At 62.6% G+C, this 57,671-nt stretch carries 45 protein-coding genes and 1 pseudogene (1 of these 46 running past the window's edge); 23 read left to right on the top strand and 23 right to left on the bottom strand.

Features of this window, described 5'->3' with window-relative positions; genetic code table 11:
* Both VLU25_04170 and VLU25_04165 read left to right on the top strand, forming a co-directional pair.
* Positions 1-2,961, top strand: partial view of an amidohydrolase family protein gene (locus VLU25_04170; protein ID HSR67113.1) — the 3' portion only. Its footprint begins 87 nt before the window's first position; the window shows 2,961 of its 3,048 coding nt (coding positions 88-3,048); the start codon falls outside the window, past its left edge; its stop codon occupies positions 2,959-2,961.
* A gap of 2 nt (positions 2,962-2,963) precedes the next feature.
* Complete coding sequence (locus VLU25_04165) at positions 2,964-3,422, top strand: hypothetical protein (GenBank protein ID HSR67112.1); 459 nt, start codon at positions 2,964-2,966, stop codon at positions 3,420-3,422.
* Between the two features lie 126 nt (positions 3,423-3,548).
* On the opposite strand, the gene VLU25_04160 is transcribed toward VLU25_04165, so the two are convergent.
* The 4 genes from VLU25_04160 to VLU25_04145 form a co-directional block, all read right to left on the bottom strand.
* Positions 3,549-4,043, bottom strand: coding sequence for a hypothetical protein (locus tag VLU25_04160; protein HSR67111.1), 495 nt, complete (start codon positions 4,041-4,043; stop codon positions 3,549-3,551).
* Between the two features lie 224 nt (positions 4,044-4,267).
* A complete protein-coding gene (locus VLU25_04155; GenBank protein ID HSR67110.1) occupies positions 4,268-4,600 on the bottom strand; it encodes a hypothetical protein in 333 nt (110 codons plus the stop codon).
* Between the two features lie 131 nt (positions 4,601-4,731).
* Positions 4,732-5,667 (bottom strand): cobalamin-binding protein, encoded by a 936-nt coding sequence (locus tag VLU25_04150; protein HSR67109.1) that lies wholly within the window; start codon positions 5,665-5,667, stop codon positions 4,732-4,734.
* A gap of 379 nt (positions 5,668-6,046) precedes the next feature.
* Positions 6,047-7,525: a catalase gene (locus VLU25_04145; protein HSR67108.1), complete on the bottom strand. Its 1,479-nt coding sequence runs from the start codon at positions 7,523-7,525 to the stop codon at positions 6,047-6,049.
* Between the two features lie 255 nt (positions 7,526-7,780).
* On the opposite strand from VLU25_04145, the gene VLU25_04140 reads away from it, so the two are divergent.
* Positions 7,781-8,713, top strand: coding sequence for a LysR substrate-binding domain-containing protein (locus VLU25_04140; protein HSR67107.1), 933 nt, complete (start codon positions 7,781-7,783; stop codon positions 8,711-8,713).
* Positions 8,714-8,793: 80 nt separating this feature from the next.
* On the opposite strand, the gene VLU25_04135 is transcribed toward VLU25_04140, so the two are convergent.
* Complete coding sequence (locus tag VLU25_04135) at positions 8,794-9,219, bottom strand: ferritin-like domain-containing protein (GenBank protein HSR67106.1); 426 nt, start codon at positions 9,217-9,219, stop codon at positions 8,794-8,796.
* A 160-nt stretch (positions 9,220-9,379) separates the two neighbouring features.
* On the opposite strand from VLU25_04135, the gene VLU25_04130 reads away from it, so the two are divergent.
* Entirely contained in the window at positions 9,380-10,129 is a 750-nt protein-coding gene (locus tag VLU25_04130) for an SDR family oxidoreductase (GenBank protein ID HSR67105.1), read from the top strand.
* Complete coding sequence (locus VLU25_04125) at positions 10,129-11,580, top strand: deoxyribodipyrimidine photo-lyase (protein HSR67104.1); 1,452 nt, start codon at positions 10,129-10,131, stop codon at positions 11,578-11,580. Before VLU25_04130 ends, VLU25_04125 begins: the two co-directional genes overlap by 1 nt.
* A gap of 858 nt (positions 11,581-12,438) precedes the next feature.
* Here VLU25_04125 and asnB read toward each other — a convergent pair.
* The 13 genes and pseudogenes from asnB to rplM form a co-directional block, all read right to left on the bottom strand.
* The gene (asnB, locus tag VLU25_04120; protein ID HSR67103.1) at positions 12,439-14,475 is read right to left on the bottom strand and encodes an asparagine synthase (glutamine-hydrolyzing); all 2,037 of its coding nucleotides are present in this window, start codon (positions 14,473-14,475) and stop codon (positions 12,439-12,441) included.
* Positions 14,476-14,499: 24 nt separating this feature from the next.
* A complete protein-coding gene (locus VLU25_04115; GenBank protein HSR67102.1) occupies positions 14,500-15,603 on the bottom strand; it encodes an aspartate carbamoyltransferase in 1,104 nt (367 codons plus the stop codon).
* Positions 15,597-15,719, bottom strand: a complete 123-nt coding sequence (locus tag VLU25_04110; protein HSR67101.1) for a hypothetical protein — start codon at positions 15,717-15,719, stop codon at positions 15,597-15,599. The genes VLU25_04115 and VLU25_04110 overlap by 7 nt, the downstream gene beginning before the upstream one ends.
* Before the next feature lie 28 nt (positions 15,720-15,747).
* The gene (locus tag VLU25_04105) at positions 15,748-17,208 is read right to left on the bottom strand and encodes a sodium:solute symporter family protein (GenBank protein HSR67100.1); all 1,461 of its coding nucleotides are present in this window, start codon (positions 17,206-17,208) and stop codon (positions 15,748-15,750) included.
* A gap of 24 nt (positions 17,209-17,232) precedes the next feature.
* Entirely contained in the window at positions 17,233-17,730 is a 498-nt protein-coding gene (locus VLU25_04100; GenBank protein ID HSR67099.1) for a fibronectin type III domain-containing protein, read from the bottom strand.
* Between the two features lie 38 nt (positions 17,731-17,768).
* Positions 17,769-18,077, bottom strand: a complete 309-nt coding sequence (locus VLU25_04095; GenBank protein ID HSR67098.1) for a P-II family nitrogen regulator — start codon at positions 18,075-18,077, stop codon at positions 17,769-17,771.
* 136 nt (positions 18,078-18,213) lie between these two features.
* On the bottom strand, positions 18,214-18,912 hold the full coding sequence (gene lepB / locus VLU25_04090; GenBank protein HSR67097.1) for a signal peptidase I: 699 nt from the start codon (positions 18,910-18,912) through the stop codon (positions 18,214-18,216).
* Between the two features lie 18 nt (positions 18,913-18,930).
* Positions 18,931-19,452 (bottom strand): ribosome recycling factor, encoded by a 522-nt coding sequence (gene frr, locus VLU25_04085; GenBank protein ID HSR67096.1) that lies wholly within the window; start codon positions 19,450-19,452, stop codon positions 18,931-18,933.
* A gap of 56 nt (positions 19,453-19,508) precedes the next feature.
* Positions 19,509-20,225, bottom strand: coding sequence for a UMP kinase (gene pyrH, locus VLU25_04080; protein ID HSR67095.1), 717 nt, complete (start codon positions 20,223-20,225; stop codon positions 19,509-19,511).
* Positions 20,226-20,339: 114 nt separating this feature from the next.
* A complete protein-coding gene (tsf, locus tag VLU25_04075) occupies positions 20,340-20,936 on the bottom strand; it encodes a translation elongation factor Ts (GenBank protein HSR67094.1) in 597 nt (198 codons plus the stop codon).
* Positions 20,937-21,973: 1,037 nt separating this feature from the next.
* A pseudogene (gene rpsB, locus VLU25_04070) lies at positions 21,974-22,654 on the bottom strand (30S ribosomal protein S2).
* A 192-nt stretch (positions 22,655-22,846) separates the two neighbouring features.
* Positions 22,847-23,242, bottom strand: a complete 396-nt coding sequence (gene rpsI, locus VLU25_04065; protein HSR67093.1) for a 30S ribosomal protein S9 — start codon at positions 23,240-23,242, stop codon at positions 22,847-22,849.
* A gap of 13 nt (positions 23,243-23,255) precedes the next feature.
* Complete coding sequence (gene rplM, locus VLU25_04060) at positions 23,256-23,684, bottom strand: 50S ribosomal protein L13 (GenBank protein HSR67092.1); 429 nt, start codon at positions 23,682-23,684, stop codon at positions 23,256-23,258.
* Between the two features lie 732 nt (positions 23,685-24,416).
* Between rplM and pilM the strand changes: the two genes are divergently transcribed.
* The 8 genes from pilM to accC all read left to right on the top strand — a co-directional run bounded on the left by pilM (position 24,417) and on the right by accC (position 31,444).
* A complete protein-coding gene (gene pilM / locus VLU25_04055; GenBank protein HSR67091.1) occupies positions 24,417-25,493 on the top strand; it encodes a type IV pilus assembly protein PilM in 1,077 nt (358 codons plus the stop codon).
* Positions 25,490-26,038: a PilN domain-containing protein gene (locus tag VLU25_04050; protein HSR67090.1), complete on the top strand. Its 549-nt coding sequence runs from the start codon at positions 25,490-25,492 to the stop codon at positions 26,036-26,038. Before pilM ends, VLU25_04050 begins: the two co-directional genes overlap by 4 nt.
* 3 nt (positions 26,039-26,041) lie before the next feature.
* Positions 26,042-26,611 carry a type 4a pilus biogenesis protein PilO gene (gene pilO / locus VLU25_04045; protein HSR67089.1) on the top strand — a complete coding sequence of 190 codons (570 nt, stop codon included), beginning with the start codon at positions 26,042-26,044 and terminating at the stop codon, positions 26,609-26,611.
* Complete coding sequence (locus VLU25_04040; protein HSR67088.1) at positions 26,601-27,155, top strand: pilus assembly protein PilP; 555 nt, start codon at positions 26,601-26,603, stop codon at positions 27,153-27,155. The genes pilO and VLU25_04040 overlap by 11 nt, the downstream gene beginning before the upstream one ends.
* Positions 27,142-28,458 carry a type IV pilus secretin PilQ gene (gene pilQ, locus VLU25_04035; GenBank protein ID HSR67087.1) on the top strand — a complete coding sequence of 439 codons (1,317 nt, stop codon included), beginning with the start codon at positions 27,142-27,144 and terminating at the stop codon, positions 28,456-28,458. The genes VLU25_04040 and pilQ overlap by 14 nt, the downstream gene beginning before the upstream one ends.
* 65 nt (positions 28,459-28,523) lie before the next feature.
* Positions 28,524-29,576, top strand: coding sequence for an aminopeptidase P family protein (locus VLU25_04030; protein HSR67086.1), 1,053 nt, complete (start codon positions 28,524-28,526; stop codon positions 29,574-29,576).
* An 80-nt stretch (positions 29,577-29,656) separates the two neighbouring features.
* The gene (gene accB, locus VLU25_04025) at positions 29,657-30,103 is read left to right on the top strand and encodes an acetyl-CoA carboxylase biotin carboxyl carrier protein (protein HSR67085.1); all 447 of its coding nucleotides are present in this window, start codon (positions 29,657-29,659) and stop codon (positions 30,101-30,103) included.
* Between the two features lie 3 nt (positions 30,104-30,106).
* On the top strand, positions 30,107-31,444 hold the full coding sequence (accC, locus tag VLU25_04020) for an acetyl-CoA carboxylase biotin carboxylase subunit (protein ID HSR67084.1): 1,338 nt from the start codon (positions 30,107-30,109) through the stop codon (positions 31,442-31,444).
* A 25-nt stretch (positions 31,445-31,469) separates the two neighbouring features.
* Here the strand turns inward: accC and VLU25_04015 are convergent, their stop codons facing one another.
* Complete coding sequence (locus tag VLU25_04015; GenBank protein ID HSR67083.1) at positions 31,470-32,084, bottom strand: hypothetical protein; 615 nt, start codon at positions 32,082-32,084, stop codon at positions 31,470-31,472.
* Positions 32,085-32,144: 60 nt separating this feature from the next.
* Between VLU25_04015 and thiE the strand changes: the two genes are divergently transcribed.
* The 6 genes from thiE (at position 32,145) to VLU25_03985 (ending at position 39,969) form a co-directional block, all read left to right on the top strand.
* The gene (thiE, locus tag VLU25_04010) at positions 32,145-32,813 is read left to right on the top strand and encodes a thiamine phosphate synthase (protein HSR67082.1); all 669 of its coding nucleotides are present in this window, start codon (positions 32,145-32,147) and stop codon (positions 32,811-32,813) included.
* A 73-nt stretch (positions 32,814-32,886) separates the two neighbouring features.
* Positions 32,887-34,353, top strand: a complete 1,467-nt coding sequence (locus tag VLU25_04005) for a sodium-dependent transporter (GenBank protein HSR67081.1) — start codon at positions 32,887-32,889, stop codon at positions 34,351-34,353.
* A complete protein-coding gene (locus VLU25_04000; GenBank protein HSR67080.1) occupies positions 34,350-34,463 on the top strand; it encodes a MetS family NSS transporter small subunit in 114 nt (37 codons plus the stop codon). The genes VLU25_04005 and VLU25_04000 overlap by 4 nt, the downstream gene beginning before the upstream one ends.
* Positions 34,460-35,050 carry a hypothetical protein gene (locus VLU25_03995; GenBank protein HSR67079.1) on the top strand — a complete coding sequence of 197 codons (591 nt, stop codon included), beginning with the start codon at positions 34,460-34,462 and terminating at the stop codon, positions 35,048-35,050. The genes VLU25_04000 and VLU25_03995 overlap by 4 nt, the downstream gene beginning before the upstream one ends.
* A complete protein-coding gene (locus tag VLU25_03990; GenBank protein ID HSR67078.1) occupies positions 35,047-35,739 on the top strand; it encodes a Crp/Fnr family transcriptional regulator in 693 nt (230 codons plus the stop codon). The genes VLU25_03995 and VLU25_03990 overlap by 4 nt, the downstream gene beginning before the upstream one ends.
* A gap of 276 nt (positions 35,740-36,015) precedes the next feature.
* Positions 36,016-39,969, top strand: a complete 3,954-nt coding sequence (locus VLU25_03985; GenBank protein HSR67077.1) for a two-component regulator propeller domain-containing protein — start codon at positions 36,016-36,018, stop codon at positions 39,967-39,969.
* 294 nt (positions 39,970-40,263) lie between these two features.
* Here VLU25_03985 and VLU25_03980 read toward each other — a convergent pair whose 3' ends face one another.
* The gene (locus tag VLU25_03980) at positions 40,264-41,511 is read right to left on the bottom strand and encodes a peptidoglycan recognition family protein (GenBank protein ID HSR67076.1); all 1,248 of its coding nucleotides are present in this window, start codon (positions 41,509-41,511) and stop codon (positions 40,264-40,266) included.
* A gap of 200 nt (positions 41,512-41,711) precedes the next feature.
* Between VLU25_03980 and VLU25_03975 the strand changes: the two genes are divergently transcribed.
* Both VLU25_03975 and VLU25_03970 read left to right on the top strand, forming a co-directional pair.
* Positions 41,712-43,079 carry an NAD-dependent succinate-semialdehyde dehydrogenase gene (locus VLU25_03975; GenBank protein ID HSR67075.1) on the top strand — a complete coding sequence of 456 codons (1,368 nt, stop codon included), beginning with the start codon at positions 41,712-41,714 and terminating at the stop codon, positions 43,077-43,079.
* 424 nt (positions 43,080-43,503) lie between these two features.
* A complete protein-coding gene (locus VLU25_03970; protein ID HSR67074.1) occupies positions 43,504-44,721 on the top strand; it encodes a glycosyltransferase family 2 protein in 1,218 nt (405 codons plus the stop codon).
* On the opposite strand, the gene VLU25_03965 is transcribed toward VLU25_03970, so the two are convergent.
* The 3 genes from VLU25_03965 to VLU25_03955 all read right to left on the bottom strand — a co-directional run bounded on the left by VLU25_03965 (position 44,714) and on the right by VLU25_03955 (position 55,157).
* Complete coding sequence (locus tag VLU25_03965; GenBank protein ID HSR67073.1) at positions 44,714-45,019, bottom strand: hypothetical protein; 306 nt, start codon at positions 45,017-45,019, stop codon at positions 44,714-44,716. The two genes, VLU25_03970 and VLU25_03965, sit on opposite strands and share 8 nt — an antisense overlap.
* Positions 45,020-45,084: 65 nt before the next feature.
* Positions 45,085-49,131 carry an MG2 domain-containing protein gene (locus VLU25_03960; protein ID HSR67072.1) on the bottom strand — a complete coding sequence of 1,349 codons (4,047 nt, stop codon included), beginning with the start codon at positions 49,129-49,131 and terminating at the stop codon, positions 45,085-45,087.
* Between the two features lie 14 nt (positions 49,132-49,145).
* The gene (locus tag VLU25_03955) at positions 49,146-55,157 is read right to left on the bottom strand and encodes an MG2 domain-containing protein (GenBank protein HSR67071.1); all 6,012 of its coding nucleotides are present in this window, start codon (positions 55,155-55,157) and stop codon (positions 49,146-49,148) included.
* 318 nt (positions 55,158-55,475) lie between these two features.
* Here VLU25_03955 and VLU25_03950 point away from each other — a divergent pair, with 318 nt between their 5' ends.
* Both VLU25_03950 and VLU25_03945 read left to right on the top strand, forming a co-directional pair.
* Positions 55,476-56,435: a sigma-70 family RNA polymerase sigma factor gene (locus tag VLU25_03950; protein ID HSR67070.1), complete on the top strand. Its 960-nt coding sequence runs from the start codon at positions 55,476-55,478 to the stop codon at positions 56,433-56,435.
* Between the two features lie 12 nt (positions 56,436-56,447).
* Positions 56,448-57,623, top strand: a complete 1,176-nt coding sequence (locus tag VLU25_03945) for a pyridoxal phosphate-dependent aminotransferase (protein HSR67069.1) — start codon at positions 56,448-56,450, stop codon at positions 57,621-57,623.
* The last annotated feature ends 48 nt before the right edge of the window (positions 57,624-57,671 follow it).

The following is a 57,671-nucleotide window of genomic DNA, read 5'->3' as shown; positions in this document are numbered from 1 at the left end:
GCCCAGCCGCTGACCAGCGGCATGGCCTGGGACATGCAGCCCCGCTTCAGTCCCGACGGCAAGCACATCGCCTACACCTCGGATGCCGGCGGCGGCGACAACATCTGGATAATGGACACTGACGGCAGCAACCCCAAGCAGGTCAGCAAGGAGAGCTTCCGCCTGCTCAACTCCCCGGCCTGGACGCCCGACGGAGACTACATCGCGGCCCGCAAGCACTTCACTTCGCGCCGCTCCCTGGGGGCTGGCGAAATCTGGCTCTACCACCGCTCGGGAGGGGGAGGTTTGCAGATGGTGAAGAGGCTCAACGACCAGAAGGACCTGGGAGAGCCGGCCTTCTCTCCCGACGGGCGCTACCTCTACTACTCGCTGGACGCCACTCCCGGCTCCACCTTTCAATACAACAAGGATCCCAACACCGAGATCTACCAGATCCGCCGCCTGGACCGCCAAGACGGTGAAACCGTGACCATGGCCGAGGGACCCGGAGGCGCCGTCCGCCCCACGCCTTCGCCGGACGGCAAACTGCTGGCCTTCGTACGCCGGGTGCGCTACCGCTCGACGCTCTTTCTGCAAGACCTGGAATCGGGGCGCGAGTGGCCCATCTACGACGGACTCGAGCGCGACATGCAGGAAACCTGGGCCGTCCACGGCGTCTATCCCTCCATGGCCTGGGCGCCCGACAGCCGCTCCATCGTCTTCTGGGCCCAGGGCAAGATCCACCGCATCGACGTCGAGAGCAAGCAGGTCAGCAACATCCCCTTCGCCGTCAGCGACACCCGCAAGGCCCTGCAAGCCCTGCACTTCCGGCAGCAGGTGGCTCCGCCCACCTTTCAGCCCAAGATGCTGCGCTGGGTCAAGGTTTCGCCCAAGGGAGACCAGGTCGTCTACTCCGCCCTGGGCTACCTGTGGACGCGCCAACTGCCCGAGGGCACGCCGCGCCGCCTCACCTCCCAGAACGAGCACTTCGAGTACTATCCCTCCTACTCGCCTGACGGCAAACAGATCGTCTATGTCTCCTGGGACGACGATGAGCTGGGCACAGTGCGCGTCGCCGACGCCGTGGGCAGCCCCGGACGCGCCATCACCACCACCCCTGGACACTACGTGGAACCCGTCTTCACCCCCGACAAACGGCACGTCGTCTACCGCAAGGTCGCAGGCGGATACCTGACCTCTCCCCTCTACTCGCGGGAAACAGGCATCTACAAGATCCACGTGGGGGGCCGCGAAGAGGCCGAGCGCATCTCGCCAAGCGGAACCCAGCCCCACTTCGGCCACGACCCCGAGCGCCTCTACCTGCTCGACTTCGAGGACGAGCAGCGCGTCCTCAAGAGCGTGGGACTGGACGGCAAAGATCCGCGCGTCCACCTGCGAAGCGACAATGCGGTCGAGTTCGCCGTGTCGCCGGACGGCAAGTGGGTGGCCTTCTCAGAGCGCTTCAACTGCTACATCGCGCCCTTCATCGACACCGGCCAGCCGGTTTCCATCGGACCCAAGACGGGCGCCATCCCCCTGCGCCAGGTGTCGCGCGACGCCGGCAACTACCTGCATTGGTCGGGCGACAGCTCAAGCCTGCACTGGGCGCTGGGGCCGGAACTCTATACGAGGGACCTGAGCGACACCTTCGCCTTCCTGGAGGGCGCACCCGACGAGCTTCCCGAACCCGCCGCCCAGGGACGCAACATCTCCTTCGATGCCGATACCGACGTCCCCTCGGGACGCGTGGCCTTCGTGGGAGCCCGCATCATCACCATGAAGGGCGAAGAGATCATCGAAGACGGCAGCCTGCTGGTGGAAGGCAACCGCATCGCCGCCGTCGGCCCCCGCAGCCAGGTCGAGATTCCGGCCGACGCCCACGTGGTGGACGCCCAAGGACGCGCCCTGATGCCAGGCCTTATCGACGTTCACGCTCACGGACCCCACGGCATCAACGAAGTCGTGCCCCAGCAGAACCGCGAACATTTCTCTTCGCTGAGCTTCGGCGTCACCACCCTCCACGACCCCTCCAACGATACCAGCACCATCTTCGCCGCCTCAGAGATGGCCAAGGCGGGACACATTACGGCGCCCCGCATCTACTCCACCGGGACCATCCTCTACGGAGCCGCAGGTTCCTTCAAAGCCGAAGTGGACAGCCTGGAAGACGCCCGCTCTCACCTGCGCCGCATGAAGGCCCAGGGAGCCTTCAGCGTCAAGAGCTACAACCAGCCCCGCCGCGACCAGCGCCAGCAGATCGTCACCGCCGCCCGCGAACTGGAGATGCTGGTGGTTCCCGAGGGCGGTTCGCTCTTTCAGCACAACATGACCATGGTGGTGGACGGCCACACCGGCATCGAACACGCCATCCCGGTATCCAACGTCTACGGGGACGTGACGGACCTGTGGCCCGCCACCGGCGTCGGATACACGCCTACTTTGGTAGTAGCTTACGGTGGAAACTGGGGCGAGAACTACTGGTATCAGAAGACCAACGTGTGGGAGAACGAACGGCTGCTGCGCTACGTCCCCCGCGATGCGCTGGACGCCCGCTCGCGCCGGCGGACCATGGTCCCCGACGAGGAGTTCAACCACATCGACACGGCGCGCATCTGCCGCCAACTGGCAGAAGAGGGCGTCAAGGTCAACATCGGCGCCCACGGACAGCGCGAGGGGCTGGGCGCCCACTGGGAAATCTGGATGCTGGTGCAGGGCGGAATGACGCCCCACCAAGCCCTGCGTGCAGCCACCTACAACGGAGCCTACTACCTGGGCATGGAAAGCGAGCTGGGCTCGCTCGAACCGGGCAAGCTGGCCGACGTGATCCTGCTGGCCGGCGATCCGTTAGAGGACATTCGGCAAAGCCAACAGGTCGATCTGGTGATGGTTAACGGACGCCTCTACGATGCCCTCACCCTCAACCAGTTGGGCAACCACCCCACCACACGCCGGCCTTTTTACTTCGAGCAGTCCGGCAACTGAGTATGAACAAAATGCTGCGCCTGCTCAATCCGCTGCTGGCACTGACCCTGGGGGTTGGTCTGGGCAAGTTCTTCTGGGCCGTGATCGGGGAGCCGCGGGCCATCATCGCCGCCCATAACCTGACGGCCCTGCAGTTCATCGGAGCCCTCATCCTGACCTTCAGGGTGGCCGCCCAACCTGACCTGGGTATCCGCCACCTGTGGCTGGGCAATCACCTGCTATTCGCCTACTGCCAAGGACTCTTTCTGTTGGGAAGCCTGCACGCCCCCCTGGCGGGCACCTCGCTGATCTATTTTCAGAGCGAGTCGATTCAGTACCTGATGGGAGACTTTCCTCCTCCAACCTTCCAGCCGGCGGCGCGCCTGCTCAACTGGGTGATCATCGCTCCCATCGTCGTGACCTGGATCTCGGGCGCGCCCGTCCTCTTCCTGCGCCGGCTGCAGGACGATCAAGAGAAATGACCCGCTCCCCGAAGCCCGGGCGACAGGCTAGGGGGGCGGGTCGGGGAGGAGTTCGGAGGCGGGCCGGGGGGATCGGCTCGCCGCCGAGTCCCGCGGCCGGGGCCGACCGCGGGAGCCTTCACCGCTTCAACGGAAGAGAAAACTGAAGCGGGCAAAGACGTTGTGGAAACTCCTGCCATCAATCAGAGGCACCTCGTCCCGCGCTTCTACGCGGATGCCGAAGCCCCTTGTGAACCAGTGGCGGACGCCGCCTCCGAAGTGGATGCCGTTCAGGGTATCGTCGCGGAAGAAAAGAGTGTAGCCTCCGCCCACGAAGGCCGATGTCTTTTTCTCCACCGTGAACTCGTAGAGCATGCCCGGCGAAAGCGCCCCGATTCCGGCGCTCAGGTTGTCGATCGGGCCGAAGAAGCCGACGTCCATCCGAAACCCAAGGCCGTTGTTGAAAACAGCTTCGCCGCCGCCCCCAAGGCTGGTGAGGGATTCGCTGTTGCCCTCGACGTTGCCCCCGAAAGCCAGAAAGCCATAGCCGGCTCCCTTGTACCTGGGCTGGGCGCTCAGAGGCAGCGCGGCAACCGTCAGCAACAGCAAGAAAAGAGCGGATCGCAGTATCTTCTTTCTCATAATGATAGCCTCCGCTCTGCCTAAGGGCAGGCCCTGTGCCAGAGGCTGATTCTGCACCTTGCGGTGCACGAAGGGAGGCTATTCGCGCCTATCAGTCAGGAAGTCGCTGGGAAGAATGCGGTCCGCAGCAAGGCCTTCCAGCAGGAAATGCAAGAATCCCAGGCAGCCTTGTGGCCGGGCCCGGGAGAAGGGGAGGAGTGGACAGCAAAGGGGCTCGAGGAGGCTCAGGCCCACTGCTTGAAGTCATGAATGCGTTCGGAAGGCTTTTCTTCCTCTTCCGAATAAGCCGAAGAGGCCTCGGGGTCGGGCGCCACGGAACGGTGTTCTTCCCGGGCCTCGGAATCCCTTTCGGAACGGGCCTGCAAATCGACCTGGTTGAGCACGTCCAACTCACGGGCGATGCGCTCAACCGCCTCTACCGCCTTGAAGGTTTCAGCCAGGCGCGACTTCTCGCCTTCAAGATTCTGAATCTCTTGACGGAGAGCCTCGATACGGCCCTTGATGCGCTCGACCTCGCTGTCGATGCGTCCCTTCAGTTGATTCGTGTCCAACTGCATCTAGTCACCTCTCGTCGCTTTACGGACGGTTGCCGCTCCTTCAATAGCCTACAACAAGCCGCAGGCGTTGCAGAAGAAAAAGCCTCTACTTTTTCTCCGGCCTTTTCGCTCAACAAGCATATCGGCACAATTCAGTTCTTGATGAGCGAGGGGCTCAACGACCGCCAGGCGTCAGGGGGAGAGCGTCGGGGGAAAAGCTGAGGATGAAGGATCTCGGCCAGCAGCTCCAACCCGTCCACCACCCGGGGCCCAGGACGCGAGAAGTACGCGGAGGCATTGACGGCATAAACCTGACCGTCCTGCACCGCCGACAGGCCTTCCCACTGGCGGGGCAAGGAGAGAGCCTCGAACTCTTGGCAAGTGCGTTCGACCTCAAATCCGCAGGGCATCAGGACGATTACCTGGGGATCGTACGCGGCCACCTCATCCCAGGTGACCTGCGAGGAGGGACGGCCCGGCCGCCCCAGCCCGTCACGGCCTCCCGCCCAGGCGATCATCTCAGGAACCCAATGGCCGCCGTAAAAGGGAGGGTCGAGCCATTCCAAGGCCAGCACCCGCTGCGGCTCCCGCGAGGCTTCCTGAGCCCTTTCCCGGGTCTTTTCGATGCGCTCCTGCAAGCCCTGGCAGAAGGCCTGGCCCCGCTCGGGGACTCCGGCGCTCTCGGACACCCTGCGGATGGTCTCCATGATGCCTTCCACATTGTGCGGCTCCAGGGACAGGATGGGACGATCTCCCGGCAGGCGCCTGACGGCCTCTTTGACGTCGCCGTAGGAAACGGCGCACACGTCGCACAGTTGCTGAGTCAGAATCAGACCGGGATCGGCTTTGACCAGGGCCTCTTCATCGAGTTGGTAGATGCTGATGCCGCTGAAGCGCGATTGGCTGACCTGGCGATGGATCTCCGCCGAGGAGGCTGCCGAATCGACCACGTTGCTGCTCGTCACCACCGGCAGCGAAGCGGCCTGAGGCGGATAGTCGCATTCGTGGGTCACACCCGCCAGGCAGTCTCCAAGTCCGAGGGAGTAGACGATTTCGGTGGCGCTGGGCAGCAAGGAGCAGATCTTCATGGCCTTGGTCTCCAGTTCTCGGCAGAGGACGCTGCCATGAGTTTAACCTGTCTTGACAGGGGGCGTCAGCCGGACAAGACGGTTGCCTTTCGAACAGAATGCAAAAGGCACCAATTCACCTCGCCCGCTCAGACGAGTAGAATGGGGGGATGGCGACCCGGAAAAGGAGCAGTCTACCTCAGACTAAACCACTCCTTTGTCCGGGCCGTGGATCGATTCCACCGACGGAATCCGCGCGGGCTTGTAGCACCCAGCGGGCGCGGAAAAGTCGGCCATTACAGCCTGCCCGGCGGTTTAGCGCCGTCGGGCAGGCCTGAGCGGCGGCGCCGAAAAACGGCGCCGGTTCCTGCAAAAGCGGACGCCCGCAGGCGTCAAGCGCTTATCCGGCGGGAACAGGATCTTCTTGCGGAAGCTCCAATCCCAGCCCCCGGGCTACACCCCTTCCGTAATCCTCGTCGGCTCGCCAAAAGTGGACCAGTTGACGCTCCTGAATCTCCCTGGGCACCGACTTCATGTGGGTGACGATGTTGTCGATCAGCCGCTGCTGAGCATCCGGCTCCATGAGACGGAAGAGATTTCCGGCCTGGGTATAGTCGTCGTTGCCCCTGCGGTGGTCGTAACGGGCGCCCGGCCCGTCCACCGGCTGCTCGATGTCGGCGTAAGACGGATCCTCCTTGGGACCGCCGAAGCTGTTGGGCTCGTAGTTGGGCCCGCCGCCGCCGTTGTCGTCGAAGCGCATGGCGCCGTCGCGGTGGTAGTTGTGCACCGGGCAGCGGGGCTTGTTGGAGGGCAAAGCCTCGTAGTTGACTCCCAGGCGATAGCGGTGGGCGTCGGGATAGGAGAGGATGCGGGCCTGCAGCATCTTGTCGGGCGAGTGGCCGACGCCCGGCACCACGTTGGCGGGAGCGAAGGCCGACTGCTCGATCTCCAAGAAATAGTTGTCGGGATTCTTGTTGAGCTCGAGGATACCCACTTCGATCAGCGGATAGTCCCCGTGAGGCCAGACCTTGGTCAAATCGAAGGGATTGACGTGGTAGTCCTCGGCGTCCTCCTCAGGCATGATCTGAACGCACAGCCGCCACTGCGGATAGTCGGCATTCTCGATGGCGTCGAACAAGTCGCGGGTCCCGTAGTCGGGATCCTCGCCGTTCATCTTGGTGGCCTCCTGACGGGTGAAGTTTTCGATGCCCTGCTTGGTCTTGAGATGGAACTTCACCCAGTGGCGCTTGCCCTCGTCGTTGACGAGACTGAAGGTGTGGCTGCCGTAGCCGTTCATGTGGCGGAATCCCTTAGGAGTGCCGCGGTCGCTGAAAAGGATGGTGACCTGATGCAGCGACTCCGGACTCAGCGACCAGAAGTCCCACATCATGGTGGGCGACTTCAGGTTGGTCTGAGGATCGCGCTTCTGCGTGTGAATGAAATCACCGAACTTGAGCGGATCGCGGATGAAGAAAATGGGCGTGTTGTTGCCCACCAGGTCCCAGTTGCCTTCCTCGGTGTAGAACTTGACGGCGAATCCGCGGGGATCGCGCTCGCTGTCGCCTGATCCTTTCTCTCCGCCTACGGTCGAGAAACGGATCATGATGGGCGTCTCTTTGCCCACCTTCTCGAAGACCTTGGCCTTGCTGTAGCGGGTAATGTCGCCGGTGACGGTAAAGGTCCCGCAAGCTCCGGCGCCCTTGGCGTGAACCACGCGCTCGGGGATGCGTTCGCGGTTGAAGTGAGCCATCTTCTCAATCAGGTGGAAGTCCTGCATCAAGACGGGCCCGCGCGGACCGGCGGTGATGGAATTCTGATTGTCGGCCACCGGGATTCCGGCCGCCGTGGTGAGAGTTTTCTCTTTGCGGTCTTTACACATCAATACCTCTCTTTTTATTGACAAAATCTATTGGATAGTGGATAATACCTTAGTTTTATGAATCGAGGCCTTTTCATCCCGATGTTAAGCGTCATTAGCCACAGACGACTTGTCCATCAGGAACCAGTATGCCCTCTGGGAGGTGCAGAAAGCAAATTGAATTTCTCGATAAGGATCATTGATGGAATCTATCACTGTTCCAGTAAATTCCACGACTGATCAATCATCGAGGGAACGAGCAAAGAGAGGTCCATCGTGAACTTGCGCGACTTCGAGTACGTCATCGCGCTGGCGGAAACCGGTCACTTCGGACAGGCCGCCGCCCGCTGCCACGTCACCCAGCCCACTCTCAGCACCCAGGTGGCCAAGCTGGAGGACTCGCTGGGAGTGCAGATTTTCGAACGGGGCAAGCGCCGCGTCTTCCCCACCAAAGCTGGCGAGGCTATCGTGGCCCAGACCCGCACCGTCCTCAACGAGGTGCGCCGCCTGGAGGACATGGCCCGCCAGCCCGGCTATCCCTTGGGCGGACCCTTCCGCCTGGGTGCCATCCCCACCGTGGGCCCCTATCTACTGCCTCACCTGCTGCCCATCCTGCGCACCCACTACTCCGAACTGAAGCTCTTCGTCAGCGAACACATCACGGAGCGGCTGGTGGAAATGCTGCTTTCCACCGAGGTCGACGCGGCCATTCTTTCGCTGCCCCTGGAGGAACCGGGATTGGATCAGGAGGCCATCATGGAGGAAGAATTCGTAGCGGCCCTTCCCCCCGACCATCCCCTGGCCGCCAAGAAGACCTTGCAGGAAGCCGACCTGGTGTCAACAGACCTGCTGCTGCTGGCCGAGGGCCACTGCATGCGGAGGCAAACCCTCAAGATCTGTCAGGCCTACCGCGAGAAGCGCTATCCCTTCCAGGCCAGCAGCATCGAGAGCCTGCGCCAGATGGTGGCCTCGGGAGCGGGCTCGACGCTCTTGCCCACCCTGGCCGCGCGGGGTCCTTTCGCCGAAACCCGGGTGGAGATCCGTCCCCTTCAGCCGCCCACCCCCAGGCGGACGCTGGTGCTGGCCTGGCGCAGCACCTTTCCCAAGGTCGAGGCTATGCGCGCTCTGGCCGAGCTGCTGCGCCGCGAATTGAAAGGGTTGGGGACCTACGAGGCCCGGCGGGCTTCGCCAACTTCCAATGACCAATGACCAACTCGCAACCCGACCTTTTGGGAGTTGGTCCTCGGGAGTTGGTCCTGGGGAGCCTTGGGAGTTGGCAGTTGCGTCAGCTAAAGCGGCCAGTCGCGAAGTATGCGCGCCGTCTCTTCAGAATGCTCGGTTTCGTCCCTGATCATGTCTTCGAGCTGCACGACCAGTCCCTTGTCGCCGTAGGCTTCGGCATCTTTGGCGCGCTGATTGTAGGAGGCGATGGCGCGCTCTTCAGCTTCATGGACCGCTTCCAGCATTTCGCGATTGCCCTCGGCCTTCTTGACGGGGGAGGGCTCGGTTGTGGGCTCTCCGCCCAGGGCCACGATCTTGTTGGCCAGGAACTGGGCGTGTCCTTGCTCGTCGGCTACCTCGGAGAGGAAAAACTCGGCCAGCTGAGGACGGTAGGGGCCATAGCACTTGGCCGCGTAGGTGATGTATTGAATAATGGCGCTCAGCTCTTCAGCCAAGTCGCCGTTCAGACGTTCGATCAATTCTTGTTTATTCATGGCAATGCTCTCAATCTCTTACTTGTTGTCTTTGCGCCTCTCGAAACCGCGGGGCCGGGAGACGCGTCCTGTCATTAGAGACGGGGCGGCATGAGGAACGGTTTCGAATCTCCCGGCCCTCTCCAGCTTGCGTCTCCCTCTCTCTGTTCGAAAGGAAAACATGGCCCAAAGCAGCAACTTCACGGCCGTCATATTGGGCGCCAGCGGCGGCATCGGCAGTGCGCTGGCCCGACGGCTGCACAAACGCAAAGGATGTCTCATCTTGGCCGGCCGCGACCGGGAAAAGCTGGGGCCACTGACACGGGAATTGGGATGCGAGGTGGCCGTGTGCGATCCCACCCAGGTAGACGAGGTGGAAGGGCTTCTCAAAAAGGCGGCCAAGGACTATGGAAGTGTCGAAGCCATCGCCAATTGCGTGGGAACGCTGCTGCTCAAACCCGTCCACCTGACCACTTGGGAGGAGTGGCAAGAGACCCTGCGTATCAATTTGGGTTCGGCCTTCGCCACCGTGCGCTCCGGCGTCAAGGTGATGAGCAGGACGGGAGGATCTATCGTGCTTTGCTCCACGGCGGCCAGTCTCATGGGCATCGCCAACCACGAAGCCATCGCGGCGGCCAAGGGAGGCATCAACGGGTTGGTGCTGTCGGCCGCCGCCACCTACGCCTCAAAGGGCATCCGGGTCAACGCCGTGGCCCCTGGCATGACGCGCACTCCTTTGACCGAGAGACTCACCTCTAACGAAGCCTTGCGCAAGGGCTCCGAGGCCATGCACGCCTTAGGACGCATCGGTGAACCGGACGAGGTGGCGGCCGCCCTGGAGTTCTTCATGGCGCCTGAGAACAACTGGGTCACCGGCCAGATCTTGGCCGTCGACGGGGGGCTCTCCAGCCTGGCTCCCAGGCGGACGTGATGAGCAAGACGCTGCTGGTGTGGCTGAGAAAAGATCTCAGGCTAAAGGACAATCCCGCTTTGAGCGAGGCTTGCCGCCAGGCCTCAACCGTGCTTCCCGTCTACCTTTGGACGCCCGATGAAGAAAAGCCCTGGGCCCCCGGAGGAGCCTCCCGCTGGTGGCTGCACAAGTCCCTGGACCGCCTGCGGGAATCGTTGCGGGACAAGGGCTCGCGGCTGATCATCCGGCAGGGATCGGAAAGCCGGTCGCTGCTCAGGCAACTCCTCCAAGAGAGCCGGGCCGACGGCGTCTACTGGAACCGCCTCTACCACCCCGCCGCGGTGGAGCGCGACAAGGGCCTCGAGCAGGCCCTCAAGGACGAGGGAAAGGAGGTCCGCAGCTTCAAGGCCGGACTTCTTTTCGAGCCTTGGGAGGTGGAGACGGCGCAGGGCCATCCCTACAAGGTTTTCACGCCCTTCTCCAAACAGCTCCTGGAACGACTGCCCCCTGAAGAGCCTCCACTGGCCCCGCCCGGCAATCTCAAGCCCCCCGCCCAGTGGCCGGACTCGTCGCCCCTGGAGGAACTTGGACTGGAGCCCCGGTTCGACTGGGCCGGCGGACTGGAGCGCCGCTGGACTCCCGGAGAGGAGGGCGCCGCCGCTCAACTGGCGCGCTTCCGGGGTGAAGCTCTGGACCGCTATCACCAACTGCGCAACCGTCCTGACATGACCGCCGTCTCACGGCTCTCCCCCCACCTCCACCACGGAGAAATCTCAGCCCGCCAGGTCTGGCATGCCGTGCTAGAAGCGCAGCAAGCCGACGACAGCCGAAGTCTCTCCAAGGGGGCTTTCGGCTTCCTCAGGCAGATCCTCTGGCGCGAGTTCGCCCACCACCTGCTCTTTCACTTCCCCCACACGGACCGCAAGCCGCTGCGTCCTCAGTACGAGCATTTCCCCTGGGTGGAGGACGCCAAAGCGCTTCGGGCCTGGCAGAGGGGCCGCACAGGGTATCCCATCGTGGACGCCGGCATGCGCGAGTTGTGGGGGAGCGGCTGGATGCACAACCGGGTGCGCATGATCGTTGCTTCCTTCCTGATCAAGGACCTGCTCATCCACTGGCTGGAGGGGGCCCGCTGGTTCTGGGACACGCTGGTGGACGCCGATTTGGCCAACAACACCCTGGGCTGGCAGTGGACGGCCGGATGCGGGGCCGACGCCGCCCCCTACTTCCGCATCTTCAATCCCGTCAGCCAGGGCCAGCGCCATGATCCGCAGGGCGATTACGTGAGCCGCTGGGTGCCGGAGCTGTCCCGGCTGCCCCGGAAATGGATCCACTGCCCCTGGGAGGCTCCGGAAGAGGCGCTCAAAGAGGCTGGGGTTGTGCTGGGAGAAACCTATCCCCGGCCCATGGTCGATCACCAGGAAGCCCGAAGGCGCGCGCTTGATGCGCTGCAGGAGATGAAGAACGGCTAGTGCTGCCGGTCATAAGTTCTGAGCCAGGGCCGCCGTTTTTTGTCTGAAAGGGACAGATTCGCCAGCCCAGCGACTGTGTTAGAAGTCAAGTCCGTGCTGGCTGAAGGCGAGCGATTCGTCAGCCCAGGGTCAGCCCCGGCGAGCGCAAGCGAGACGGCGGCGCCACCCTGGGTTTCAGACGGCAAATGTGCAAACGCTGAAAGCGTGGGATAACGCCACAGGGTGGCTCAAAACTTCTGACGCACTGCACTAGCTGCGAGGGCGGCACTGCGGCTGTTGAAACGCCGGTGGGGATCGCCGCAGGGATGCGCCTCCCACCAGGCGTGCCTCCCATCGGCCCTTTGAGGCTGGTTGCCCCCTGCAAGGTGGAGGCCCTCCCCAGGAACGAGTTGGGCCGACTCGGCCGGTCGTCCATCTCGCGGTTGGGGGCAAGTCTGCCAGGTGTCTCCCATCGGCCCTTTGAGGCTGGTTGCCCCCTGCAAGGCGGGCGGCCCTCCCCCAGGTACGAGTCGGGCCGACTTGGCCGGTCGTCCATCTCGCGGTTGGGGGCAAGTCTGGTAGGTGTCTCCCATCGGCCCTTTGAGGCTGGTTGCCCCCTGCAAGGCGGGCGGCCCTCCCCCAGGAACGAGTCGGGCCGACTCAGCCGGCGGTCGGGTTGGTGTGTGGAGAGGGTTGTCGGCGGGTGGGAGGCGCATCCTTGCGGCGATCCCCACCGGAGCTTCGAGCGAACGCTTTGCTGATTCCTCCATGAACGGGCCAGCCAAGACAAAAGGGGAGCCGGACAGCATCTCCTGCCCATCGGTTCTTTGAGGCAGGTTGCTCTCTGCAAGATGGGAGGCCCTCCCCCAATCCCTCCCGCTAGGAGGGAACGGGGGTCTGGGGGTCGGCCCTCTCCAGGGTCCATCCCAGTTCTTGGGCCTGACGGCGGCCGCGCCGGGGCAGGTCGGCTTTCACGAAGTCCCGGTGCAGCACCTGGACGCCCAGCATGTGGTTGATGAGAGCGTCGAGTTGAACCAGGGTGGAGTGGGAGGCCTCAGGCGAATCGTGGATTTTGAAGAGGTCCTCCACGCCCTTGGGGTCGAGCAGTCCGCTCTCTTTCAAGGCCCGGGGCGACAGGTAGGAGTCGACCAGGCTGCGGAAGGCGCCCGTCTCGTCCTCCGAGGTGTGTGCGGGCGGGGCCATGAAAGCGAACTTTTCCCGTTCATAGAGAACCTTGGGCAGCAGTCCCTTCATGGCCTCGCGCAGGACGTATTTCTCGACCCGCCCCTTGATGCGGTAGGAGGGCGGGATGCGGGCCGCCTCTTCGGCCAGGTGATGATCGAGGAAGGCGGGACGCGCCTCCATCGAATTGGCCATGTCGACGCGGTCTCCGCCCCAGGTCAGGATCTGCCCTTCCAACTGGGTCTTGATCCAGACGTACTGGGCGATGTCGAGGGGATGCCGTCCCCGGATGAGTTCTTCGTCCAGTTCCTCGGCGATGGCCTGACCCGGCTGGTAGTCCTGCAGTTCCTGGCGCAGATGTGGAGAGAGCAGGTCGGGGACGCGCCGTGACGCGTCCAGCCAGGGCTGCAGGCAGGCCGGGGTGAATCCGCACAGGGCGTCCAGGGCCTGGTCGTGAAATTCGTCGGCGGCCAGCATGGCCCCCTTGACCAGTTGGTTGCTTTGCGAGAGCATGCGCCGCCATTCCCGGCGTTCCTTCTCGGGCATGTGCTCCAGTCCGTGCAGGAACATGTCGCGCCGGAAGCTGGGGTAACCGGCGAAGAGCTCGTCCGAGCCCTCGCCCGTCACCACCACCTTGTATCCGGTTTCATGGACGTGACGGCTCATCAGCAGCTTGGCCACGCCCAGAGTGTTGTAGATGGTGCGCTCGGTGTGCCAGTGGGTTTCCACGAAGTGGTCGTAAAGGTGACTGGAGTCGAGCCTGAGGATGTCTTGCTCGGCCTCCACCGAAGCCGCCATCTGTTTGGCGATTTCGCTCTCGTCGTAGTCGTCGTTGGCGAACCCGATGGTGAAGGCTTTGACGGGATCCTGGCGGCAGGCGGCTGCCAGTCCCAGGATTGAGCAGGAGTCGATGCCGCCGGAGAGATAGCACCCCACGGGCACGTCGGCCACCAGGCGCAACTGGACCGCCTCCAGCAATCCCGCCCGCACGGCCTCGATGCAGTCCTCTTCGCTGCGCCCTTGGGCATGCTCGTGGAGAGGCGGGAATTCCATGTCCCAGTAGGGGTACTCGCGCACCTGCAGCCGTCCGTCGCGCCTTTTGACGCTGAGCACATGTCCGGGACGCACCTGGTGGATGTCTTCAAAGGGCGTGCTGCCGGGGACGATGGTCTGCATCATCTGGTGGAAGACGCCCCGGCTGGAGAGGCGCCTCTCGACATGGGGATGAGCGAAGAGCACCTTGATCTCGGAGCCGAAGACCAGCGAGTCGGCGGTGCGGGTCCAGTAAAGCGGCTTGATGCCGAAGCGGTCGCGCACCAGCATCAGGTGGTCGTCCTCGGAATCGTAGAGCCCGAAAGCGAACTCGCCGCGCAGGTGCCCCAGGGTCTGGGCCAGTCCATAGCGGCGGTAGAGGTGCATGGCCACTTCGGAGTCGCTCTTGGTATGAAATTTCTCGCCCCGCGAAACCATGTCCGAGCGCAGCCGCTGGAAGTCGTAGAACTCGCCGTTGTGGGTCAGCATCATGCATCCGTCGCGGGAAACCAGGGGCTGGTTGCCCGACTCGCACAGGTCGATGATGGCCAGGCGGGCGTGCCCCAGTCCCACTCCAGGCATGGTTTCGACGCCGAATCCGTCGGGTCCGCGATGGTGCTGGATGGCAGCCATGGCCAAAAGGGTCTTTCGATTAACCGGAGCTTGCCGGTCGTTGTGAATGATTCCTGCAATACCGCACATAAGGCTACGTTCCTCGATGACTTTCTATTGGGGCTTGGCTTTGGTGGGCAGGGGCGCGTCGGCGACACGGTAGACGCGCTGCATGAGCACCGTCAGAAGCGCCATGCGCACAAAGACCGCGCCGCGGGCCTGGGCGAAATACCAGTTGTGAGGCGTGGGATCGAGGTCGGTGTCGAGTTCGTCCCCGCGGGCCAGCGGATGAAGCACGATGGCGCCCGGCTTGAGGGGCGAGTCGGCCGACAGCTTGAGGTCGCCCGTGAGCGTCTCGTAAGTGTCCCCGATCCAGGCGATGGAGTTGATGTAGACCACGTCCAGTTGGGGCAGCACGTCCTTGAGCCGGCGGCTGGCGCGGATCCTCAGTCCGGCTTCTTCCAGTTCCTCACGTTGGCCGGGGTCGAAGAGGTCGGATTCCGGGTTGATGATGGTGACCTCGCGGATGCCCTCTGCGATCAGGCGCAGAAGCAGCAGCAGGCTGCGCACCGTGCGCATGCGCCTGGGGGTGCCGATGATGCCGATGCGCACGTTGTGGTCCCGGGCCTGAGCGGGCAGGGCCAACTGAGGACACCACTTGAAGATGGCGTAGAGGTCGGCCAGAGCCTGGGTGGGGTGCTCGTCGATACCGTTTCCGGCGTTGATAATGGGGATGCGTAAAGCCTCGACCATGCGCTCGACGGAATCCTCGGAGCTGTCGCGCAGCACCACCACGTCCCCATAATTGCTCAGCATCTCGGCCACGTCGCGAAGGCTCTCGCCCTTGGCGATGCCGGTGGTGGACGCGTCGGTGATGGGAATGACGTCTCCTCCCAGACGGTGCCAGGCGCTTTCGAAGGAAAGGCGCGTGCGTGTGCTGGGCTCGTAGAAGGCTGTGATCAGGAGCTTGCCCTCCAGAGGCTTGCCCTCCATCACCGGATCCATCTCGAAAGCCGCGGCCAGCCGGCACAACTGAACCAGTTGCCGGCGGCTGATCTGGCGTGCCGACACCAGGTGCCGGTGAGCCATTTCGAGCAGGGGCTGGGGATCTTCATCGAGAAGCTGATGAAGCGCATTGGGGCGCTCTATCCCGGCCACGCCGTCCTTGGCTTCAACCGGCTGCTTGAGCCGCTCCAGGTCGTCACTGCGGGTCACCATAGCTGGTCCTTCTTCCAGTCGCGCACCAGGAATATCAACAGCAGCACCGGGGCCGCTGCGCTGAGCAGCAGGGCCGCCGTTACCAGGATGCTCAAGAAATCTGCTGAGGCTGTCATTTCACACTCTCCTCCGGCCGGACGGCTTTCAGGCCGCCTTGGCCTCTTGACTCTCTTCGGGGATGTCCTCCTCCTCCAAATCCCGCCAACGGAAATCTCCCGGTCGGATGAGCGTTCCCCCACTCACCACCAGCATGGATACGGCCGCTCCGATCAGCGCGGCCACGTAGAATCCGATCTGAAAGTAGGCCACGAAGCCGCTCAGGCTGCCGAAGAACATGGCCCAACCGGCCGCCGAGGGATTGGTTTTGCGCCAGTACAGCCCCAGGACGATGGGTCCGATGGTGCTGGCCACGAAAGCTCCCGTGAAATGCAGCAAGGAGCCCAGCGTCGTGAGGCGGAAAAGGCAGACCAGCCAGGTGCCCACGCCCAGCAGCAGGGTAATCACCCAGGCAGCCCGGCGCAGGGTGGGCTTGGAGGCCTCGGGGTGGATGTGCTTGTGGTAGATGTCTTCCACGATCAGGTCGCCGGTGGCCGCCAGCAGCGAGTCGAGGCTGGAGGCCAAGGCCGAAAAGACCACCACGAAGACCAGTATGGCTCCCAACGATCCCAGCAGGCGGGCGGCGATCAAGGGCGCTACCATGTCGGCTTGAGGCACGTTGAGGTCGAGGGAGGGAGCCGCCAGGGCCGTGAATCCGGCTGCGATGGGGATGGGCGTCCAGAAGAGTCCGGCCAGCAGATAGGCCTTGAATCCCACGCCTTTTCCGAAGGCGAAGGCCCGGCTCCACCACACGTTGGAATGGAAGATCTCGCCCATGCCGAAAAGCAGGTTGTTGAAGAGGAACATGATGGCCGCCGGCATGAGCAGGTTGAGCAGTTCAGGACGCTTGCTGACCAGGTTCTGGTGAACCTCCTCGAACCCCACCCGCTGCAGGGTCAGGTACCCCAGGGCCACCACTCCCACCACGATGACGATGGTCTGAATGAAGTCGGTGCCGATCACGGCCCGCAAGCCCCCCATCAGAGTGTAGGCCACGCAGATGGTGAGGATGACCGTCATCCCGATCCAATAGTCGATTCCGCTGAGGGCGTTGATGAGGATGCCGCCGGCCATTCCCAGGCTGATCAGCCATCCGAAGCTGTAGAAGATGGAGATGCCCAGGAAGATGCGCCAGGGCGTCTTTCCGTAACGCAGCCGGATGAAGTCTCCGCTGGTGTACCCGCTGGGCATGAGGCGGCGGATGCGCGAGGCCATGGGAGCGAAAAGCAGCAGTCCCACCGACCCCAGCGAGTAGCCCACCATGCCCCAAATGCCCATCTGGTAGGCCAGTTGAGGGGCCACCATGGTGGTGTTGGAGGTGACCCAGGTGGCCATGGCGGTGGCCGTTCCCAGGGCCAGTCCCACCTTGCGTCCGGCCAGCATGTAGTCGTCGAGGTCCTTGTTCTTGCGTCCCCACAGCCACCCCAGAAACACCCACAGGACGCTGAAGGCGGCCAACAAGATGGCTGCAATCGTGGGTGAGAGGATGGCTTCGTCGATGGCGGTCATGATGAGGGCTCTCGCTTGGGGACCTTAACGGGTGTGGCCGGCCTGGACTTCCTGCCGGTAGTGCCCGGCCAGGATGATGGCGGCGGCCGACAGGAAGACCAGGGCGCCCACCGTCAGCAGCCCCAGGGCGCGGCTCAGAGGATGGTGGCGCACCACCACTTTGTAACTCTCGCTCCAGGGTCCGGCGCGGTTACCGTCCTCGGAGACGATGCGCAAGCGGTAGTAGAATTCTCCGTCCGCCTTGCCGCTGAAGCTGGTGCCCAGGTCCTCGCCGCGGTAGACCACGAGCGGGCTGGAGAAGTCCGCTTGCGCTGCCTGCTGGACTTCGAACTGCAGGCCTTCACGGCCTTCTTGCAGTTCCTGGGGCCAGCTCCAGGATAGGGAGTAGAAGCCGGCGTTGGCCAACTCTTCGCCCGAAAGGTCGAACTGAGGCGCGGGCAGGGCCCGATCCTGAGCCGGCGAAGACACACCGGCCCAAGCGCTCAACAGGAGAGCCGCCCAAATGACTTTCACAAAGTGCATGCTTGAATTTTCGCGGGGGAGACGCGGGAAGAAATCCGTCAGCCGATCTTGACTACGGTTTCGACCTCGCTGATTACGATCTTTCCGGAGGGCCCGTGGCTTGTTTGGGCCGCCTCGCGGATCAGATCGACCGCCTGATCGACCTTTTCGTCCTTGACGAACGCAATGACCAGGGTGCGCGGCAGAAGGTCGACGTTGTACTCGGTGCCGCGCACGTGCTCTGCATAGGAGCGATGAGACCGGCCATGGACGTCCAGCGTGTGGACTTCCTTGAACCCCCGTCCCGTCAAGGACTTCCTGACCTTCTTGACGCGAAAGGGATGAACATAGGCTTCCAGCTTCTTCATCGGCTCAACCGGCTGTGGGGCTCCGCAGACTGCAAATCAAGGATTTTCAAAACTTGGCGCTGCTTTGCAGCCCCAAGACTATACGTTGAAGTCCATTTTGAATCAACCGCCGATGGCTTCGGCCAGGGGCTGGACGCTACTCGATCAAGCCCAGTTTGCTGACCGGCCAGTAGCGGAAGACGGCCTTGCCGAAGATGTGGTCCCGCGGCACGGCGCCCCAGTTGCGGGAGTCGTTGCTGGAGTTGCGGTGATCGCCCAGCACGAAGAAATGATCCTCGGGAACCGTCTCCGGAGGGTAGGAGGTGTAGTCGAAAAAAGAGGGCGGCACATAGGGTTCGCTCAGGCGGTCGCCGTTGATGTAGACCACTCCCGAACGGATTTCCATCACTTCCCCCGGCAAGCCCACAACCCGCTTGATGAAGCTCTTGGCGGGATCGCGGGGATACCAGAAGACCACGATGTCGCCGCGGTCGATGTCGGCGAAATGATAGACGAACTTGTTGACGAAGATGCGTTCCTGGTCTTCCAGGCGCGGCTCCATGCTGGTGCCTTCCACCTTGACCGGCTGAACCACGAAGATGACGATGAGGATGGCGGCCAGAGCGGCGAAGAAGATGTCGCGCATCCAACTGCGGAGTTCCTTCAGAGCCGCAGAAGGGGAAGCGCCTTGAGGCGCCGCCGGAGCCTCCGCCGCCGAGGATGAGGGCTCGGCAAAGAAAGGAGCAGGCGAATCGCTTTCGACCGCCACTTGCCGGGGCCGATCAGCCGGCCGCGAGGATTCCTCATCGCGGGTGCGTCGTTCAAGCCCTTCCTGGTCCTTATTCCACTCCGACATGGTCCTCCTCGTTGACCCTCAGACCTCCAGGATCTCCTTCTCCTTGGCCTCGGCGCGCTCGTTGATCTGTCCGATGAACTCGTCGGTCACCTTCTGCACCTCGTCAAAACCGTAGTGCTCTTCGTCCTCCGAGATCTCCTTGTCTTTGAGGGCCTTTTTGAGCTTGTCGTTGCAGTCGCGGCGGATATTCCGGATGGCGGTGCGGTGCTCCTCGGCGATGCGGCCGATCTGACGGGCCAGCTCCTGCCGCCGCTCCTGGGTGAGAGAAGGGATGGGGATGCGGATGATCTTCCCGTCGTTGGAGGGGTTGAGCCCCAAGTCCGAGGTCAGGATGGCCTTCTCGATGGCCCCGATCTGCGAGGCGTCCCAGGGCTGGACGGTGAGCAACTGGGGCTCGGGCGCGTGCAGAGTCGCCATCTGGTTCAAGGGAGTCGGCGTTCCGTAGTATTCGACCTGGATCTGGTCGAGAACATGAACCGAGGCGCGTCCCGTACGGATACTGGCCAACTCGCGCTGCAGATCCTCAATGGTCTTCTTCATGCGGGAGTTAGCTTCAGCGGTGACCTGCTTAATCATAGGGTGTCTGCTCCAGACGTCTAGGCCTTGATGATGGTTCCAACTTCCTCGCCCATGACGGCGTCCCGGATGTTGCCCTCCTTGTAGAGGTTGAAGACGATGATCGGCATCTTGTGATCCATGCACAAAGAGATGGCCGTCGTATCCATGACCTTCAAGCCCATTTCCAGAACTTGAAAATAAGTCAGGGTTTCAAACAGTTTAGCATCCTTGTTCAAGTGGGGATCGGAGTCGTAGACTCCGTCCACTTTGGTGGCCTTGAGGATGACGTCGGCCAGGATCTCCATGGCCCTGAGGGCTGCCGCGGTATCGGTGGAGAAGTAGGGATTGCCGGTGCCGGCGGCCAGGATGACCACCCTCTTTTTCTCCAGGTGGCGGATGGCCCGGCGGCGGATGAAGGGCTCGGCCACCTCCTGCATGTCGATGGCGCTGAGGACGCGGGTAAAGATGCCGATCTTTTCCAGGGCGTTCTGAAGAGCCAGGGCATTGATGACGGTGGCCAGCATGCCCATGTAGTCGCCGGTGGCTCGATCGAACCCCATCTCCGACGCGGACACGCCGCGGATGATGTTTCCCCCGCCCACCACGATGGCGATCTCGGTCCCCAGTTGATGGATCTCCTTGATCTGGCGGGCCACCGCTCGCGCGATTTCGGAATCGACTCCGAAATTGTTGGTCCCCATCAAGGCTTCGCCGCTGAGCTTGATGAGTACTCTCTTAAAGCGTGGTTTCTTCAATTCGACGGGGGCATCTGCGACGACGGCCTCCGCTTCCTTGTCTTCGACTCCAGAAGACATGCTCACTCGACTCCTCCTGGGAGGGCGACGCGGATTCCCCGGCCGAAACTGCGCTTACTCTTCGCCTACCTTGAAGCGCGCGAAGCGGCTGACGGAGATGTTCTCCTTGATGGTGGCGATCTTCGATTTGATGAAGTCCTCCACCGTGCTCTCGGGATCCTTGACGAAGGGCTGCTCATAGAGGCAGACCTCCGAGTAGAACTTCCGCATCTTGCCTTCCACGATCTTGTCCACCACCTCAGGCGGCTTGCCGGATGCGGCGGCCTGGTTGCGGTAGATTTCGCGTTCTTTGTCCAAGTCCTCCTGGGTCACTTGGTCGCGCCTGACCACCCGCGGATTGGAGGCCGCGATGTGCATGGCGATGTCCTTGACCAAGTCCTGAAACTCGTCGGTCCGAGCCACGAAATCGGTCTCGCAGTTGACTTCCACCAGCACGCCCAGCTTGCCGCCGGCGTGGATGTACTGCCCGATGACACCTTCTTCGGTGCTGCGCGACGCCTTCTTTTCCGCCGCCGCGAGACCTCGCTCGCGAAGAACCTTGACGGCCTTCTCGATATCGCCGTCGGCCTCCTGAAGCGCTTTCTTGCACTCCATCATGCCCGCGCCGGTCTGATCGCGTAGTTTCTTGACCTGAGCCGCACTTATTGCCATCGACTCTCTCTCCCTTTTCTTTCAGATTGAAAGGCGAGCGGGTCCGAGCAGCCGCCGACAAGAAGGCAGACCTATGACCTCGCGCCTTACTGTAATCGTTCCCAAGGACGGCGGCAACCCGAAAATCGTCCGGCGTCCCCCGCTGTGAAGCTTCGTGCTTGCGCCCTTCCCCCTGCTGCGCGCGGCAGCGCCGGTCAACGACCTGCCCGGGAGAAACGCGGCTAGGAACTCTTCTCTTTCTTGGAAGAGTCCTTTTTCTTGTCCTCGGCGGAAGCCGGGGAGGATTCCTCCTCACCTTTCTCGTCCGCGGACGCTTCTTTTTCCGCCTTGGCCGATTTCTTGTCCTGGGCGGACTCCTTCTCCTGGTCCGCCTCTTTCTTGGGAGCCGCCTTCTTCTCTTCGCCAGCCTTCTTGTCCTCGGCGGCTTGCTGCTTCGAGGCTTCCTCCTTGACGGGCTCCTTCTTGGCAGCTTCTTTCTTGTCGTCAGCCTTCTCGGCTTCCTCGGCCTTCTTGCCCTTTTCGGCCTTTTCGTCCTTGGCCGCCTTTTCGTCCTTGGCCGCCTTTTCGTCCTTGGCAGCCTTCTCGTCCTTGGCCGCCTTTTCGTCCTTGGCAGCCTTCTCGTCCTTGGCAGCCTTTTCGTCCTTGGCCGCCTTTTCGTCCTTGGCAGCGGCCTCCTTCTTGTCCTCAGCCGGCTCTTCTTTCTTGGCCGCCGCCTTTTTCTTGGGCTTGGCCGCATCTCTCAGCTTGACAGGGGCTTTTGCCTTCTTCTTGGCGCCGGGACTCTTCTTGGCGTCTTCAGCCTTTTCTTTCTTGTCGCCCTCGCCTTCACCCTCGGCGGACTCCGCCTCCTGGGCCTCCTTCTTGGCTGCCTTCTTGGCGGCTTCCTTGGCGGCCTCTTCCTCTTCTCTCTTGCGCTTGGCTTCCTCGCGGGCCTTGCGGGCGGCTTCTTTGGCCTCGGCCGCGGCCTTGCGGCGGGCAGCCTCTTCGGCCGCCTTCTTCTCGGCTTCCTGGCGCTTGGCCTCCAAGTGGGCTTCGTAAACCTGGTTGCCTGCCAATGCGGCCTCGGCCAGGGTGGAGGCGAAGAGGCGGATGGAGCGCAGGGCGTCGTCGTTGCCGGGGATCACGTAATCGACCATGTCGGGATCGCAGTTGGTGTCGACGATGGCGATGACCGGGATGCCCAGCTTGTTGGCTTCCTTGACGGCGATGGCTTCTTTGTTGGAGTCGACCACGAAGACGGCGTCGGGAAGACGGCCCATCTCACGGATGCCCTTGAGGTTGCGCTCCAGCTTCTTGCGCTCGCGCTCCAATTGGGCCACTTCCTTCTTGGAGAGCTTGTCCCAGAAGCCGCTCTCCTTCTGATCTTCCAGCTCTTTGTAGCGCTTGATACTGATCTGGATGGTCTGGAAGTTGGTCAGCATGCCGCCCAGCCAGCGATGGTTGACATAGAACATGCCGCAGCGCAAGGCCTCTTCCTGAACGGCCTCCTGAGCCTGGGGCTTGGTGCCGACGAAGAGCAGAGTCTTGCCCCGCGAGGTCATGTCGGCCACGAAATTGACGGCCTGCTGAAAAGCCTTCAGCGTCTTCTGCAGGTCGATGATGTAGATGCCGTTGCGCTCGCCGAAGATGTAGTCCTTCATCTTCGGATTCCAGCGGTGGGTCTGGTGTCCGAAATGAACCCCGGCTTCCAGCAGTTGTTTTATGGAAATTGCACTCAAGCGTCACTCTCCCGCTTTTGGGCCTGCCAAGCAAAGCCTTCAGTCTCGCGGCGCCGGAGCGCGTCGATCAGGATCCGCCTTGATCGCGACATCCCCGGGGAAGACCGCCGAAGCGCCAAGGCGTTTCGGCGAAAGGCAGACGGATCGTCGTCCGGGGGCGAAACTGCAGCCTCCGCCACAAGGCGGCCGCTGTTATCTCTTTGAAAACTGGAACCGCTTACGGGCTCCGGGCTGTCCATACTTCTTGCGCTCTTTGATGCGCGGGTCGCGGGTCAGAAACCCGGCCTTCTTGAGAGGTCCGCGCAGATCGTAGTCGAACTGCTGCAAAGCCCTCGAAATACCCAACCGCACCGCGTCGGCCTGAGCCGAATAGCCGCCGCCGCCGACGTTGATGTAGACGTCGAACTTGTCGTTGGTTTCGGTCAGTTTCAGGGGCTCCATCACGACCTGCTGCTGCGCCTTGTTGCAGAAGTATTCCTGACACTCCCGCTTGTTGACCACGAACTGGCCGGAACCCGGCATCAGAAAGCAGCGCGCCGTGGCGCTCTTGCGTTTCCCGGTGCCGTAATACTGAATCTTCTCCTCCACTTGCAATTCCTCCTTAGACCGGCAATTCCCGCGGCTGCTGGGCCTGGTGGGGGTGCTCGCCCTCGCTGTAGACCTTCAGCTTCTTGAGCATGCGGCTGGCCAACTTGTTCTTGGGCAGCATGCCTTTGACGGCCAGATGAATGAGACGCTCGGGATGCTTGGCCAGCATCTCTTTGGCCGTCATTTCACGCAAGCCTCCCGGGCGGCCGCTGTGCGAGTAGTAGACCTTGTCGTTCCACTTGTTGCCGGTCAAACGCACCTTGCCGGCGTTGACCACTATGACGAAATCTCCTGTATCCAGGAAATCCGTGTACTCGGGCTTGGACTTGCCCGTCAGGACGTGGGCCACACGGCTGGCCAGACGCCCCAGCACCTGATCCTCGGCATCGACCACGTACCAGGTCCGTTCAATGGCGTCCGCTTTCGGCAAGTATGTCTTCATCTCTTCTATCCCTGAATCCTTCATCAAAGCCTGATTTGAACCGGTTGGGCCTCTCCGCGCCCAACCCTTTTCCGAGGCGCAAAATCCCCCGAAAAGGAAGCAGCGAGAATACAGGTTGGGGGCCGCCGCTGTCAAGTCAGGAGGGAGAAACCACGCCCCTTTGGAGATTTTTCCCGTTTTTAGTCGGGGGCATTTTTATAATAGGGAGACGAGACGTCATTCGGAGGATTCAAAAGACGTTTCTATTTCGGGAGCGCTTCACGGCATCGCGCAGGGAGTGCGCTCGACCGGAGAAGGCACCGACAAATGGGGGCTCGGCTGCCGAACCGCCACTTTTGAAATGGTGGCGCATGAGGGGCAGTACCAGCCATGAACTCGGACTCGGAGATGGAAACCGGCCGTTGAAGCCGATTTTTTCGAGTCCGGCCTTCGCAGATTTCACAACTTGCGGCGTTTATAGAGAGGGAGGGCGTGACCGCGAGAGACGCTCGGGCGCCCAAAAAAGGTGAGCCTCATCACCGCCTAAAGGCCGATGAAACAACGGTTCTAAAGAAAGTGACGAGACTCACCGAAGAATTGAAAGTGGTGAGGGTAAGTTGAAGTTCCGAACCGCACGGGTAGAGCGCGTGGCTCTTCCCTTCCCTGTGGGGCGGTTCTAAGTCGCAAGGTAAAGGGGTCCGAACGCCCTGCGGGGCGAACGACCAGAAGCCCGCGAGGGTTGAGGAAATCGTTATGGGCTGGAAGGACATTCTCGGCTCCAAGTCGAAATCCTTGGTGGGCGTCGACATCGGCACCTCGGCTATCAAGGTCGTGGAACTGAGGTCCGGCGGCGCCAAGGGGAAATACGAACTGAAGTCGATCGGGGCCCGGCGCATTCCCGGCGACTCGATCGTCGACGGGGTCATCATCGCCAAACTGCCGGTGGCCGAGGCCATCGACACGCTCTTCCAAGAGCTCGGCATCAAGAACAGCAGCATCGCCACCTCCATCGCCGGCCACTCCGTGATCGTCAAGAAGATCACCGTACCGGCCCAGACCCGCGAAGAGTTGGACGACTCCATTCAATGGGAAGCCGAGCAGTACATTCCCTTCGACATCTCGGAGGTCAATGTCGACTACCAGATCGTGCGCAAGCTGCCCGACGCCAACAAAATAGAGGTCATCTTGGTGGCGGCCAAGCGGGAGAAGATCACTGATCACACCAGCGTCCTATCCATGGCCGGCAAGAACGCCTCGGTGGTCGACACCGACGCCTTCGCGCTGCACAACGTCTACGACCTCAACTACAACCCTCAGGAAGCCACGGTGGCCGCCGTGCTCGATATCGGAGCCACGGTCATGAACATCAACATTCAGAGGGGCAGAGAATTCCTCTACACCCGCGACATCAACTTCGGGGGCAATCAGTACACCGAGTTCCTGCAGCGCGAACTCAACGTCTCCATCGAAGAGGCCGAGGAAATGAAGCAGGCCGAGTCCTACCCCGAGGACTACGCCGAAAAGGTGCCCGAGATCCTGCGTTCGGTTTCCGAGAACCTGGCCCAGCAGGCCCAGACCACCTTCGACTACTTCAAGTCGGCCAATCAGTCGGACGAAATCGAGGAGATCTATATCGCGGGAGGGGCCAGCCGCACCGAGGGCTTGCGCGACTACTTGGAAGAGCGCTTTCAGGTGCCGGTTCAGTTCTTGGACCCCTTCAAGAAGGTGGCCAAGGTTAAACAAGACATCCCGCCAGAGTATTTAAACGGCATGGCTTCAGACTTCGCCATCGCCGTGGGCCTGGCCCTGCGAACGGCGAATGACCGATGATCAAAGTCAATCTATTGAGGGAGCCCGGGGCGGGCAAGAAGCGCCGCCGCACAGGGAGTCCCGTCAGCAGCACCAATCTGATCGCTTTGGCCGCGGCAGCGGTGCTGTTGATCGCAGTCTTCCTGTGGTACTACCTGCTCAGTTCGTCAGTGGGCGAACTGAGCGTCCAGGCCGCCGACCTGCGGGCCGAGCGTGACAGCCTGGCCCAGGTGACGGCACAGTTGCAGGCCGCCCAGGAACAAAAGCGGCGTCTGGACGAGCGGGTGGAGCTGATCGAGCGCTTGCGCGACAACCAACGCGGTCCCGTCGATCTTATGAATCACGTGCTCGACTCCCTGCCAACCGATCCCACGCTGTGGCTGACCAGCCTCGCCCAGCAGGAAGGCACGGTGGCCATCGAGGGCCGCGCCTTCGATGTTCCCTCCATCGCCGGATTCATCGCCGAACTCGACGACGGTTCGGTCTTCCGGGAAGTCGAATTGGAGTACTGGGAAGATCAGCAGGACAGCATCAAGTTCAAACTCAACTGCCGGAGCAAGGAGTAGACCATGGCCAGCGATTCTTCCAACGTTCGTCAGATGGTGCTGCTGATCGTCCTGGCTCTGGGCGTCTGCGTAGTCATCTACATTTACGGCATCTCGCCGTTGCAAAGCAGGCAGGCCACGCTGGAAAGCGAAATCGAGCAGCTCGAAGCCGAGGTCATGCGGGCCCGCGCGGTCAAGGCTCAGCTTCCTCAATTGCAGGAGCAAATCCGCCAGCAGGAGGAAAAGCTGGCCTCCCTGCGACGGGTGCTGCCGACCGCAAAAGAGACCGCCGAAGTGGTGCGCCGGGTTCAGGAACTGGCCGTCGAGTCCAAACTCCACCTGCGCAGCTTCACGCCCCAGGACACGGTGCAGCGCGATTTCTACGAAGACTGGCCGATTCTGCTCTCGATGGAGGGCAATTTCGACACCCTGGGCGTCTTTTTGGAGCGCATCGGGCGCTTCCAGCGCATCGTCAACGTCGAGAGGCTCTCCATCAAGCCGCTGGACGCCGACCAGCGAACGCCCACCCGCACCATTTCCGCTACCTGCACGGCGACTACTTATGTCTTCCAGGAGGCTTCCGATGACTCCTAGCAAGCGAGAAGCATTCCCTACCCTGGCTTGCCGGCTCATGGGCCGCTGGCCTTTGCTGTGCGCCTTCCTGGTGCTGCTGGGCGCCCTGCCCGCCTGGGCGTCCGCTCAGGAGCAGGCCGACCCGGTGCCGCGCCAGGAGATGCCGCTCTATGACAGCAAAGGACGGCGCGATCCCTTCATCAGCCTGAGAGCCCTGCGCCAAGACACCGCGGCCGACCTGCTCGAGCCTCCGCCTTTGACCCAACGGCCTCCCGGACTGCCCGGGCTGCTGGTCGACGAAGTGACCGTGGTAGGCATCGTGGCCGGAATCGACCAGCCCATTGCGCTGCTGCGCGGGATCGACGACTTCACCTACTTTGCCCGCCCGGGTGACAAGCTCTACGACGGCCACGTGCTGGAGATCAATGGAGAGCGCGTCACCTTTCGGCGCGTGGTGGAGGACGCCCGCAAGAACAAGCATGTCTCGAGAGTAACCAAACGCCTCAACAGCCAAGATATCCAAGTGGTGGAAGAACAAGGGGGCAACCCAGATGAAGAACTTTAAACCCCATTTTCTCATCATCCTATTGACGGCGGTCGCCCTGAGCTTGGCTCCGGCGGGCTCGGCCGCGGCCTACCCGGCCGGAGAGAATTCCGAAGCGGCGCCCGCCCTGGCGCGCATGGCCGCGCCTCAGGAGAGCGGCTCCTACCAGGGGGCGCCCATCACCATGAAGGTGGTCAACATTCCCTTGGTGGACTTCTTCCGCATCATCTCGGAGGTGAGCGGCTTGAACGTGCTCATCGACCCCGACGTGGGAGGGCGCGTCACCCTCAACATGGAGGCGGTGCCCTGGGATCAGCTCTTCGAGGCCGTGCTGCGCAGCAATCAACTGGAGCGCTCGGTGGAAGGAAACCTGGTGCGCATCTCCACCAAAGCGACCCTGCAGAAGGAAGAAGAGTCCAAACTGGCCATGAAGCGGGCCAACTTCCTGGCCGCAGACACCCGCACCGACCTCTATCACCTCGATTACGCAGTGGCCGCCAACATCGCCTCCACCCTGGAAGAGCAGTTGAGCGACCGCGGACGCATCGACGTCGACTCGCGCACCAACACCCTGATCATCACCGACGTGGTGGGGAGCATCCAACGGCTGGAGACGCTGATCGAGCGCCTCGACATCCCCGAGATGCAGGTCGAGATCGAGGCCCGCATCGTGGAGGCCACCACCAACTTCGCCCGCGAACTGGGCTCCGCATTCGACATCCAGTTCGGCAACTTCGGCACCCGAAACCGGGGCACAGGCACCTCAAGCGCGCTGCTGGACGATCCGGTCGGGACGGCGACCTTCTCGACAGGGACCCTGCTCGACACCTTTCGTCTCGACGCTTTCATCTCGGCCGCCGAGATGCGAGGCGACGCCCGTATCCTCTCCAAGCCGCGAGTGAGCGCCCAGAACAACGCCGAGGCCGTCATTACTCAGGGTGCCAAGATCCCCATCCCGGTGACTGAGAACTTCACGACCCGCGTACGTTTTGAAGAAGCGGCCCTGAAGCTCACCGTGACACCGCAGATCACTCAAGAAGGTACGGTGCTGCTCAACCTGCGGGTGGAAAACGACGTCCCTGATTTTTCTCAGACCGTCTTGGGCATCCCCACCATCCTCACCAGCCAGGCCGAGACCCTGGTCCTGGTGGCCGACGGGGGTACCACGGTCATCGGCGGCATCTTTACCGAGACCGACCGCGAAGACATCCGCAAAGTTCCCGGACTGGGTTCGGTCCCCGTCCTGGGCAACCTCTTCAAGTCCAAGTCGCTGGAGAGGGAGACGCGCGAGATTCTCTTCTTCATTACGGTCCGCATCAAGTAGCCGGCCGCAGTCAGGAGGAAGTCAGCGGGGTCGGGACTGTCTCCCGGCCCCTTTCATTTTGCCCGATGCGCTTGCAACGCTTTCAGCAACTTCTTCACAAACGCGAACTGGACGGCTTCCTCATCAGCCGTCTCTCGAACCTGCAATACCTGTTCGGATTTCGGGGCAGCGCCGGAATGGCGTTGTGTCTGAACGGAGAGGCCCACCTGCTGGTCGACTCCCGCTACCTGGAGCAAGCCGGCCAGAGCGCCCACGACTGTCGTCCCCGCCTGGCTGATCCGTCCTACCAGGCCGCCCTCAAGGCCCTTCTGGAAGAACTGCAGCAAGAGAGCACGCTGCGCATCGGCATCGAGGAAGAAGAGATGAGCTGCGCCTGGCTGCGCCAGATGGAATCCTGGAAGTTGCCTTTCGAGTTTTGTCCCGGTCCCGACCTGGCGGGCCGTCTGCGCCGCTGCAAGGAGCCGGAAGAGGTTGAACGGATTGAGGAGGCTCTGCGCAGGGCTCAGGACGCCTACCATCAGGTGCTGCCGAGACTGCAGCCGGGAATGGCCGAGATCGAAATGGCCGGCGAAGTCGAGCGGGCCATGCGCCGCCACGGCGCTCAAGGGTTCGCCTTCGAGACCATCGTGGCCGGCGGCCCCCGCTCGGCCCTGCCCCATGCCTCGGCCAGCGACCGCATCTGGCAAGAAGGGGAGGTGTTGCTCATCGACTTCGGGCTGCGCCGCGACGGCTACCACTCCGACCTGACCCGGGTGCTGCTTCCCCAAGGAGACGGGGAGGAGGCCCACGTGGCCGCCATCGTCCGCCGGGCCGCCGCCAAAGCCGCCCAGCGGATCGCTCCCGGAGTCAAGGCCAGCCAGGTGGACGCAGCGGCCCGGGAGCACATCGAGGCCGCCGGCTATGGCCGCTTCTTCGGCCACGGACTGGGTCACGGCCTGGGGCTGGACGTGCACGAAAGCCCGCGTGTTTCCAAGACCAGCGACGAGGTGCTGGAAGCGGGCATGGTCTTTACGGTCGAGCCGGGCATCTATTTGCCGGGACGCTTCGGCGTCCGCATCGAGGATGTCGTGGTGGTGACCCCAGAAGGCTACCGCTACCTCTCCGATCCCCACCGCTGAATTGGCGTCCGCTATTGACTAAAAGTCTGTCAAAAAGCACAATGTGCCCTTGCGCTTTCCCGATGATGCGAGGAGATGGGATGGACACCAACGAGATCAAAGAGCTGATTAAGCTCATCGAGCAATCGGCAATCGAAGAGTTCGAGATGGAACGCGACGGCGTGCGCATCCGCGTCCGCAAGTCGTTGGGAATGGCTGCCCAGCCGCAGTCCCCTGCCCCATCAGCGGCTCCTCAGGCGGCGGCGCCCCAGCCGGAGGAAGCCGCCGAGCCGGAAAAGGACGAGTCGATCCACATCTTCACTTCGCCCATCATCGGCACGTTTTACCGCGCACCCAAGCCCGACGCCGATCCCTTCGTGGAGGAGAATGACAAAGTCAAAGAGGGCACCGTACTCTGTATCGTCGAAGCCATGAAGATCATGAACCAGATCGAGTGCGATGTAAGCGGCGTCATCGAGAAAGTCCTGGTCGACAACGGTCAGCCTGTCGAATACGGGGAACCGTTGTTTGAAATTCGCCTGACCTAGCCCATGTTCAAGAAGATTTTGGTGGCCAACCGCGGGGAGATCGCACTGCGCGTGATCTGCGCCTGCAAGGAACTCAACATCCCCACCGTGGCCGTCTACTCCGAGGCCGACCGCCATTCGCTGCACGTGCGCTTCGCAGACGAAGCTCTTTGCATCGGACCCGCCTCCAGCTCTGAGAGCTATCTAAATATCCCCTCCATCATCTCGGCCGCCGAGGTGGCCAACGTCGACGCCATCCATCCCGGATACGGATACCTGGCCGAGAGCGATCATTTTGCCGAGGTCTGCGAGACCTGCGAGATCAAGTTCATCGGCCCCCCTCCTAAAGTCATCCGCATGATGGGCGACAAGGCCCGGGCCCGCGAGGCCATGCAAGAGGCGGGCTTGCCCATCATCCCCGGCAGCGGAATCCTGGCCGAGAAGGAAGATGCCCTCAAGGCCCTCGACGAGGTGGGGCTGCCGCTGATCATCAAGGCCGCCGCCGGAGGCGGAGGCCGGGGCATGCGCATCGTGCGCGAGAAAGGCCAATTGCTGGAAGCGCTGGAAACGGCCCGCTCAGAGGCCAAGGCCGCCTTCGGCAACTCCGACGTCTACCTGGAGCGCTACCTGGACAATCCCCGCCACATCGAGTTCCAGGTCCTGGCCGACTCCCACGGCAACACCATCCACCTGGGCGAACGCGAGTGCTCCATCCAGCGCCGTCACCAGAAGCTGATCGAGGAATCTCCCAGCCCGGTAGTCAGCCAGGAGGAGCGCGACAAGCTGGGAGGGCAGATCTGCCAGGCGGTCGCCGAGATCGGATACGAGAACGCCGGAACCATGGAGTTTTTGCGCGACCAGAAGGGCCGCTTCTACTTCATCGAAATGAATACCCGGGTGCAGGTCGAGCACCCGGTCACCGAAATGGTGACGGGCGTCGACATCGTCAAGGAGCAGATCGAGGTCGCGGCCGGCAAGAAGCTCGAGACCCGGCAAGACCAGGTGACCCTTTCGGGAAACGCCATCGAGTGCCGCATCAACGCCGAACACCCACGAACTTTCGCCCCCAGCCCGGGACGCATCACCGCCTACCATCCGCCCGGAGGTCCGGGAGTACGCGTCGACTCGCTGGCTTACGCCGATTACGTGGTGACCCCCCACTACGATTCCATGATCGCCAAGCTGATCGCCCACGGCGCCAACCGCAAAGAAGCTTTGCAGCGCATCAGCCGGGCCCTCGACATGTTCGTGCTGGAGGGCATCGAGTCCACCCTCGACCTGCACCGCAGGATCGTCCGCAACGAACGCTTCCGCTCCGGCGACTTCGGCACCTCTTTCCTGCAAGACACCGACCTGGGCTGACCTCGGGGACGATCTCTCCAGCAGCTCAGCGGTCGTCCCGGTCGTCAGGCTTGGGGAGAAGCAGGTTGTGCAGATGGGCCTCGAAGCGAGGCGAACGCATGCCGGCCGACTTGCCTTCATTGACGGCCGCCGACAAACCCAGATGGTGCTGCTTGGCCCGAAACAGGGCCCAGGCATAGCCCACCCGGTTAGAACTGGCGCAATGCAACAGCAGCGGATGCTTCCGGGGGTCGTCCAGCAGGTCGGCCAGTTGACCGTAGGCCTGCTCGTCGGGCGGCAACTCGTGGCCGAAGGGTATGAGGTGATACTCCATCCCCGCTTCTTGCAGAATCTGGCCCTCGTCAAAGCCGAGTTGCTCCATCTCCTGCGGACGGCGCAGGTTGACGACGGTCTTGACGCCTTTTTCACGCAGCAAGGCAAGGTCGCCGGGCTGCAACTGTCCGCCGAAGTAGATGTCATCCCCGAACCGGGAGGCATTGATGATGCTTCCCAACTCGGCTCTTTCCACGCGGTCTCCTTCATGCCAGGGAGGCTGGGACCGGGGCGGCTGAGCGGAAGACGACTCCCCTGAAGGCCCCCCGCAGGACAGCGCCATCAGGGCCGCCAGGAAAGAGAGACTTGTGAAGGCGATTCTCTTCATGGGCTGGAAGAATACACCATCGGAGTTCTCGATGGCACAATCAGGGGGAGGGATTCAGAGATGACGGCGTTGCACAGGCAGCTTCCCCCGCTTTATCCGCTTTTCGGCAGCGGCCAGGGTGATGTCGAGTCGCTGGCGCGGGCTTGCCTGGAGGGCGGAGCACGGCTGCTGCAACTTCGCGAGAAGCCTCCTGCGCAGGCGTCATCGAGCTTGCAGGAGGCCTGGCAAAAGAAGACTCTTCACGTGGCACGGTCGTTAGCCGCCCTGTGCCGCCGCCATCAAGCGTTGCTCATCATCAACGACCGCGCCGACTGGGTGATCCCCAGCCAGGCTCACGGGGTTCACCTGGGACAGGACGACCTCTCGCCGCAGCGAGCCCGGCGTCTTCTGGGGGAGAAGGCCATCATCGGCTATTCGACTCACAACCAGGAACAGTTCGCCGCCGCCCAAGATCTGCCCGTCGACTATCTGGCCCTGGGACCCATCTTCCGCAGTCCCACCAAACCGGGTGCCAATCCGCCCCTGGGACTCGAACGCCTGCAGACCCTGTGCGCCGCCTCCCGGCTGCCGGTAGTGGCCATCGGCGGGATCAACCTTCAGCGGGCCCTCCGGGTCTGGGAGGCGGGGGCCGCCTCGATCGCCGTCATCTCCGACATTGCCGGGCATCCCGACCCGAGCGCCCGCGTCCGCTCTTATCTGCAAGCCTACCGGCGCCTGAGGCGCGCCTGATGCCCTGGACAATCCCCCTGCGGAATGCTAACAATCTCTCTCGTCAATCTGCTGCCGCCACAAGGAGACTTCCGTGACCATCACCCGAAAAGTCGAACACTTCACCTCGCGCTGGGGACTTTTGCTGTCGGTCATCGGCATCGCCGTAGGAACCGGCAACATCTGGCGTTTTCCACGCATTGCCGCGGCCAACGGAGGCGGATCGTTCCTGGTGCCCTGGGTGGTGTTTCTCTTCTTGTGGAGCATTCCCCTGATCATGGCCGAGTTCGCTATCGGCAAGAAAACCCGCTACGGGACGGTGGGCTCCTTCGCCGTCATGATGGGCAAGCGCTATGCCTGGATGGGCACCTTCGTGGGATTCGTGGCTACCGCCATCATGTTCTACTACTCGGTGGTGGCCGGCTGGTGCATCCGCTACTTCTTTCTCTCGGCCAGCGGACAGCTGCTCGCCGAAACCCACCATAGGGAGGCCTGGGAACACTTCGCCACCTCGGGCTGGCAGCCCGTGCTCTTTCATATCCTGGCCGCCTCCATCGCCGCTTTCGTCATCTCGCGCGGCGTGGTCGGCGGCATCGAGAAGGCCAACCGCATTCTGATTCCGGCCCTGCTGCTGCTGATCATCATCTCAGCCATCCGGGCCGTGACCTTGCCCGGAGCCGTGGCCGGACTGGAGTACCTCTTCACGCCCGACTTGCAGGCCCTACTCGACTACCGCATCTGGCTGCAAGCCCTGACCCAAAATGCCTGGGACACGGGCGCCGGATGGGGTCTGATCCTGACCTATGCGGTGTACATGCGCAACCGCGAGGACGTGCCCCTCAACGCGGCGCTGATCGGCTTCGGCAACAACTCGGTCTCGCTGCTGGCCGGCATCACGATCTTCTGCACCGTCTTCGCCACCATCCCCGAACAGGCCGCCCAGGTGATCCGCGAACCGGGACCCGCCAACACCGGACTGACCTTCATCTGGATCCCCCATCTCTTCTCTCACATGACCGGAGGCTACTTCTTCGCCTGCTTCTTTTTCCTGGCCCTGACCTTCGCCGCCCTCAGTTCCCTCATTTCGATGGTGGAACTGGCCACCCGCGTCCTCATCGATCTGGGGTTGCCGCGCCGCCGGGCTCTTCTCATGGTCTACCTGGGCATCGTGCTGGCCGGCCTCCCCTCAGCATTGAGCGTCACTTTTTTCATCAACCAGGACTGGGTGTGGGGAATGGCCCTGATGGTGAGCGGACTCTTCATCTCTCTGGCCGTCATCTCCCAGGGCGCCGACCGCTTCAGGCGGGAGAACATCAATTCCGAGGGCAGCGACCTGAAGGTGGGCTCCTGGTACAACTTCGTCATCCGCTTCCTCATTCCGGCCCAGGTCGTCATCCTGGTCGTCTGGTGGTTCTGGCAGGTCATCCAGGCAGATCCAACGGGCTGGTGGAACCCCTGGGAGGCGGAGTCGGTGGGCACCTGCCTGCTGCAGTGGTCGGTGGTTCTGGCCATCTTCATCGCCGCCAACCGCTCCATCTCTGAAAGGACCCTGAAACGATGAACAGCCTCTCCCTGCTCACCATGATCGTTATCCTGTCGGTCGTTTGGGGCGGATTCATCTTCTGCCTGACCCTGGCCCTGCGCAAGGAGCGCCGAAAGGACCGTTCGTGAATGTGCTGCTGCTGCGCTCGCCCAAGGGCACTCTCATCCCCCTGGTAGAGGCCGTGCAGCGCAGTCCGAATGCCGACGGACACGGCTCAGGATGGTGGGGCCGCAGCAAAGCGCGCATCTTTTCGACCTACGAAAGCCTAAAGGAAAAGCTTGATTATTACGAAAAGGTGTGTGCGGATCTGAGAGGGGCCCAGAGATTGAAGATCGTCCACCCCTCCCGATGGAGCGCGGATGAAGCCGAGGGCCTGCTCCAGGACTTTCTGGAAAGCCGACGGGGACATCACCTCCGCTGGTTTCAGGTGGACGTCGTATTGGCCATTCTGGGAGGCTTTCTAATGCCCTTGCCGGGACCCAATTTGTTCTTCTTCTATCCCGCCGCGCGGGCCTTCGGGCATTACCACGCGCGCCAGGGAGCCGCTGCCGCCCTGCAGTGCCGCCCTTGGGCCGGGGAGGCGGACCGCCGCCTGGATCAAGTGGAGAAGAATCTGTCCCGGCTGGAGGACATCAGCTCGACTTTGTCCGAGTTGGAGGAACGCTACGGAGTGGCCCATCTGAAGAAGTCTCTGGAAGCATTGAGGAAACGATGAAAGTCGAGCTGGATTTTCTAAGGCGTGTCGGCTTGTTTGCCCAACTGACCGACGAGGAACTGGAACAAGTCGGTTCCTATTTTCGGGAAAAGCGGTACAAGCGCAACGAGATCATCTTCTTCGAAGAGGATACCGGTCACTATTTCTATGTCGTCAAGAAAGGGCGGGTGAAGGTTTCGCGCCTGCTCCCCAGCGGCAAGGAGATGATTCTGGCCTTCCATGAGGACGGAGAGTACTTCGGCGAGATGGCTCTCGTGGACGGCGGAACCACGCCCGCTACGGTAACCGCGGTGGTCAACACCACCATCTTCTCACTGGGCGCCGTGCGCTTTCGACAACTCCTCAACGAAAACACCAAGGTCAACGACGCCCTCCTCAAGATGCTCTGTTCACGTTGCCGCGACGCCTGGTCGCAAATCGAGGTACTGACCTTCCACAATGCCGACTCGCGCATCAGGACGGCCCTTTATCAGCTCTGCCAGAAGAAGGGCGAAGCGACCGCCAACGGCAAGACCCGCATCAGCCTGCAGTTGACCCACAAGGAACTGGCCGATATTACCGGCATCTCCCGCGAAACCGCCACCCGGGTGCTCAGCCACCTGCAGAACGAAAAGCTGCTGAGCGTGGAATCCCGTCACTTCCTCATCGCCGACCCCGATGAACTGGTTGACGCCCTCTTGCTGGCCTAGACCGTCGATTCCCAAATAACATGGCAGTCGGCCGCCGCAGCCGTCCTTCGACGCCCTTTATGCTCATGTTGTTTCAAAATCGCTGGCCTAGCATCGCCGATTAACAAGAAATCTTGGCCTTCGTCATAGTTTGCGGCGATCCCGATTCGATCCCGAATCATGAGATGCGTTTGATAGAATTGGGGGTTGGTGCCCCCCGGCTATTTGCCCAAGTTGGAAAAGAGGAAGGCCGTGAAAGGTCGTTTGCCGACAACCCGATTCCTGAAATGCCTGGGCTTGTTCTTTTTTTCCTTCACCCAGACGGCTTGGCTGTGGGGCAGCGGACTGGATCCCGCCAAGCACCTGACTCAGTACAGTTGGGACGTCTGGCACAGCGAGGACGGGCTGCCTCAAGACAGCGTCCGAACCATTCTTCAGAGTTCCGACGGCTACCTTTGGCTGGGCACCCACGAGGGGTTGGCGCGCTTCGACGGAGCCTCCTTTTCGGTCTTCAACCAGGGCAACAGCAATCTCCCTTCCAACTCCATCTCCTCGCTGTGCGAGACGCCCGACTCCACGCTCTGGATCGGCACCTCGGGAGGGCTGGTGAGGCGGCAAGGGCGGGAGATGGTCCCGCTCAGCACTGAAGACGGACTCTCCAGCAACGTGGTGGAACACGTTTTCTGCTCTCTCTCGGGCGACGTCTGGGCGGCCACCAGCGGGGGCGGCGTCAGCCTCTATCGGGATGGCCGATTTCAATCCTTCGACCGCCAACAGGGACTGGGCGGCGACAACGTTCTGTGGATCGCCGAAGACCCGTCCGGCACCATCTGGGCCGCGACTCAGGGAGGCTACCTCAACGCCCTGCGCGAGGGCATGGTACGCATCTACGGTCCCGACGAGGGACTGCCCCAGGCCACCGTCCGGACGGTGTTGGTGGTGGCCGACGGATCGCTTTGGATCGGCACTCAGGACGGGCTCTTCCGCCGCCGTTCGGGGGGCATCGAAGAGATCGCCCTGCCTGAGCAACTGGAGCAGGAACGCATCAACGTCCTCTATCAAGACAAGCGAGGCGCCGTATGGATCGGGACCAGCGGAGGCCTGGCCCGCTATTTCGAGGGAAGATTCGAAGTCTTCACCACTGAGCAGGGGCTCTCGAGCAATGCCGTGCGGGCCATCTTCGAAGACCGCGAAGGCAGCCTGTGGCTGGGCACTCACGACGGGCTCTTCCGCTTCAAGGACGGCTCGGTCACCACCTTCAGCCGCAAGGAGGGGCTCCCCGACGACCTCGTCTGGGGCATGCAGACGACTCGCGACGGAGGCCTCTGGGTGGCCACCGACCGGGGAGGCGTGGCTCTGCTCAAGGACAGTCAAGTGGTGCAGGTTTTCGACCGCCGCCACGGACTGGGAAGCGATTCGATTTGGACGCTGCTGGTCGACCGTCAAGACCGCCTGTGGGTGGGGACCGCCCAAAGCGGGGTCTACCGCTTGAGCGGGGGGCGTTTTCGGCGAATCTTGGACGGAGAAGGTCAGGGACAGATCCTGACGTTGCTGGAAGATCGCCGCGACGGCAGCATCTGGGCGGGAACCAGCAACGGCCTCCTGAGGCTGGAAGGAGAAAGGATCGCGGCCTCGCTGACCATCGACGACGGATTGCCCAGCAACGAGATCTGGACCCTTCACCAGGATTCCCGCGACCAGATTTGGATCGGCACCCGTGGCGGCGGGTTAGCGCGTTATGACGCCAAGGGCGCGATCAGAATCTACACCGAAGAGGACGGCCTGCGTTCCAACAGCATCTTCGCCATCCACGAGGAAAGGGACGGGACGCTCTGGATTGCCACTGACGGCGGCGGACTCAGCCGCCTGCGCCAGGGCCGCTTCGACAACGTCGGCAGCAAGGAGGGGCTGTTCGGCAACGTCATCTTTTCACTGCTCGACGACGACCGCGGACGTTACTGGATGAGCACTCCGCGCGGCATTTTCTCGGTCGACAGGCAGCGGCTGCACCAGGTCGCTTCGGGTCAAGATCTCGATCTCTCTTTCGAGCGCTACGATAAGACCCATGGGATGAAGGCCTACCACTACATCGGTACCGATCCCTCGGCCTGCAAGACCCGTGACGGCCGCCTTTGGTTCGCCACCCAGAAAGGCGTCTCGGTCATCGACCCCGACGTCCGCCATCACAACAAGCTGCCGCCGCCGGTGGTCATCGAGAGGCTGCTGGTCAACGGAGAGGAACGGACCCTGGGTCCCGACCTTGTGCTGCCGCCCGGTTCAAGCAACATCGAGATCGAATACACGGCCCTCAGCTTCCTCAGCCCGTCCCGGGTCCGTTTCCGTTACAAGATGAGCGGATTGCACCAGTCCTGGACGGAAACTTCCGAGCGGCGTACCCGCTTCGACCGCCTTCCCCCCGGCCGCTACAACTTTCAATTGGTGGCCTGCAACAACGACGGCGTGTGGACTTCGCTGCCTGTTTCCCTCAGCTTCGGACTGCAGCCCCATTTCTATCAGACCCGCATCTTCCTGACTCTTGCGGCCTTGCTCATCGGACTGGCGGCTTGGGCGGGAATCCGCCTGCGGGTGCGCGGATTGCGGCGGCGCAACCGGATACTGAGCCAGGAAATCCATGAGCGCAAGCGGGCCGAAAAGGCTCTCAGGCGCAGCGAAGAACGCTTCCGCAGCTATTTCGAAATGCCCTTGATCGGCTTCGCCATCACCTCCCCCGAGCGGCGTTTCATCGAAGTCAATGAACGGCTTTGCCAGATCCTCGGCTACTCGCGGCGGGAACTGCAAGACTTGTCCTGGCCCGCACTGATCCACCCCGACGACCGTGACATGGCTCTGATGGCCTACAACAAGCTGCAGGAGGGAGAACTGGACAGCCTCTCCACCGAGCGCCGCTACTTGAACAAAGAGGGCAAGACCATCCACGTCAAGCTCTCCACCGCCTGCGTGCGGCGCGAGGACGGAAGCCTCGACCACTTCGTCGACATCGTCCAGGACCTGACCGAGAGCAAACGGCTCGAGCAGCAGTTGCGCGACTCGCGCAAGATGGAGGCCATCGGGCGATTGGCCGGCGGCGTGGCCCACGACTTCAACAACATCCTCACCGTCATCTCGGGCTACGGACAATTGCTGCGCAGCGCCATCAACGGAGACAAGCGGTTGCGCAATCAGGTCGATTCCATCCTCGACGCCTCTCAGAAGGCCGAGAACCTGACCCGCCAATTGCTGGCCTTTTCGCGGCGCCAGGTCTTGGATCCGCGCATCCTCGACCTCAATAAGACCATCCGGGAAATGAAGAACCTGCTCAAACCCTTGATCGGCGAGGACATCCGCCTCACCACAAGGCTTTGCAAAGATCTGGAACCGGTCAAAGTCGATGCGGGACAGATACAGCAGGTGCTCATGAACCTGGCCGTCAACGCCCGCGACGCCATGCCCGACGGAGGCACCTTTCATATCGAAACCGGCAACGTGACGCTGCGCGAAGGCGAAGCCAGCAAGGTCGTGCAGGTCCCGGCCGGCGATTATGTGCTGGTGACGGTCCGCGACTCGGGTTGCGGAATGGACTCCCAGACTCAGGAAAGGGCCTTCGAACCCTTTTACACCACCAAAGGCAAGGGCAAAGGCACCGGCTTGGGGCTGGCCACGGTCTACGGCATCGTCAAGCAGAGCGAAGGCTACATCTTCCTGGACAGCGCGCTGGAAAAGGGCACCACCTTCCGCCTCTATTTTCCGCCCGTCAAAGGGGCCAAGCCGGCGGCACGCTCCTCCAAAGCCAAGCCCCCCAAGGCGGAGGGACGGGAAACCATCCTGGTGGTTGAAGACGACGACGGCATCCGCCAACTGATCGCGGCCATCCTGTCAAAGAAGGGCTATCAATGCCTGGAAGCCTCCAACGGCACCGCCGCCCTGGAAAAAGTGGAAGGCCACCGGGGCCATATCGACCTGCTGCTTACCGACGTCGTCATGCCGGGAATCAACGGCAAGGAACTGGCTCGCCGCCTGTCCTCCTCCTTGCGCGGCCTCAAAGTCGTCTTCATGAGCGGCTACACCGAGGATGCCATCGACCGCCACGGAGTGCTGGAACCGGGCACTCACTTCCTGCAGAAGCCTTTTACTCCCGCTTCGCTGGTCAGCCTGATCAGGGAAATCCTGGACGGCACCGCCAGGCCTCCGCGCCAGAGCCGGTCAGACGACAGCCAGTCGGAAGAAGTGAGCGAAGATTCGGGCTCCAACTGAGCCGCTGCAGTGCGTCAGAAGCTTTGAGCCGCCCTGTCGCGTTATTCCACGCTTTCAGCGTTCAGAGCCTTGCCGTCTGAAACCCAGGGTGGCGCCGCCGTCTCGCTGGCGCTCGCCGGGGCTGACCCTGCTGGCGAATCTGTCCCTGTCAGGGACAAGAAAACGGAGGGCCCTGGCTCAGAACTTATAACCGGCAGCACTAGGGCCACTAGGTGGCCAGCAAGTTCACACACGGGTCAACCATCAGCGACGGCGGTGAAGGCTCATTTGCTCTCGGCGGTATGAGGCAGCTCGCTAGTGCTGGTAAAAGACCAAGGTCTTGCTGGGGATGGAGCCGTCGTCGATCTCGTCTCCAGAGAGTATTCGCCCGTCGGGGAAACGATAGAAGGTGGAGGGATAATTCCACTTCATTCCGGCGATCTTGACCGGGGGACGGCTGCTGCGTACATGTCCTCCGTAGACATATCCGGTGAGGATGCGCGTCCCTGCCGGCAAGTCCTGCAACAACTGCTGGGTCGAGGTGCGGGCCGCCATCTCCCTTCCCGTCCGCACCATTCCGTTGGGCAAGAAGTAGATGGTGGTCTCGGAGCGGGCCAGTTGACCCGCCACTTCCGAGGCGGAGATCGATTCCTCCTCCACTTCAAGGAATCCCTCGAACTCGCCCTGAGGCTCCTCCCTCTCATCCACCAGCACCTGGGTGCCCACGGGAATGCGTCCCCAGTTCTCGATCTGGTTGCCGGCCAGGCGCCGACCGTCGGGAAAAACGTAGACGGTATCGGCGGAGGCGTAATGTTCGCGGGCGATATGCCAAGCCGTCCATCCGGGCGTGATGACGTTGGGATGGCTGGGCGGTGCCTCGGCCCGGCGAGACTCGGCGGGGGCAGGCGCAAACAAGAAACGATAAAGTTCGGGATCGGCCACCGCCAAACGGCCCTCTTCCACGTCAAGGTCTTTGAGTGGCTTTTCCTCTAAGCCCAGTTTGGCTCTCACTTGGTGACGGGCGAAAACCATGGCGCAACGCTTGCGTCCGCGGTGGTTGTAGGGATGGAAGCGGTTGGGCCGCCCGTAAGCGACCATGGAATGAGTCAACACGTTGCGGTCGGGGATGCGGTAGTAGCTCTGCAGTTGGCGCACCAGCTCGCGCAGGGCCTTGTACTGGGCCTCGTTGATCTCACGGTCGTGGTATCCCACAACCTCGATTCCGATGGAGTGGTTGTCGAGGGTACTGCGCCCCTCCCACATGCTGCGTCCGGCGTGCTTGGCGATCTTGCTCTTTTCGATCACCCGGTAGACTCTGCCCTTGAGGGTGACGAAATAATGAGCCTCGCCGCGGCTACGGATCTTGCGCAAAGACCCCCTCTCGCCGCCCTCAGTCGTGTGCAGGACGATGTAGCGCGTGTCGGGGCGGCGCGGGCGCCGTTGGTTGCGGGGACTATAGCGATTGCTGATTTCGAGCGAACCGGCAGCCAGCACCAGCGGCGCCCATTCGCTCAGGCAGAGCAGACAAAGACTCGCCAGGACGGTCAAGACCCGCCTGCTCAAGATTGAATTCGACCATCGCCGGCCAAGAAAGCGTCCTCTCTCCATGCCACATCCTGCACAGAGGACCGGCGGTCAAGTTGCCCACCGAACAGCCTACCACAGGGCGTCAAGCCCATCGTCACAAAAATCTCGGGGCTGGCGGGCGGCTCCGGCCCTGGGGCCGTTTTTCCCAGCGGCGGCCTTCGAGATAAGCTAGTAGCATGATCGAATACCGCACGCTCAATCCCGCCACGGGTCAGCTCGTCCGCCGCTATGAAACCGCCGGGGAAGAAGCCGTCGAACAGGCTTTGCGCGACTCCTGGCAGGCCTTTCAAGAATACAAGAACTGGTCTTTCGAGCAGCGCGCAGAGAGGCTGACGGCGGCGGCCGGGTTGCTGCAGGAAAGAGCCTCCTCGCTGGGCGCTCTGATGGCCGAAGAGATGGGAAAGCCCTTGGCTGAAGGGCGAGCCGAGGCGGAGAAATGCGCCTGGGTCTGCCGTTACTTCGCCCAACACGGCCCCTCTTATCTGACCCCCGAGGAACGCCACTCCGACGCAGCCCGCTCACTGGTCCGCTACGATCCGCTGGGCCCCGTGCTGGCCATCATGCCCTGGAACTTCCCTTTTTGGCAGCTCTTCCGCTTCGGGGCGCCCGCCCTCATGGCCGGCAACACCATATTGCTCAAGCACGCCCCCAACACCCCCGCGTGCGCGCTGGCCATTGAAGAACTCTTGGGACAGGCGGGCTTTCCGCCCGGGGTCGTTCAGAACCTCTTTCTCAGCAACCGCCAGGCCGCCGACGTGATCGCCGACGGGCGCGTCAGGGGCGTCACCTTGACCGGGTCGACTGGGGCCGGACGCCAGGTGGCCGAGAGGGCGGGTTCTTCCCTCAAGCCGCTGGTGCTGGAGCTGGGAGGCAGCGATCCCTTCATCGTCTTCCAAGACGCCGACTTGCAACAGGCTGTGGAAGTCGGGGCGGCGGCCCGCTGCCAGAACAACGGGCAGAGCTGCATCGCCGCCAAGCGCTTTCTGGTGCAGGAGTCGGTGGCTGAGCGCTTCTGCGAGGGACTGTGCGAGGCCATGCGGTCCCGCCAGATGGGGGATCCCCTGGACGAGTCCACCGCCATCGGCCCCCTGGCCCGCCAGGACCTGCGCGAGAAGCTCCACCAACAGGTCGAGGACACCCTCCAAGCCGGCGCCAAACTGCTGTGCGGAGGGAAGGTGATCCGCGGCAAGGGGTTCTTCTACCCGCCCACCGTCCTCAGTCAGGTCCCGGCGGGTTCGCCCGCGGCCCGTCAGGAATTGTTCGGCCCGGTGGCCGCGCTGCGCACCTTCAAAAGCGAAGACGACGCTGTGTCGATGGCTAACGAAACCGCCTACGGATTGGGCGCCAGCCTGTGGACCTCGTCGCTGGAGAGGGCCGAGCGCCTCATCCCCCTCATCGAGGCCGGGGCGGTCTTCGTCAACAGCATGGTCAAGTCTGATCCGCGGTTGCCATTCGGTGGCGTGAAGGATTCCGGATTCGGCCGCGAACTCTCCCGCGAAGGCATCCGAGCCTTTGTCAACGCCAAGACCGTTTGGATCGACTGAGGGGCGAGGAAAATGAAGTCATGAGAGCGCCCAAAACGGTCAACTCGAAGGTTGCGCAAGTGGCTTCGAATCAACAACTTCGCGCCTTTTCCACCGTTTGTGGAAAAACCCGTGGAAAACCTGTGGCCGGACTCTCGGCAGAGGGCTTTCTGCGTCGGTCCCAGGGCCTTGGCCGAATGTGCAGCGAAGATGTGCAGAGTATTAAGGGACTTGTGGGCAGGGCTCGACCGACTACACTAAGGCATCGATCGTCCCAAGCGGTCGAGTCGCTTTCTGGGTTTGGAGCAACAGGCGAAAAACATTGGCTCGCTTCGCCTCAAGGGGCGCAGCGGGAAGGAGCTATCGCCCACCGAGCCGGACGCCACCCGGCAGGGAGCACCCGGCTCGGGGTAGGCGGCGAGATCGTTTGGGACGTTCAGTTTTCATGAACCTCCTTTCCTGGGCCCTTTTCATCCTCTGCTGGCTCTCGCTCTTTGAGGCGCTTCACTCCCTGCGGGGCGGTTTTTCCTTTCGCCGCTTCCTGCGCAGCCAGGCGTCAGCGCCCGCGCCGTCCGATCCTGCGCCTGCATCGCTGATCGTCCCCTGCCGCGGACTCGACCCGGGATTCCGCCGCAATCTTGCAGCCTTCTTCCGTCAGGACCATCCCGATTACCAATTGCTGCTGGTGACCGACAGCCGACGGGACGCCAGCGTCGCCGTGTTGCGCGAACTGATGGCCGAACACCCCCATCTCCCCTGCCGCCTGGTGATCTCGGGAACCGCACGCGGACGCTCCCAGAAGGTTCATAACCTGCTGGCGGCTCTTCAATACCTGCGTCCCGGCGACCAGGTCCTGGCCTTCGGCGACTCCGATATCCGGCCGGCTGCGGACTGGCTGCGGCGTCTGCTGGGACCCCTCGAGGAGGACTTCTGCGCCGCCTCCACCGGTTTCCGCTGGTATGTGCCGCAAGAAGGCGGAGCCGCCTCGCTCCTGCGCTCGGTTTGGAACGCCGGCAGCCTCTCCCTGCTGACGGAAAGGAATGCTCCCTTCGCCTGGGGCGGGGCCATGGCCGTCACCCGCAGTCAGTTCCATAAGCTGGACGTTGAGCGCCGTTGGCAGCGGGCGCTCAGCGACGACTACGCTCTCTCCGAGGCTGTGCGCGCCTGCTCCTCCCGCAGCGGACGGGGAATCTGCTTTCAGCCGCACTGCATCAGCCTCTCGCTGGAAGACTGCACCTGGAGCGAACTGCTGGAGTTCATCTACCGCCAGATGGTCATTACCCGCGTCTACCATCCCTTGCTCTGGAAACTGGCCCTGCTGGGACAGAGCATCAATGTCCTCAGCCTGTGGGGCAGCGCCGTGATGTTGATTGGAATGGCTGCGGCAGGGAGCGCCTTCCCCGCTTTCACGCCCCTCTGGCTATCCCTGCTGGGCGCCATCTACGGCCTGGGCGTGGGCAAGGCCTGGCTGCGTCTGCTGGGCCTGGAATCGCTCCTGCCGTCTCACGCCGTCCGCCGCCGCTGGGCCTACTTGCTGCTGGGCCCCCTGGCCGCTTTGCTCACCCTGCAAGGGCTGCTGCGCTCGGCCTTCAGCCGCGACATCACCTGGAGAGGCATACGCTACCGCCTCCATTCCCCTGAAGAGACTGAAGTGCTCAGTTGATCTTCTCGACCACCATGACCACTTCGCGGACGCCTTCCCTTTGCCGGTAATAGACGTGCACGTAAGCTCCCGGGCCGAAGTCGCCGCCCTTGATGGAGCTTTCCAGCATTTTGAACTCCATGCTCTGGCCGCTCCTGGGTTCGATCACCAACTGCTCGCGGTCGATTTCCTTGACGGTGCCGTAGATGTCGTACTTTTTCTCTTCCGGGGTCTTGTCCTTGCCCCAGAACTTGAGAAAGCAGGCCGGCTGAAGCGTCAGCAAAAACACCAGCGTAACGAGGAGGCTGCGGGTCTTCATAAGCTGCCTATTCTACTGGCCGAGGCTGCTCGGCGCAATTAAGTGGTTCTCGGCGCCGGGGCGCATCATCGTTTCGCCTTTTCCGAGGCTCGTGAGACCTTTCTGCAGGAACCTGCTTGTCCCGTCCGCGTTGACGCCTCGACGCTGACCCTCCAGACGGTAGTTCTCTCCGGCAGCGGAAACTCCAGGCGGGCGCGTCCTTGGTCATCGGTGATCAACTGATGGCTCCAAAAGAGCGTCTCGGGCAAATTCCCTTGCGAAGGGGGAGGGTTCGACCGAGGCTGGCCGGCGGTGGACCGGTTTCCCGGCCCCTGCGCGGTCCACTCCCTGGCGTTTGCGGCCGACGTCGTCAGTATTTCTGAAGGCAGACCCAGTTGAAGTTCGATGTTCAGATCCACGCTGGCCGCATCACCCACTGCGACATCGGTAATCAGGGTTGTGCGGAAACCGGTCAATTGCCCTTTGATGGAGTAGACTCCGGCCGCCAGGCGGAAAGTGTACCGCCCTTCATCGTTGGTGAGCGTAGAGGCCTCCACACCGCCCCTGCCGACCGCCACCACCTCTGCACCCGGTACGACGGCGCCGCTCGGGTCAAGGACAGTTCCTTGCAGCAGATAACGGTCGAAGAGATATTCTCCCGGTAGGCTCTGCGCCCTCTTCTCGATTTGGGCGATGGAGCCCTCAGGGGGCAACTGCAGCCGGGCCGCCAGACGCACCAGAGCGATATCGTCAACCGTGTCCGCTTTGCCGTCGTTTCCGGCGCTCAGCACACGGATGAGAGCCAAGGCCGTCTCGCCACGGTTGGGTGTAGAGCCGCCTCGGCGGCCATGTTCGAAAGCGCCAAAGGCGCGCAGGTCCCATCGGGCATGGAGGCGGCGTCCCCAGGGATCACGCAGGCTGCTGCGGCTGAGATCCTTGCTTCCGAGAATGCGCCAGAGGACCTCAGCCCTGAGAGGGATCTCTCCGCTGACCTGATGGGCTTCCTTGAGCGCCTCCACCATGCGGGGACGCCAGGAGGCGGAGAAGTCTTGCAGCGGAGTGCTCCAGAGAGCAAAGTCGTCGCTGAACACGCCGGCCTGGCGCTCGCCGTCCCGACCCGGGCTGATCAGAGCGATCTCCATTCCCCGGGCGTTGAGACGGGTTTCAAGATCGAGCCTGTGGCCGTATTGGTCTCGAAGGCGCTCCGCCTCGATCCCCTCCTCTCGCAGTGCCCGACGGAAGGCGATTTCGTCGGGGATCGGTTGGCCGGACTCCCCCCGATATTGGTCGGCCACGTCCTGCAGGCGGGTTGCCAGGGGGCGAGCGTAATCCCACTCGGCGTGAGCCACAGCCAATCGGCGGACATGGGTGATGTCATCGTATCGGTCCCGGAGAGGTTCCTTCGTGCTGACAAGCACCCACTGCTTACCTCCCGAACCGCCCAGGGCAAAATGAAGACTCTCTCCGCAGGGGTCCCTCCAAGTCCGCAGGTCCACCCCCTGGCGGGCCAACGTCCTCATTACCCCCCGGATGTCCGTCAGGGGCAGCAGATTCTCCTCGAGATGCTGAATCATCAGCTCTTCGATGCGGTCCCTGCGGGAGCCCAGATAGTCCCAACGATGGGAACCGGCCTCAAAGTCGTCGGAGTTGCCGCGGATGCGGTCGGGACCCGAGGAATGCAAGGTTACCATGACCTGATCCCAAACACCGGCGCACTCTGCGTAGAAGGGCTGATTCCAGGGATCGCGTAAATCGGCGTCGCTCTTCGAGATAGCCAGCCAATCGCGGAATCCGGCTTGCTCCCCCTCGGGCGCCTGCAGAACCGCATTCGCGCCGGCAGCCTCGGCAACGGCACTGATTGCCCGGCGCATCTGATCGGCAAAGACAGTCTGAGGAGGCTCCGGGGGCGGACTGAAACTCTCTTGGCGATAATGCCGGCCGTAGCAGGTATAGCTGGCCAGCCACGCCTCGGCCGCCAAGTCCAGTTCGGAAGGTATCTTGTCGCCCGGGCCGAGGCTTCGCAAGGGCTCGGTTAAGTCCCAAGGCTCCGAGTCGACTTCATTCCCGCCAGGACCCTCGCCTCTTGTCTCGTCGACCACGCTCACGGTCAGGGCGGCTTGGCGTCCGTTTCCAAGCGCGTCCAGGACCTGCAGATTCAGGCCGGCCTGTCCATCTTCCCAGGTGGCGGGATCATCGGCAACGATATCGACGCGCAGAGCCTGTCCGGGCAGATACCAAACCCGCGCGGTCGACTGGTCCCCGGTGAGCGGATCGAAGGCGTTCATGGCCACGATGCCTGCCAGTTCCGGACGATAAGGGATACGGACCTCGGCTCTCCCCAGAGGGCGTTCGACCTCATGTGAGCTCAACACTCGATCCTCAGCAATGACATCGATCACCAGGGGAACGGCCGCGGGCTCGGCCTCAATGCTCGCGGCAAGGTCTTGGCCCGGACGGAAAAGGGATCGGGGCACTCGCAACCTGACGCTTCCCTCCTCCTCCACGCAGGCCGTAACTTCGCAGGCTTCCCCGCTTGGGTAGATGTCGGCCTCGTCCTCGACCCCTATCATTCCTTGTCCGCATTCCGCCTTTAGAGAAACCTGGCTGACGCTGTCAGGAGCCGCGGGGCTTGGGCTCTTGCCGTATCCATGGCGGTTCGTCCGGGCCTCGACCGTCTCCCCGCTTCTCAGGTCCCGGATCAGGACCTTGCAGGCGACGGGCTTGCCGACGGCGGTGTGGGTCGAGAAGTAGATCGCACCATCTCTAGGCGCATTGGAGAGGAGGCGGGGCTGGATGGGATAGCGGGCGATTCGAATCTTGAAACGCTTCTCTGCTCTCCCTCCGCCGCGGGCACCGCTAACGGTTGCCGCCAATTCGACATCTCGGTAGGTACCGACCTCGAGTCCCGACAGATCGAGAGCCACTTGAGCCGTCCCGTCGGGTTTTAGATCGGCCTCGACAGCCATCCTGGGCAGGTCACTGCGGGTGACCCAGGACAAGCTTTCGATTCTGACAAGTCCGCTTCGCAACGGACGCCCTGAAGGGGAAACGGCTTGGACGCTCACTACGGGGGTCTGTCCCGGCTGGTAGAAGGGACGGTCGGTTTCGATGTCGACCAGAAATGAGGGTGCTTGATGGGATTGAACCTGGAATCGGTAGTCCCCGGGAGGACAGCTCAGGGTCTTGTCCGTGCATTCGACCTTCACCCAGTAGAAGCCGGCAGGAGCCTCTGGCGGCAATTGGAACTGAGCAGCCGCGATCCCCCAGGCCGAGGTCTGAGACTCGGACCGGTGGATCTCAGCGCCTCCAGGGTTTGTGGCCGTGAGGCGGACAGTGCGGCCCGCCACATCCTTCCCGGACGGGTCAAGCAGGTGTAGGGACGCCCTCACCGTTTGGCCCGGTCGGAAAAGCTGCTTCTCCAGGACCAGGCCCAGGAACGCGCTCCCGCCGGCGTGATACAGGTGTCCCTTGACTCTGCGTTCGAAACCTCTGTAGCTTCCCGTCAACTCGAACCCGCGAGTACCTCCTTCGGGCATGCTCACTTGGAGGACGGCAACGCCCCCGGGACCGGTGCGGGACGTCATGGTCTTGGCCGGACCCGGCGAGGTGAGGCGTAGGGTCAGATCGACGCCCGCCACGGGATGCTTGAGGAAGGGATGGTATGCCGAGACCTGAAGGCGGCACCCTTCACCCGCGGCCTCGGGAAGGTAGTGGGAGCGGAGCTGGAAATAAGCCGGCACCAGGTGATGCAGGCTCAGATAGTCTTCATCAAGGGCCTGGCCCGAAACAGGATCGGTGAGCTGGTAGCGGAGGCGGTAGGTGTGAAGTTTCTCCAGCTCCAGTAAGGATCGGGCGGCGTCAGCTCTCATGCGGATGGGCCGGCCCGGCTCTGCCGCCGTCGAGCCATGAAAAAGCGTGGCTCCGTTGCTCTCCAGCAGCCAGGCTTGAAAACGTAAAGGATCGCCTTGAGGGGCTGGGCCTCTCAACTCAGCTTGGATCACCAGGCCCTCGGAAAGTTCGCCCACGTCTACTCTCAGGCTGTCCACGTCGACCTGGAGAGGGGCCGGCGTCTTCCACCAGGCGAAGCCGGCCGTGCAAAAAAGCATCCCCAGTAATGGCACGAGCCTTTTCACGCAGACCTCCTTTTCTAGCGCACCGTGAAGGCCGTGGGCGCCAGGGTGACGGCCGCTTGGGGGTTGTAGTAGTCGTAAAGGCGCGAAGCGGCGCTGCGGGCTTGCATGCGCAGGCGGGGACGGAAGCGGATGCTGAAGCTGCGCTCTTCATCGCCCCGGGGCCACAGGTAACAGACCACTCTGTCGGGATGCACTTCGTAGCGGTACAGCCCCTGATCTTCCAGCCACTGACGGTCCACCTCGGAACCCGGGGGCAGTCCGATTTCGGCCAGGAGCATGCCTCGCCGCAGCGCTTTGCCGCGATCCAGCCGCGAGACGCGCACCCGGGCTTCGGTCTGCCCACCGAGCAGCAGTCCCGTGTCTTGATAGGCCACTTCAAAACGCAGGCTCTCGTTCGATTGCCAGATCTGCTCCGCATCGGGCGCCCAGGGCTGATAGCCGGAAGCCGCCACCCGCAAAAGCAGTTCATGGCGGACGGCGGACGGCAAATCCACCTTGACCTGGTTGGCGCCGGCCGTGAGATGGCTGGAAAGATCGATGCGCAGCGGCCCGCTCACTTCCTCCGGCGACGGCCAGCGGACGGGAGGCAGAGAGATGCCGTTGACCTTCACCCGCAGCGAGTCGGCGGACGGTTGCGGGCCCGCACCCCCGCCCGACTGCGGAAGTCCCTCCGCGCCCAGCGCCCGCAGAGCTTCCAGCGTGGACTTGGTGGACCACCAGGAACCCAGATAGTCCTTGTTGCGCAGCAGAAAGAGCCGTCCCTGCTGAGCCTCCGCCGAGAACTCCTGGCCAGCGGCTTGCAAGGCCTGTACAGCCACCGCCGACAGCTCCAGCGAACCCGTGCGGCCCCAGCCATAGAAGGGCGACACGCCGTAGAGGTTCCACCACATCATCCCGTTCTCGACCTCGGCCGAGGCCAGCAGCTTGCGGGCCAGCACAGGAAGGCGGGAGTCGTTGGAGTCGAGCGAGTGCAGGGCAAGCATCAGATGGGCGGTGACGTAGGGGTCGGGAGCCTGCTCTTCGTCCAACCGCTTCTGCAGCCGTCCCACGGCCATTTCCACCGGACGGCGCAAGGCCCGAGCCGACTCATGATCGGGTCGGGACGCCGTCAGGGCGGCCCATTCGCGGGCCACCAGAGCGCTGACCCGCTCTTCCCTCAACGAATCCCGCTCCTCCACCATCCAGCCGATGCCCTTGGTCAGCTTCTCGTCGGGAACCGTCGTCCACCGGGAAGCTTCCGCCAGGAAGCGCAGAATGGAGGCCGTCAAGCTGACGTCGGCTTCGGCAGAACGGTGGAAATAGCGGAAACCTCCCTCGTCGCCCTGCAAACGCAACAGCCGGCGCGCTCCGTCCTCGACGAAGACCTGAGCCCGCTGGCGCAAGTGCGGCTGAGCGGAACGGTCCTCCAGTCGGCGCAGGATCATGAGGTTGATCCAGGACACCGAAACCACCTGTTCGGCGCATCCCCAAGGCTGACGCAAGAGCGCCTCGCGGCTGTCCAGGAGGTGTTCGAGAATGCCAGGGTAAACCACCAGCCATCCTTCAGCCGAACCTTCCATCAAATCTTCCGGCAAGTCTACGGAAAGCGTTCCGGAATCTCGAGCCAGCAGGCTCTCCGTGGCCTCCATCCGGCGTCCCAGGGGACGCACCTCAAGAGTCTTCTCCACGGCATCGGCCACCTCTCCAGAGAGGGCCGACAGCTTGAGAACCGCCTCATGGGAGACGTGACTTGCAGTTACGCCGAAGGGCAGCGACTCGCTCTGCTGGGCGTCCACCGAAAGGTTGTGCCGGGGATGGTCGACGGCAAGAGAAGCCGAGGTGTCGAGCCGGACTTCGAGGTCGGCCCGTTGGTCGCGATAGTTGCGCAGCAGCGCCGGCAGCTCGATGCGGTCACCCTGGGTGAGCAAGGCGGGCGGGTCGAGTTCGGCGAAGAAGGGCTGGAAAGTGCGGAACCCGCCCACCGTCGAAACCAGGTCGCCCATCAGGGTCGAGGCCAGCGCGCTCACCCGCCAGGTCGTGATGCTGTCAGCTAGCGGAAACTCCACGCGGGCCCGTCCTTGCTCATCGGTAATGAGTTCGGGATCCCAGTAAAGAGTCTCTGGAAAGTAGCGCCGCACCTTCGGCGTCATCACCTCCGGCTGGGCCTCGGCTGCCACCCGGACCACTTCGACTGCATTGCGCCCATTGCAAGCAATCTCGCAAGAACACAGCATCAGACACTCGTCTACCTCGCCGACCTCCAGGGTGACGTCAAGATCCGTTCCGCCGGCTTCGGTCAAAGTCACCTCAGGGAAACGTGCGGGGCGGAAGCCGGGCAGCGCGACCTTGACATCGTAGAGCCCGCCGGGAAGCCAAAGCGTGTATTGCCCCGTGTCGGATGTGCGGGCCACGGCAGTTATGCCGTTCTTCCCGGTCGCGGTCACCGTAGCGGCCGGGATGACGCTTCCGGTCTGATCCCGGACCGTACCGCGCAAAAGCGCCTGATCCGGCAGATAGGCGCCCTCCAACCGGTCCACCCGGTCCGCGATCTCGTCAAGGGGAACTTCGGAGGGCAATTCGACCCGGGCACTGATCAGGACGGGCACGATGTCGTCGACGCTCCCCGCCTTGCCATCGCTTCCCGGGCTAAAGAGGCGGATCGAGACAAAACCAAGGCCCTGCTGACTGACGGGGTTCTGCGATAGGAAGCGTGAACTCAGGGGCTCGATTTTCCAGTCGACTTCCAGCAGCCGTCCCCATGGGTCGCGGATGCTGTCGGGGTCGATTCCGGCCGATTGAAGGACGCGGAGAACCTGGGAGGTCCCCGCGGGAATGGTTCCGCGCACCCGCTGGTCGTCTTTCAACGCCGCCAGGATGCGGGGCCGCCAGCCGGCCGAGAAGTCTCCCACCGGAGTGCTCCAGACCACAAAGTCATCTCCCGCGCCTCCAAGGCGGTTGCGCTCCCCGTCACTGCCCAGGCTCAGCAGGCGGACCTGCATGACCCCGGTCACGAATTGAGTCTCGATGACGAGTTGGCGGTCATGATAATCGCGCAGGCGGGACTCTTCCAGCCCAGCCTGCTCAAGAGCGCGGCGAAAGGCCATTTCGTCCTCGAACGGCTCTCCATGCTCCTGCCGGTACTGCTCAGCCAAGGCATCGAGACGCAACGCGTAGGGACGAAAGTAGTCCCAACTAGCCACAGCCAGGGCCCTCCAGCGGTCATACCTTTCGATTTTGCCGCCGTATTCTTTGGCTATGGCATAGAGAAACAGCTTCTCTTCTTCCCCTTCCAGCAGATAGTAGATGGGCAGGCCGCAGGGAGACCTCCAGCGGTTAATGTGCAGGCCTTCCCGAGCCAGCAGGCGCTCCAGCATCCTGAGACTGTCGACGGGCCGCAAATGCTCTTCCATATAGCGGTTCACCGACTCCTCGACTCGCTCCATCTGGGGTCCCAGGTATTTCCAGGTGTGGGCCATGACTCCGAAGTCGTCGGACGTTCCGGGCAGGCCGTCGGGGCCCGCCGAAGCGACGTGCATGGTGGATTCTCTGGCGTGACTGCTGCAGGTGATCGAGAAGGGCTGGTGCCAGGGGTCGAGCAGCGACGCCGCCTCGACTTGAGAAAGGGCCAGGAAATCGGCAGGACCGAGGGGCTGCGGCCTGGGCGCCTCCAGCAGGGGGGGATCGGCCTTCAGGGCGGCTCTGAGAGGCTGAAGCTGCTTCTTGAGGAGGTCGGCGAAGATCTCCCCATAGTCGGCATGAGGCGGACTGGCATCGCCGTCGCGCGGGAGACCCCCGAAACCTTCGCTTTTCAGCAACGCTTCCAAAGCCAGTTCAAGGTCGGGAGGGATCTCGTCTGTCGGCGCCAGAGCCTCAATGGGACCAGCCAGATGAACCAGGACCGGATCAGATTGAGCGCCCCAAAACCCGTGTCCCGACAGTCCTTCAGACTGGGCTCTGAGGTGAACCGCTTCGTCGACGATCGACAAGGCCAGAGCCGCCTGACGGCCTTGACCGGCGGCGTCCTTCAATTGCAACGTCACTCCGGCCCCGTCGCCGGGTCGAAAGGCCTCCTGATCGGGCTCGATGCGGAGATCGAAAGCGCGTCCGGGCTTGTACCAGACTTTCTCCCAGGCTTGCTCGCCTTGCAGAGGATCAAAGACCCGCATCTCAACCACGCCGTTAAAGTCGTCCTGGTAGGGGATGCTCACTTCGAAGCTGGGCTGCCGGCGCTCCACCTCCAGCGATCGAAGCACCCGCTCCTTCGACAGGATGTCGACCAGCAGCGGGCCGGGAGCAGGGTTGGTGCGAACCGTCGCCACCAGCGGTTGGCCCCTGAAGTAAAGACGCCGACCGGATTCGATGCTCAGGTCCTCGACGGAGTCCCAGACCTCATAAAGATATTGACCATCGACTCCTCCTTGCAGGTCTCCGGCACAATCAGCCTTCAACGCGACGTCGTCCCTATCGTCAGGGTCCGGACCGAGATGTCCCTTGCCCAACCCGAAGCGGTTGGTTTCGACGCGCGTCAATTGCAGCCCTTCGTCGGTTTCAAAGCTGACTCGGCAAGAAATGGGCTCGCCGTCGGCGGTGGAGGTTGAGACGAAAAAGTGGCCGTCCGCTTCAACGGCCGAAATGACGCGGGGATGGACCGGGTCGCGGCTGAGCCGCAGGTAAACAGGCTGCTGGACTTGGCGTCCCCCCTGCAGGTCGCGGACGGTGGCTATGAACTCGACATCGTAGTAGTACCCGTCGGAGCGCAACTCGGCGAAATCGTCCTCGACATCGAGCAAGATCTCGGCACTCCCCTGTTTGCCCAGAGAGGCCTGATATTCGAGTTCCGGCTCCTCGGTCTTCCATTGCCGCGTCTTGGGATCATAGCGACGTCGGGCGGGCCGGCGGATTTCCACAACGCCCGATTCCAGCGGACGCCCCGACAGGTACTCGGCGGCCACCGCCAGACGGGGCGCCTGCCCCTTCAAATAGTAAGCCCGATCGGTTTCAACCGTGACCCTGAAGGTGGGCAGTTCATATGGCTGAACCCTGAAACTCCGGTCTCCCGAGTAACAATGGAGAGACGCCTCCAGACACTCGGCCTCCAACGAGTAAATCCCTGTAGGCGTCTCTTCGGGAAGGTTGAAATCGGCGGCTACTACGCCCCAGCGTGAAGTCGTGTGCTCGGACCTGTGGACTTCCAAACCCTCGGGGTCCTCGGCCACCAGGCGAATACGGTAGCCTTGCAAGCCGGCCCCGGGCGGAGCCCGCAGCAGCACCCTGGCCCTCACTGACTGTCCCGGTTGGTAGAGCGGCTTGTCAAGGCTCGTCAGCAGCCGGCTGGGAGGCAGTTCGCCCAGGTTTCCCTCGATTTCCCGAACGATGCCCTTGAGGCTGCCCCGCAGATAGAACTCCGGACGGGTATCGGCGGGCAGCTCTCTGTCGAGGGCCACATCGAAGCGGGCCAAGCCGCCCTGGTCTGTGGTGGCCGTCCAGGTTTTCTCGCCACCCGGCCAATGCACCCGCAAGGTCATCTCGACTCCGCTCACCACGTGATCCATGACCGGGTGAAAAGCCTGGGCGTGGATCGGACGGGCAAAACTCCAGTCGGTCACGGGACGCAGGCGGGTCAGGCGCAGGTCGAAGTAGGCGGGGACGAGGTGGTGAAGGCTTCGCCAGCCTCTCCCGACCGTGCTCTGATTGGAGTCGTAGAGGCGGTAGTTCAACCGGTAGGCGTGAAGCTTTCCCACCTCGATGAGCGGACGGGCCGCCGATGCATCAAGACGAACCAGCCGCTGATCGGGCTCTACTTCCACGTTCTCCAGAAAGAGGGTGTTGTTGGACGGTCCCAACAGCGAAACCCAGAGCTGGAGCGGAGCGGGCTCATCCGCCGAGCGGTCCAGTTGCAACTCGATGGTGAGCCCCTCGCCGGGCTCGCCCAGATGGACCCGAAGCGCCTCGGCATCGATTCTCGGCTGAGCTGTCGCCGGCTCCGATCCAAGTACGAACGCAGCTATACAAAAAGGGATTCCCAGAACAGCAATTGGTCTTCGCAAGTGAATCTCCCTGCCTTGATTAGAGGCCCTTGGCAGGGGATGGGTTCATCTCCTGGTGCAGTTCCTCCAAGCCTTTAACCATGCTATCCTTGGCTGGGGCCACCAGGTGGCCAACAAGTTCACACACGTGTCAAGTTCCAGTGACCGCGGTGAAGGCCCAATTCCTCTCGGCGGTATGAGGCTGCTCGCTAGTTTTGGCAGAGGACTCCGACAGCCGGAGGACGAACCGAGGAACGGAAGGGTTCAAGCCGCGGGGCGTTTCACTTCGTAGCTTTGATGCACCCTCAGGCGGCCCGTTGAAGAAGCCGATCATTGCCTATGAACGTAAAGACTCATACCCGAAACCTCAGAGAAACCGATGACCTGAAGAGGCTCATCAATCGTCAAGCCAAGAAGATCCGCAAGTTTCTTCCCACTTTCGCCAGCCAGGACATCGACCTCAACGTCGATATCGAACGCCATTCCAAGAAGAACCAGTTTCACGTCTCGCTGTCCCTGGCGCTTCCCCAGAAGTCGATTCATTGCGAGGACATCGAATACAACCTGGCTGCCGCCGTCAACAAGGCTTTTTCCGAGTTGATCCGGCGCATCAAGCGCTTCAAGAGCAAGCTCAACCGCGAAAAGCACTGGCAGCGCGATCCCAAGTTGAACACCGTCCCCGCCGTCACGCCCCAACCAGGCGCCTACGATGAATATCAAATGAGCCTGGAGAAGATCGAGAACTACCTGCGGCGCGAAATCTACCATCAGGTCGTTCTGCAGAATCTTCCCCCCGGAATCGTGCAGCCTCACGCGCTGGTCGACGAGGTGTACTTGGAAGTGACTGCCAACAACGCCACCCGTCCCGAGAACCTTCCCCCCGAGCAGTACATGTTTCAGATCGCCCGCAGACTGCTGAGCAAAAAGGTCCGTGAGTTGCGCCGCTCCGCCGACCAGCCTCACGTGGAAGAGCCCGGCAACCAGAGCCCCCAGTGGGACGATGAAGACCTCCATTTCTTCCAGCCCGACGAGTCCCTCAGGCTGGAGGACCTGCTCACCGACAAGAAGGCCGCCACGCCCGAGGAGTACCTGGCTGAAGAAGAGACGGAGGCCATACTGCAGAAAGCCATCGCCGCCCTGCCCGGCGACATCCGCGAGGCCTTCGTGCTCTACTCGTTGGAAGAATTCAATTCCCACGAAGTCGCCATGATCATGGGCAAGACCCGCGAAGAAGTGCTGGAAGCCGTCAAAGAGGCCCGCGAGTCTCTTCGCGGAGAGTTGCAGATGAGCCGCACCTGAGGGAACCGCCCCATGAAACTCGCCCAGCGGATGAGCAAGATCTCCACCTCGCCCACCATCGCCGTCATGCAACTGGCCAAGCAATTGCGCAAAGAGGGCGTGGACATCGTCGACTTCGGCCCCGGCGAACCAGACTTCAACACTCCCGCAGAAGTCAAGAAGGCGGCTGAAGAAGCCATTAGGGACAACTTCACGCGATACACGGCGGTGGCCGGAACCGACGAGCTGCGGCAGGGAATCGCCGAGCGCTACAACCGCGATTTCGGGTGCCGTCTCAGCGGCGACAACGTGCTGGTGGCCGCAGGCGCCAAGAACGCCATCTACAGCCTCTGCCTGGCCGTCTTCGGAGGAAACGAAGAGGTTCTCATCCCCTCGCCCTTCTGGGTTACCTTCCCCGAGGTGGTCAAGCTGGCGGAAGCCCAGCCGATCCTCTTCCCGACCCGCGAAGAGAAGGGATTCGTGCTGGACGCTGAAGATCTGGCCCCCCACCTCACCCCGCGCTCGGCGGGACTCATCATCAACTCGCCCAACAACCCCTCAGGTGCCGTTATTCCCGAGGCCCAATTGAGCGGTCTGGTCGACCTCTGCCGGCGGCGCCACGTCTTTTTCGTTTCCGACGAGACCTACGACCGTTTCACCTATGACGATCACCCCTTCGCTTCCCTGGCCTCTCACGTCGATGCCGACGAACACGGATGGGCGGTGTGCGGATCCTTCTCCAAGACCTACTCCATGACCGGTTGGAGGATCGGCTACGTCATCGCCCACAAAGACCTGATCAAGAAAATCGCCTCCCTGCAAAGCCACGAGTGCGGAAATCCTTGCTCCATCTCGCAGAAGGCCGCCGTGGCGGCTCTTTCGCTGCCCGGCGAAGTGGTTCAGCGCATGCTCGACGAATACGCCTCGCGGCGGCGCTTCGTGCTCGACGAACTCAACTCCATGCCGGGAATGAGCTGTCCCAGGCCCTATGGGGCTTTCTACGCTTTTCCCAATGTGCGCCGGTGTCTGAGCAAGCTGGGATGCAGCAACACGGTGGAGTTTTCAAAGGTGCTCATCGACAAAGCTCAGGTGGCCACCGTCCCCGGGTCGGCCTTCGGCATGGAAGGGCACATCCGCATCTCCTACGCCACCTCGATGGAGAATCTGAAGAAGGGCCTGCAAAGGATCCGGGAGTTGGTTTCGGGTTAGCCGGCGGGCGCGTTGTGCCCATCGCCGCAAGGATGCGCCTCCCACCAG

The organism is Acidobacteriota bacterium (genome assembly GCA_035471785.1).
GTDB lineage: Bacteria > Acidobacteriota > UBA6911 > RPQK01 > DATIPO01 > JANQFM01.
Note: the sequence above shows the minus strand (reverse complement) of the source record. Positions and strands in the feature narration are given on the sequence as shown.

What these genes read in the sequence shown, in the direction of transcription:
- VLU25_04165 (HSR67112.1), top strand. Translation starts at nt 2,964, where the DNA reads ATGAACAAAATGCTGCGCCTGCTCAATCCGCTGCTGGCACTGACCCTG.
- VLU25_04160 (HSR67111.1), bottom strand. Translation starts at nt 4,043, where the DNA reads ATGAGAAAGAAGATACTGCGATCCGCTCTTTTCTTGCTGTTGCTGACG.
- VLU25_04155 (HSR67110.1), bottom strand. Translation starts at nt 4,600, where the DNA reads ATGCAGTTGGACACGAATCAACTGAAGGGACGCATCGACAGCGAGGTC.
- VLU25_04150 (HSR67109.1), bottom strand. Translation starts at nt 5,667, where the DNA reads ATGAAGATCTGCTCCTTGCTGCCCAGCGCCACCGAAATCGTCTACTCC.
- VLU25_04145 (HSR67108.1), bottom strand. Translation starts at nt 7,525, where the DNA reads ATGTGTAAAGACCGCAAAGAGAAAACTCTCACCACGGCGGCCGGAATC.
- VLU25_04135 (HSR67106.1), bottom strand. Translation starts at nt 9,219, where the DNA reads ATGAATAAACAAGAATTGATCGAACGTCTGAACGGCGACTTGGCTGAA.
- VLU25_04130 (HSR67105.1), top strand. Translation starts at nt 9,380, where the DNA reads ATGGCCCAAAGCAGCAACTTCACGGCCGTCATATTGGGCGCCAGCGGC.
- VLU25_04125 (HSR67104.1), top strand. Translation starts at nt 10,129, where the DNA reads ATGAGCAAGACGCTGCTGGTGTGGCTGAGAAAAGATCTCAGGCTAAAG.
- asnB (HSR67103.1), bottom strand. Translation starts at nt 14,475, where the DNA reads ATGTGCGGTATTGCAGGAATCATTCACAACGACCGGCAAGCTCCGGTT.
- VLU25_04115 (HSR67102.1), bottom strand. Translation starts at nt 15,603, where the DNA reads ATGGTGACCCGCAGTGACGACCTGGAGCGGCTCAAGCAGCCGGTTGAA.
- VLU25_04110 (HSR67101.1), bottom strand. Translation starts at nt 15,719, where the DNA reads ATGACAGCCTCAGCAGATTTCTTGAGCATCCTGGTAACGGCGGCCCTG.
- VLU25_04105 (HSR67100.1), bottom strand. Translation starts at nt 17,208, where the DNA reads ATGACCGCCATCGACGAAGCCATCCTCTCACCCACGATTGCAGCCATC.
- VLU25_04100 (HSR67099.1), bottom strand. Translation starts at nt 17,730, where the DNA reads ATGCACTTTGTGAAAGTCATTTGGGCGGCTCTCCTGTTGAGCGCTTGG.
- VLU25_04095 (HSR67098.1), bottom strand. Translation starts at nt 18,077, where the DNA reads ATGAAGAAGCTGGAAGCCTATGTTCATCCCTTTCGCGTCAAGAAGGTC.
- lepB (HSR67097.1), bottom strand. Translation starts at nt 18,912, where the DNA reads ATGTCGGAGTGGAATAAGGACCAGGAAGGGCTTGAACGACGCACCCGC.
- frr (HSR67096.1), bottom strand. Translation starts at nt 19,452, where the DNA reads ATGAAGAAGACCATTGAGGATCTGCAGCGCGAGTTGGCCAGTATCCGT.
- tsf (HSR67094.1), bottom strand. Translation starts at nt 20,936, where the DNA reads ATGGCAATAAGTGCGGCTCAGGTCAAGAAACTACGCGATCAGACCGGC.
- rplM (HSR67092.1), bottom strand. Translation starts at nt 23,684, where the DNA reads ATGAAGACATACTTGCCGAAAGCGGACGCCATTGAACGGACCTGGTAC.
- pilM (HSR67091.1), top strand. Translation starts at nt 24,417, where the DNA reads ATGGGCTGGAAGGACATTCTCGGCTCCAAGTCGAAATCCTTGGTGGGC.
- VLU25_04050 (HSR67090.1), top strand. Translation starts at nt 25,490, where the DNA reads ATGATCAAAGTCAATCTATTGAGGGAGCCCGGGGCGGGCAAGAAGCGC.
- pilO (HSR67089.1), top strand. Translation starts at nt 26,042, where the DNA reads ATGGCCAGCGATTCTTCCAACGTTCGTCAGATGGTGCTGCTGATCGTC.
- VLU25_04040 (HSR67088.1), top strand. Translation starts at nt 26,601, where the DNA reads ATGACTCCTAGCAAGCGAGAAGCATTCCCTACCCTGGCTTGCCGGCTC.
- pilQ (HSR67087.1), top strand. Translation starts at nt 27,142, where the DNA reads ATGAAGAACTTTAAACCCCATTTTCTCATCATCCTATTGACGGCGGTC.
- VLU25_04030 (HSR67086.1), top strand. Translation starts at nt 28,524, where the DNA reads ATGCGCTTGCAACGCTTTCAGCAACTTCTTCACAAACGCGAACTGGAC.
- accB (HSR67085.1), top strand. Translation starts at nt 29,657, where the DNA reads ATGGACACCAACGAGATCAAAGAGCTGATTAAGCTCATCGAGCAATCG.
- accC (HSR67084.1), top strand. Translation starts at nt 30,107, where the DNA reads ATGTTCAAGAAGATTTTGGTGGCCAACCGCGGGGAGATCGCACTGCGC.
- VLU25_04015 (HSR67083.1), bottom strand. Translation starts at nt 32,084, where the DNA reads ATGAAGAGAATCGCCTTCACAAGTCTCTCTTTCCTGGCGGCCCTGATG.
- thiE (HSR67082.1), top strand. Translation starts at nt 32,145, where the DNA reads ATGACGGCGTTGCACAGGCAGCTTCCCCCGCTTTATCCGCTTTTCGGC.
- VLU25_04000 (HSR67080.1), top strand. Translation starts at nt 34,350, where the DNA reads ATGAACAGCCTCTCCCTGCTCACCATGATCGTTATCCTGTCGGTCGTT.
- VLU25_03990 (HSR67078.1), top strand. Translation starts at nt 35,047, where the DNA reads ATGAAAGTCGAGCTGGATTTTCTAAGGCGTGTCGGCTTGTTTGCCCAA.
- VLU25_03975 (HSR67075.1), top strand. Translation starts at nt 41,712, where the DNA reads ATGATCGAATACCGCACGCTCAATCCCGCCACGGGTCAGCTCGTCCGC.
- VLU25_03970 (HSR67074.1), top strand. Translation starts at nt 43,504, where the DNA reads ATGAACCTCCTTTCCTGGGCCCTTTTCATCCTCTGCTGGCTCTCGCTC.
- VLU25_03965 (HSR67073.1), bottom strand. Translation starts at nt 45,019, where the DNA reads ATGAAGACCCGCAGCCTCCTCGTTACGCTGGTGTTTTTGCTGACGCTT.
- VLU25_03950 (HSR67070.1), top strand. Translation starts at nt 55,476, where the DNA reads ATGAACGTAAAGACTCATACCCGAAACCTCAGAGAAACCGATGACCTG.
- VLU25_03945 (HSR67069.1), top strand. Translation starts at nt 56,448, where the DNA reads ATGAAACTCGCCCAGCGGATGAGCAAGATCTCCACCTCGCCCACCATC.